The organism is Pseudomonas aegrilactucae (assembly GCF_019168305.1).
GTDB classification, from domain to species: domain Bacteria; phylum Pseudomonadota; class Gammaproteobacteria; order Pseudomonadales; family Pseudomonadaceae; genus Aquipseudomonas; species Aquipseudomonas aegrilactucae.
In genome coordinates this window covers 56417-98941 of the sequence record NZ_JAHTBI010000079.1, presented here as the reverse complement: position 1 = coordinate 98941, position 42525 = coordinate 56417, and the positions used below count along the sequence as shown (strand labels likewise).

Below are 42525 nucleotides of genomic sequence, written 5' to 3'. Positions count from 1 at the left end.
GCGCGGGTGCTGGTGAAGAATCAGGCAGCTGGCAAGGATAACGGCCTGTACCTGGTTGCAAGCGGCGCCTGGACGCGCTGCCCGGATGCGGACAGCAGTGCCAAGGTCACGCCCGGTCTGCTGGTCCTGGTGGAGCGGGGCACGGCCAACGGTGACAGCGGCTGGCAGCTGATCACTGATGCACCCATCACCCTGGGCGTCACGGCGCTGGCCTTCGAAATGGCCTTCGGGCGCAGCGGGGTCGCCGCCGGCACCTACCGCTGCGTCAAGGTGGATGCCTACGGCCGCGTGGTCGCGGCGACGAATCCGGCCACGCTGGATGGCTATGGCATCACAGACGCCTATACCAAGGCCCAGGTCGAGGCGATGATTGCCGAGGCCTCGGCAATGCCGGTGGGATTCATTGCGGCGCTGCCAGTGAACAAGGTTCCTCCGGGGTGGTTGGAGGTCGATTATAGCGTTCACAGTATCGCGGCCTATCCTGACCTGGCCGCATTCCTTGGTAGCGCCTACAACAACGGTACAGAGCCGGCGGGTTACTTCCGCTTGCCTGAGTCGCGCGGCGAGTTCCTTCGCGGCTGGGATCATGGTCGCGGGATCAACGCGGGGCGAGGTCTCGGAACTTACGAACTTGATCAGTTCAAGTCGCACAGCCATATGGTCCCGAACAACCCCAACAACTCACAAGTCGGCTCGTCGCAAGATGGGGGCGAGGGCAACTCTGGATACAACGAGGGAAGTCGAACTGCGGCCGAGGGTGGCTCAGAAACTCGCCCTCGCAACTTGGCTGTGATGTGGTGTATCAAGGCGTGGAACGCACCGATAAATCGAGGGCAGATCGATATCGCCGCCCTTGCTGTACAGGTTGCTCAGTTCCAGAATCAAGTTGACTTCGCGGTTGTGTACCCCGCCGGAGGCAGCAAAGCCAATCCTGCCAATGTGGCTATCAATAGCCGTTACGTCGAAGCGAACCCGTTCCCAAGCGCGACAGTCATTTGCCGTGCAGAGGTTATGCGTAATGGATCATGGGGGGAGACTGGCATCGGTGATCATACGAGCCTTGGCGGTACTCGGGTTGCTGCGGGCGTTCATGCTGCGCAGCTGGGTGACTCAATCATTGTACAGACGGCTCTGAACTACCTTACGTACCCAAGCACTTACAGCGGTGATCCGTCCGGGTCCGGCGATTCCGTGGCCACGCCGCTGCCATGCCGTGTACTTGTCTGGAAAGTCAGAGGGGTGATCGTATGAATGTGTACGCGCAAGCGGGCAGCAGTTTCCAGCAGGTCGGCGGTGATTGCCCTGACAATTGGACTCTGATGGAGGGCGAGCGCCCATCGGCTGCACATGTCGCCCAGGCCGATGGTGTATGGGGAACTCAGGCTTGGTCGCAAGAGAATCTGAGCACCGCCGAAAGGATGTGGCGCGATACAAATTTGGCGGGGCTGATCTGGTTGCGTGATCGCCACCGAGACCAGCTTGAAATCGACGCGCCTTCCACACTAACGCCCGAGCAGTTCGTTGACCTGTTGATGTTCATGCAGGCGCTTCGGGACTGGCCCCAGTCTGAGCTTTTCCCGTCCATCGAGCACCGGCCATTGTCCCCGGCCTGGCTGGCTGACCTGGCCCCATAAAGCCCCGTACTGACGGGGCTTTTTCTTTTCCGCTGCACCCACGGCCTCGCATTGCGGGGCCTTTTCGTTCCTGGAGATTTTATGAGCGGCTTCTTTCACGGCGTTACCGTAACGAACGTCGACACCGGTGCGCGCACCATCGCACTGCCGTCGTCCTCGATCATCGGCCTGGTCGACACGTTCACTGAGGGTCCGACCGCTACGGCGAAGGCGAACGACCTGGTGCTGATCACCAACGAGCGCGAGGCGGTCGCCGCGTTTGGCCCCGACTCGGCAATCACCCGCGCATGCAAGGCGATCTACATGCGTGCCAAGGCGGTGATCGTTGCGTGCGGGGTGGGTAAGGTTGCCGATCCGGCGCAGCAGACCTCAGCCGTCATCGGCGGCGTCCTGGTCGACGGCAAGCGGACGGGCATGCAAGCGCTGCTCGATGGCAAAAGCCGCTTCAACGCGCAGCCGCGGCTACTGGTGACGCCCGGGCACAGCGCGACGATGCCGGTCGGTACCGCGCTGGTCGCCCTGGCCGACAAGCTGCGCGGCATCGCCATCATCGATGGCCCGAACACCACCGATGAAGCGGTGCTGGCCTACGCCGAAAATTTCGGTGCCAAGCGCGCATTCCTGGTAGACCCCGGCGTACAGCAGTGGGACACGGTCACCAGCGCGACGATCGACAGTCCGGCCTCGGCCTGGGTCGCCGGCCTGTTCGCCTGGACCGACAACGAGTACGGCTTTTGGGCCTCGCCGTCGAACAAGGAGTTTGTCGGCATCACCGGCACCACCCGCCCCATCGAGTTTCTCGATGGCGACGAGACCTGCCGGGCCAACCTGCTCAACAACGCCAACATCACCACCATCATCCGTGATGACGGCTACCGCCTGTGGGGCAACCGCACCCTGAGCAGCGACCCGAAATGGGCGTTCGTAACCCGCGTGCGCACCATGGATATCGTGATGGACGCGATCCTGTACGGGCACAAATGGGCAGTCGACCGCTCGATCACCGCGACCTACGTGAAGGACGTGACCGAGGGCCTGCAGGCGTTCATGCGCGACCTCAAGAACCAGGGCGCGATCATCAATTTTGAGGTGTTCGCCGACACCGAGTTGAACACTGCCAGCCAGCTGGAGCAGGGCAAGGTGTACTGGAACATTCGCTTTACCGACGTACCCCCGGCCGAAAACCCCAACTTCCGCGTCGAGGTCACCAACCAGTGGCTGACCGAAGTCCTCGACGGCGCTGCTTAAGGAGCTGCAAGCATGGCAATGATTCCCGAAACCCTGGCCAACCTGAACCTGTTCGTCGATGGCGTCAGCTTCCAGGGCGATGTGCCCAGCCTGACCCTGCCCAAGCTCACGCTCAAAATGGAGGAGCATCGTGCCGGCGGCATGGATGCGCCGATCGAGCTGGACATGGGCATGGAGAAACAAGAGGCCGGGTTCACCACTACCGGCGTGCGCCGTGAGTCGCTGAGGTTCTTCGGCTTGGCCGACGGCACGGCGTTTAACGGGACCTTTCGGGGTGCATTCAAGGGCCTGAAAGGCAAGATCACTCCTGTGGTCGTGACCCTGCGCGGTGCACTCAAGGAGGTCGACATGGGCGACTGGAAGCCCGGCGACAAGGCTGAGATCAAGCATAACGTCGCGGTCACCTACTACAAGCTCGAGGTCGAGGGACGCCTGATCTACGAGATCGATCCGCTCGGCATGAAGCGCGTGATCAACGGCGTCGACCAGCTCGCCGCCCAACGTTCGGCCCTGGGCCTTTAAGGAGTACACCGCATGACCAAGAAAACCCCCAGCTGGATGGTCCTTCAGGCCGACCGCGTTACCGTAACGCTGACGGCCCCGGCTCAGGCAAACAGCGTGCAAGTGGACCGCCTGAGCCTGCGTGCACCGACCGTGCGTGACATTCGCAACGCCCAGGCCGGAGCCGGCGACGAAGAGCAGCGCGAGCTGAACCTGTTCGCCAGCCTCGCCGAGGTCGGCGTTCAGGACCTCGAGGGCTTGGTCCTGAAGGACTACACGCGCTTGCAGGCCGGCTATTTTCGCCTGGTGCGCGACGACGAACTTTGACCCGGCGCTGCAGAAACTGGCGGCCAAGCGGCTCGCGAGTGAGCTGAACTTTTCCGCCGCCGAGATCATGACCATGTCGTTTGCCGACATGGTCTGGTGGCTCACGGACTGAGCCCGTTGCGGACGTACAGGGGCAACAGCAGATGGCAGGCAAGTTTGCGTTAGGGCTGGTGATCGGCGGTGCTGTCAGTGCGACGGTCGGCTCGTCGTTCAAGACGGTTGAGAACCGGATCAAGCAGTTGGAGGAAAAGGGTAACCGCGCCAAGGTGCTCAAAAGCACCATCGGCGAAACGATTCGCCTGCGCGATGAGTGGAGCAAGGCTCATCACAGCGGCGCCGCCAATGCCGATGCGCTGCTGGGCAAGCTCGAAAAGAACCTCAAAAGCCTCAAGGAACAGGGCGTTGAGGTCGGCAGGCTGCGCAAGGAGTACCAGTCGCTGGAGCGTGTCGCGAAGGGGATTGATCTGCAGGTCAAGGGCCGACAGCAGATCAAGGATGGCTCCGAGGGCTTGAAGAGCAGCGTGGGCTCGGCGCTCAAGTTTTCTGCCTCCCTCGCGATCCCCACGAAGATCTCCGGGGACTATCAAGCCCAGATCCGGCAGATGGCCCTGTGGGCCCATGTCGCGGGCGAAAATGGCGAGCAGCAGATGGCGGACAAGATTGCCGAGGTTGCAGCCAAGGTCGGCATGAGCCAGCAGGCGCTGGCCGGTGCGGTTGGCGGGCTGATCGAAAAGGGTATCGACTGGGAAGAGTCGGTGGACTATGCGCCACTGATCGCCGACCTGGTGGATGGTCAGGGCATGGAAGCCGACACCATTGCCACCCTGTTCAGTGCGTTCAAGGAAGCCGGGGTCAAGAAAGAAGACATGGGCGCGATGCTGGGGCAGGTCGCGGCCGCAGGTGACATTGGTGCGTTCGGCCCAAAGGACATGGCGCGCTACATGCCCAGCCTGCTGGGCACCATCAAGAAACTGGGCATGGAAGGCCCCGAGGCTGTGCGCTTCCTCGGTGCCAGCCTGCAGTCGCAGTACAAGCAGACTCAGGACTCTGCAGCTGCAGCGACCAACATGAACAACCTGCTCAACGCGGTGATCAGTGGCACAAGTCAAGAGCGCTTTGCGAAGGAAGGCATCGATCTGGCGGGCTCCATCGCCAGTGCTGTCAAAAGCGGAAAGGCAGACAACCCGGTCGATGCGTTCATCAAGCTGAGTGACGTGCTGCTCAAGCGGCAGAACCCCTCGAAAGCCAAGGAAGTCGAAGCGCTCAAGAAGCGCATTCAGGAGAGCGCGGATGGCAGCGCCGAGGAGGCCCAGGCAATGGCCTCGCTGCTTGAGTCGGCGGGCCTCGCCGGCATCGTCAGCGATCAGAGCGCGAGCGCCGGCTTGCTTGCACAGATCAAGTACGGCAGCTCGATCAAGGACGATATGGCCTCGATCAAGGAGACCGACGGCCGAGTCAAGATCGAGGAAGACGCGGCCAAGGCGCGGGAGACCTCGAACGCGAAATGGTCGACCGCCACGGCCTCAATGGAAACGGCGATGGTCCGACTTGGCGATGCTATCCGTCCGCTTACGGACATGGCCGCCGATGGGCTCGCAACGGTGAGCTACGCGTTGGCTGACCTTACTCAGAAGATACCCGGTGTCATCGCCGCGATCACGGGGATCGGTGCCGCACTGATTGCCGCCAAGGCTGCGTTCAGTGCGTTCAAAGTCGCGCAGGGTGTCACCAACATGGCGCGTGGCTCGATGATGGGCGACCCGAAGGTTGTTCAGCGGGTGTTCGTCACGAATGCCCCGGCGGCCGGCGGTAGTGATTCGGGTGGCGTCGACAGTGAAGGCCGGAACAAGAAACGGCGCAAGGGCAAGAAGGGCGCCCGGGCCCCGGCGCGCAGCGGATCGAAGGCAGTCAGCCAGAGCCCTGCGCCCAGTGAGGTCAAGCGTGCCGGCGTGCTCGACAAGCCAGCCAGTGCCAAGGGTGGTGTCGGACTCAACAAGCCAATGCCCGCTCGACCTGGCGCCCTGTTGAAAGGCGCCGCCGTCTTTGCTGTTGTGGACGCGGGCCTGAAGGTTGCTGACACCTACCAGAACGCGGAAACGCGGGATGAAAAAGCTGAGGGTTATGGCGAGGCAGCCGGTGGCCTTGCGGGCGCCCTGGCCGGTGCAGCAGCAGGGGCCGCGCTGGGCTCGATCGTGCCTGGAATCGGCACGGCGGTTGGCGGCCTGATAGGCGGCATCCTTGGATCGATGGGGGGCAGCGCTGGCGGCGGTGCGTTGGGCCTCGCGTTGTTCGGTGAGGATCATGAGGAGAAAAAGCCCGCAACGTCTGTCGGTCAGCCGTCGCCGCTGGTCCCGGCAGCACCCGTGGTCCGGCCTGGCCCTGCAGTACCTGGGCTTGCCGCCCAGGGGCAGGCACTCAAGGCCGCGCATCCGCTGATGATGCAACTCGCTGAAGAGAAAACTGCAGCAGTACCGGCGGGCGTTACGCGTAACGGGCCGGACGGCGCGCCGCTGGGGCAGGTTGTGCGCTCGATGGCCGTCAGGCCACCGGCTGCCGGCCCGCAGATCAAGCCGGCTGAGCCAGCCAAGTCGATGCCGCCGAAGGTTGAGCAATCGTTCACGTTCGCCCCGCATATGCCGGTCACCGTGCAGGGCGATGTGAAAGACCCCGCACAACTCGCTCGCGAGCTTGAGCCGCATATGCGTCGCCAGTTCGAAGAGATGAGTCGGCAGGCCGCTTCCCGTCAACTCTACGACGCACCACATACATAGGAGGGGTCATGGCCTACATGGATCAACTGCAGTCGGGTTTGCGCTCGCTTGTGGCTGCTGGCGAAGCCGGGCGGCGCAGTGCTGACGATATGCTGGGGCCCTTGAATGGTGCGGTCAGCGATATTACCGGTGCTGCGTCGGAGCTGGAGGGCATTCCCTTTGTCGGGCCCGCCTTGGGCGCGAAGCTGCAGCGCACGATGCGTGGCATCAACGCGGCCCAGGCGAAGGTCGGGCAGGTAGCTGCGATGTACAACCAGGCAGTCAGTGCCGCCGGGCAGATTCAGGAACGTCTCGGTACGTTGCGCGAGCAGGCCAGCAAAGCCGGCGCGGCGATCAATCGCATCGCCGGCAAGATCAGCCCGTCGCTGGGCAACATCCTGCCCACGGGTGCCCTGGCACCTGATGCGACGCCGGAGCCGGAGGCGGTAAAGCCGTTCCCACACCTGCTGATCATTCAGTCACTGCGGCCCGAAGCTCAGCCGTACTACTTCAATCTCGACACCGCCGCATTCGACGAACTGCGCAGGCAGACCGGCTTTCGTTGGGCGGGCCAGGAGCGCCTCACGCGCAGCATTGCGCAACAGGCGGTTGGTCTGGGTGACGACAAGATCACGCTCAAGGGCGCAGTTTTTCCGACGTTCCGGGGCGGGCTCGGCCAGTTGCAGGCACTGCGTAGTATCGGCCGGCAGTTGCAGCCATTGAACCTCACCACGGGCTATGGCGAAGTGCTGGGCACCTGGTGCTTGACCAGCATCGAGGAAGACCAGAGCAACCTGCTGGCCGGCGGCATCCCGCGCAAGCAAGGCTTTTCACTGGAGTTTGTGAGCTATGGCAACGATCTGCAGAACGTCTGACGGGGACCTGCTCGACACGCTGTGCCAGCACTACTACGGGCATCTGAACGGCAGCGTCGAGGCCGTGCTGGATGCCAATCAGGGCTTGGCCGACGAGCCCCAGCCCTTTCGCGCCGGGGTGCTGATCCTGCTGCCCGACCTGCCGCCGGCAGATGATGCGTCGGTGGGCTTGTGGGAGTGATCTCCGGTACCCGCATCACCACAGAACCCCGCCTGGTGCGGGGTTTGTCTTTTCTGGAGCATGAGCATGCAACCTGTTTTTCGCATCGTGGCGGACGGCAAGGATATCACCGCCCTGATAAACGACCGCCTGCTGACCCTGCGCACCTCGGACAAACCCGGCATGGAGTCGGACGAATTCGAGTTGCGCATCGATGACCGGGATCGCGCAGTCACGCTGCCGAGCCGGGGTGCCCGCATCGAGGTCTACCTGGGCTACGCCGGCCGCGCCTTGGCGAGACTGGGGCGGTACACGGTGGATGAAGTGTCGTTCACCGGCCCGCCGGATTCGATCGAGATTCGCGGCAAGGCCAGCGACATGCGCGGCACTGGCAAGACCACACGCAGCGGCAGTTGGGAGAACGTGCCGCTGCAGCAGATCGTGCGCGACATCGCGGCGCGCAACGGCTGGCAGCCGGTGTGCCCGGTGAACACGAAAGTCCCGCGTGCCGACCAGCTCAACGAATCGGACTTCAACTTCATCACGCGGCTGGCAAAGCAATACGACTGCACCGCCAAGGTAGGTGACGGCAAGCTGCTGGTGCTGTCGCGCCAGGCAGGCCAGAGCGCAAGCGGCAAGGCCCTGTCGGTCGTGACCATCCACCGTGCTGACGTGAGCCGCTTCCAGTTCCGTCTCGGCGACAAGAGCACGCAGAAGGCGGTGCAGACCAAGCATCAGGACAGGAAGACCGGAAAGCTGCAGGTGGTCGAGCTGGGCAACGACGAAGCCCCGGCCGGCCTGCCACCCGTGCACACCGACCGGCATATCTACCCCAACAAATCTGCCGCCCAGCAAGCCGCCAAGGCGCGGCTCGCAGCGTTCAATCGCAGCACTGCGGGCGTGCGTCTGGAAATGTTCGGCCGTACCGACCTGTTCGCTGAGGTCACGATCAACGCCCAGGGCTTCAAGGCGGGCCTCGATGGCGAGTACCTGGTCGAGTCGGTCGAGCAGACATTCACCCAGTCTGGCTGGAGCACCAGTGTTGAGTGCAACGGCGGCAAGAAGGGCAAGGCCAAGGCCAAAGGCAAGACGACGAAGAAAGTGGCGAAGCCCGTGAAAGTGGTGGAGCTGTAACCCCATCGGCCGCTGAGCGGCCATTGCTGGAGAAAACCTGCATGTCCATTACCGTGCAGCAACTGCTGCAGATCCTCCCCAACGCCGGCCAGAAAGCCGGCGTTTTTGTTCCTCCCCTCAATGCCGCCATGGGCAAGTACGCCGTGATCACGCGCCTGCGCATCGCGGCGTTCATCGGGCAGATCGGTCATGAGTCTGGCCAACTACGTTACGTGCGCGAGCTGGGCAGTGATGCGTACATGTCGAAGTACGATACCGGCAGGCTAGCCAAGGCGTTGGGCAACACGCCCGAGGCCGACGGTGACGGCCAGAAGTACCGGGGCAGGGGGCTGATTCAAATCACCGGCCGGGCAAACTACCGCGACTGCAGCGAAGCCTTGTTCGGCGATAGCCGATTGCTTGTGACGCCCGAGTTGCTCGAGCACCCGGTGTATGCCGCGATGTCTGCTGCATGGTTCTGGCATCGAGCTGGGCTGAACACGCTCGCCGACCAGGGCGACTTCGAAAAGATCACTCGTCGCATCAATGGGGGCCTGAATGGTTTTGCTGACCGGCTGGCACTGTATGAGCGTGCTTTAAAGGTGCTGCCGTGAAAGCCATGGACTGGCGTCTGCTGGTCCTTGTAGCGCTGCTCGGGTTTGGCCTGGGCAGTTGGCTTGCCTGGGTATGGCAGGCCAATAGCTACGACAAACAGCTCGCGGATCAAGTCGCCGCGCATGCTACCGATCGCGAGGCTGCTGCGACTGCGGCAATCGATCGATTGGAGTTCGAACAGACCGAGCGCCGGGCACTGGAGGATCGCCTGCAGGCGGTGCATCAAACCCATTACAAGGAACTACATGATGCACAACAGGCCCAGGCTCGCCTGCGCGACCGTCTTGCTACTGCTGATGTGCGGCTGTCAGTACTACTCGCCAGCCCCGCCCAGGGTCGTGACTGTGGGGTGTCAGCCGCCACCAGCGCCGCAGGCATGGATCATGGAAGCCAGAGAGCCGAACTTGACCCAGCGCATGCTCGAAGAATTGTCAGCATCACCCAGGACGGCGATCAAGGATTGATTGCGCTGAAGGCCTGTCAGGCTTACGTGCGTGAAGTAGCACGATGAAGTGAAAGGAGCGGGCCGGGCGGATGCGTCAACATCCGCCTGACCCACTCAACCCGCAGACCAATCCTGCAAGTCAAGCCAAGGCTCCTGCTCTGTGCACAAAGCGCGGCGAGCCTACCACTGAAACTCCATTCACAAAAGACTTGCTAATAATGACCTCTCCCATCATCCCCTGGATGGGCGGCAAACGCCGCCTGGCCGACCGCTTGATCCCCCTCTTTCCCCCACACGAATGCTACGTCGAGGTCTTCGCGGGTGGCGCCGCGCTGTTCTTCATGCGTCCCCAGCCCGCACCGGTCGAGGTACTCAACGACCTGAACGGTGACCTGGTCACGCTCTACCGGGTGGTGCAGAACCATCTGGAGGAGTTCGTCCGCCAGTTCAAGTGGGCGCTCAGCTCTAGGCAGATCTTCGAATGGCAGAAGATGACCCGGCCTGAAACGCTGACGGACATCCAGCGCGCCGCCCGGTTCTTCTACCTGCAGCAGCACGCCTTCGGTGGCAAGGTCTCAGGGCAGACCTTCGGCACCGCGACGACCGGCCCAGCAATCAATCTGCTACGCATCGAGGAGAACCTTTCTGCAGCATGGCAGCGACTCGCCGGCACGTATGTCGAGAACCTGTCCTGGCAAGACTGCGCAGAGCGCTACGATCGAGCGCACACGTTCCACTACATGGACCCGCCTTACTGGCAGACCGCCGGCTACGGTCTCGACTTCCCCTTTGAGAACTACGAGCAAATGGCCGCGTTCATGCGGCGCTGCAAGGGCAGGGTGATGGTCAGCATCAACGACCACCCGGACATCCGACGTGTGTTCGAGGGCTTCCACTTCGAAACGCTGGATATCCGCTACACCACGGCCAACCAGCGGCACGGCAAGACGGAGGTCACCGGCGAGCTGGTGATCATGAACTGGCAGCCAGATGGGCTCGGTCAGCTATTCTGAGTTTGTACCGCCGTTCACTTCAGATGGCGCTCGCAGGTTGCAGAAGGCTTTTATGCCTTGGCTCGGTCAGGGGGGGGGGATTTGTGAAACGAACAGTTCAGGGCATGGTTGAGGCGGATGAGCCTTTGATGCGTGAAGCAATCTCTGCGCTTCACAGGTATCACCAGGCTCAAGAAGCAGGTGTGGTGCCAGAAGAAGTCGAGCACCTACGCTTGATGGCTGAGTCGGCTTTTCAGGCCGTGAGCGACTATCAGTTGTATGCGCTGGGCCATCAGCCGCTCACGCGTCACTGAGCGGGCTGCATAAGCTCAGGCCCCTGGTTCCGCACGTTCCCCACGGCAGTGCCAACGCGGTACCACTCGAAAGCCTCGGCAGGCTCTCCCCAATTGAGCGCCATCTGCTCTGCATGCTCTTTGGTAGTGCCTGGTGCAATCCATTCCATCGCCAACTCTGGTGCTAAGACAATGGGTCGCCGGTCGTGCACGTCCACCATCCCGCCGGCGCTGTCGGCAGTGATGATGACAAACCCGTCATTCTCGTTGGGTTCGGTGCTGAACTGACCGATACCAGCGCACAGGGAAGGTTGCCCGTCGCTGCGCCTGATCAGGTACGGCTGTTTCTTCGGTCCACCTTCATCCACCCATTCAAACCAGTTGTCGATCGGCACAATGGCTCGATAAGGCCAGATCGCCCGAAAGAAGGGGCCGTGCGCAACCTTCTCTACCCTGGCATTGATCGGTGCCGCTCGATCCTTGGCCCAGTGCGGCCGCCATCCCCAGCGCACGAGATCCGCGTGCAGCTTCTCCTCTTCCAGCCGTAGCACTGCAACGCGCGTTGTCGGCGCGACGTTGTAGCGTTCAAGCGGCTGGTCGCCAACGCTATTCAGCAGCGGGTAGGGCATGCTCAGGGCGTCCACGAAGTCGTGGATGCCGTGGTACTGGCTCAATCTTCCGCACATTTCGACTCCCGCTTATCAGAAATCCCCTACAGAGAAATTGACCGCAAGGCTCGCAGAACGTTAACTGTACATTCGTACAGTATTTTCGGAAGTCGTGCGTCATGAGCTATTCAATCATAGGCCCAATCGCCGAGGGCGGCCTGAAGCTGCCCCTCTGCCTGTTCCACGTGCCGGCTGGGTTCCCGTCGCCGGCGGCCGATCACATCGAGGCGCACATCTCCCTGGACGAGGTGCTCAACATCCGGGCGCCCCACGTCTACCTGGTCTCCATCACTGGCGAGAGCATGCAGGGCGCCGGCATCTTCGACGGTGACCTTGCTGTGGTCGATCGCTCGCTCGAGCCGGTGCATGGCCACATCGTCGTGGCCCTGCTGAACAATGACCCTGTGTGCAAGCGCCTGTGCATTCGTGGCAAGGACGTGATCCTGCTGTCCGAGAACCCCAAGTACCCACCGCGTTACGTGCTGGAAGGGGACGAGCTGTCGATCTGGGGCGTGATCATCGGTAGCGTGCGCAGCCATGTCTAACGCGCCGGTGTTCGCCCTGGTCGATTGCAACTCGTTCTACGCATCGTGTGAGCGCGTCTTCCGACCGGACCTGGCCAAGGTCCCCATCGTCGTGCTGAGCAACAACGATGGCTGCGTCATTGCGCGCAGCTACGACGCCAAGGCCTTCGTGAAGATGGGCGAGCCGTACTTCCAGATCAAGCACAAGCTCAAGCAGCACGGCATCGTGGCGTTCTCGTCCAACTACGCGCTGTATGGCGATATGAGCGAGCGAGTCATGACATTGATCGAGTCGATGGTTCCGGCGGTCGAGGTGTACAGCGTCGACGAAGCCTTCGCCGATCTGACGGGGATGGCTGACCTGGACCAGCTCGGCCGCCGCATCCGCGCCCAGGTGTTGCGCTGCACCGGCATCCCGGCCGGCGTTGGCATCGCCGGCACCAAAACCTTGGCCAAGCTGGCCAACCACACGGCCAAGCGTCTGCAGGTGCAGACCGGTGGCGTGGTCAACATCTGCGACCCGTTCAAGCGCGACTGGGTGCTCAGGAACACGGCGGTGAGCGAGGTGTGGGGCGTCGGCCGGCGGATGAATGCTCATTTCGAAGGGATGGGTATCAAGACCGCGATGGACCTGGCAAAGGCTAACCCGTTGATGTTGCGCAAGAAGTTCAGTGTGGTGGTCGAGAAGACTGCCCGTGAGTTGGCCGGTACTCCTTGCCTGGAACTGGATGAGCCAGATCCCCCGAAGCAGGAGATCTGCTGCAGCCGGATGTTCGGCAAGCGCCTGCAGGAGCTGGCGCCGATCAAGGAAGCGGTGGCCACCTACATGATGCGTGCCTCGGAGAAGCTACGCGCCCAGGGCTCGGTGTGCAAGAAGGTGCGCGTCAGCATTCGCACTGGCATGTTCAATCCCGATGAAGCCAAGTACGCCAACGGTGTGATCATTGATCTGCCTTACCCGACGGATGATGTGCGCGTGCTGACGAAGGCGGCAGTTGCTGCGCTCGATCGCGCGTTTCGACCAGGGTTCAAGTACAGCAAGGCCGAGGTGCTGCTGATGGGGCTTTGTCAGCGGGGCGAGTTCACGGATGATCTCTTCGCCGCTGCCCAGCCAGCTGAGGCTACCCGGGTAATGACGGTGTTAGATGAGATCAATAGTCGATGGGGGAAGGGCACGCTGCGAGCTGCAAGCGTGCCCTCAAGCCCAGGCTGGGGGATGCGGCGCGAGATGATGAGCCAGAGCTTCACGACTAGGCTTGATCAGCTGTGGCAGGTTAATTGCCAATAGCTGAGCTTTTACCCTTCAAAAATCGAGATAGAAGGCTTGCAAGTATAGAAAATTTGTAAGCTACATTGGATCTAGGAGGGCCGTCCAATGAAGCGAACTGTTTTAGGAATGATTGAGGCGGGAGAGCCGCTCATTCAGCAGGCTATTGATGCTATGCGTTGTTACCATGAGGCGAAGGCAGCAGGTAGTTCTGCCCAGGAGGTGGAGCGATTGCGGGTGCTGGCGGAGTTCATGTTCCAGGCAGTTCAGGACTATCAGTTACGAGCCCTAGGAAGGCCTGCGAAGACAGTTCATTAGCCCGAGGCTTGAGGGAAAAAATGGGGCAAATCATTCGCCAATTTATGCCAAACAGTGCCAAAACCATTCCTAACAATCTTTTGCCAAAAGGCGGTCAAGCCCCGCACACAAGGGCCTGAGCGCATTTTTCTTCAATACACCAGCACAACCGGAGTGTACTAACGATAGTGACTGAACATGTTTAATTCGATTTGGCAGCGCTATCAGTCCTCCACTTCCTCGTCCTGAGGAGAGCCGTAATCATGGCCGGATATCTTACGTTGATACTGTATGATTAATCCGGTGATATCTGGATCTCCGATCCTTTCTTCCGCAAGACGAAGTTTGTTCATTGCGTCATCAAATACGGTGATGTCTTTGCTTCTCTTGAATATCTCAATGCCAACCTCGCAGTACGTCCTCATGATGTCTTTGTTATCTTTGTATTTATCGGTTGCGTAGCTGGCTAGAGTTCTAGCTTTTTCTAATATTGCTAAACGATCCTCCTCAAGTATGCCAGATGTTCGTTCGGCTCGCGCCAGTAGTAGCATTATCTTAAATCTATGTACTGGGCCGTCTGCTTTAAAGTCATTTTCAAAAAGACGGATCTCAGTGTCTGCTTTTTCTAGTTCATTGACGTCAATTAGATTGCGGATTAAACGGTGTCGAGGAACACGTTCTCCGGGAGCGATTGAAATCATCTTTCGTAAAAGCTTGTTTCGTTGATGTTTATCTGACAGCCTGTTAATGCCTTTTTCAAAGCCACAGAGCTGTCGGATTGTGCGAATCTCAACGTCATATGTTGGGACGATGTTGTCAATAACAGTTTCAAAAAGTGAGAAATACTCTTTTGGATCGGTCATCTTGTATTGTGCGATGATGTCTGTAATTACAGGGTGCCTACCTTTCCATCCGTAAATACCATCTTTTTGGCTGATTACATATTCGTGAATAATGTCAACAAGATTGACCAGTGAAGCTTCAACGTTCTGAGCTGGAATGCCTAAAAGTCTAATAACTAGCTGTCTGTGTACATTTATTCCGGAGCTTTCCATTGCCGCAACAAGTCTATAGACCTCGCGATAGTCTTGGGGTAGTGAGGCAAATTCTCGCAAGACAATGTCGTCAAATTTCTCAGATGCGAATATATTTTTTAAGCATACAAAAGTGTCCGACTCGCAGCGTACTGTGAGCCTTCTTTTTCGTTCTGCCCTGGAAAATCCGGAGAAGCTGTTTTCAACTAGTGGTTTTAAATCAGCATTAGTATCTACTAGTGTGAGGAGGTCTTCGATTTCACTGGTGTCGAGCCCCCTTAATATGTATTGAATTCCATTTTTAAAAAGATTCGGTGTCTTAACTCTAGGGTTCCATTGGTTCCTGGCTGATACCAATATAACCTTTAATTTGGTGTTCTTTTCGCTCACCAGCAGGTCAATCAGTGCATTAACCTCGAACATGTGATTGTGTGCGTCATCAATCAGCAGAATTCCGGGTTGATTTGCTTTATTCAAGTGGGTCGCTACGTCAAGCCATTGCTTAGGTAATAACGTGTGGTCCGACTTGTGCTCCCAGGCATGCCAGTTTTTTTGGCACTGCTGATAAATTATCTGTTTGGCAAGAGTTGTTTTCCCTGTGCCGCTAGCGCCGAGGATTACCACGAACGGTCTATCTTCTTTGTCTAAATCTTCAATGATCAAAGGGCATAGAGAACGGCGGAATGTAAGATTTGCAGCGATGTCAGCATATGAAGCCGGCCATCCATTGAACATTGAGCTCGCGTCTTTTACGCTTGTTCTAATGTTATGGTTGATGTCTATTGTTATCGGTCGGAGGATGTGAGAGAAATCGAGAGGGTCCCCGGTCGATGAGTACGTGTCAGTTATTTCGGTATTCCTGAGCAGTTCCAGAAAGAAATCGTCTAGCCCACCGAACGCAACCTTGATCCCACGTCGCTCATGAAGTGCTGCGCGATCCTCATCTTTAGTATAAAGGAGCAGGTATATGGTGGCGGGGCTATGGCTTTTGCTGTTTATGTCAAGAGCCTTGGTAATGAGTGCTTTAATGTGAGGGTCTGCTAAGGAGTATCCAATAATGACTAAGTCTGATCCGGCTAAGTCGAGTTTCAGTGAGTCATACAAGTGATCACGGTATTCGCCGGTTAGATCGTAATCATTTTCAGATATGATTATCCTGCTATGAATTCCGTCGCACTCATCTTTTTCAATGGTGCCATGTAGTTTGAAAAGCTTAGTGGCTTCTGGGATTTTCTGAAGCGTGAAATCAAAGTTGGAAGATGTTACTGAGAGTGGGCGTTCTTTCTTTGTGTAAGCTTGCTCAATTAAGTTGTCATAGTTTGTGGTGTATATGTTCTTCCAGTCATAAAGCGGCAAGTTTAAAATGCTGCCTGTCGCTGTGAGATTTTTAAAAGGTATTCTCAGGCACTCAATCAAGTCTTTGCGCGAGGTCTTCTGTTCTATTAGGCTGGCTATTTCGCTGAGTGAGTATTCGTCGCTAGTTAGTTTAAAGTTGGTGGAGAATATTTCAATCAGTTTTTTGACTGAAGGCGCGCCGGAAGGGAGAGAGGAACCTGCGCCGAAAAATAAAACCGTATTGCGAGGGGTTATTCGTTTTGTTAAGTCAGTTAGAGAGATGCTCATTTAAATTCCTTTTTGCTAGTCTGACTGGTTACAAAAATAGATTGAAAATCTATGTGAAATTTTGCTCCCTGTCGAGGCAGAATGGTACAAAAATGGCACGCATCCAAAGCCATTAGGCTGTAGTCCTTGTAATTCGGGCCTCATGCAGAAAGCCCCCCCAATCCATAAATGCCCGGATCATTCACGCTGTGGCTCGTCGCCCGGTAAGGCGAGGTCGCTGCCGCAGTATGAGCAGCTCAGTCAGGTTAAGATCGCAAGGTTTTCAGGCCAGCAGCGGCCTGCGGGTCGTGTCGGGCTGGTTCAAACCCCTATTCCGCGACCGAACGACGCGGGCATCAATAACTGAGATGTCCGGGTAAGGCGTCGGAACAAGATTTCCTTATGTGATCCCGTTAGTATGTGTGCTATGTGCCACAGCTGCTCAGAGGGCGAGCGATGATAGAAGGGAATCAATGGGCGCCGGTATCAGGTATTTTCTGGCAAACAGTGCCATCCATCTTGGACGGATCAAGATGGCTGCTGGATCTGGATGGCTCGTCTTTTTTTATCACTATTTTTGGAGCATTAGTTGGTGCATTTGCAGGTGCTTGGGCAGCGCAGCGGTCAGCCAGAAATGGTAAGCGGCGTGATGAATTGGTAGCGGAGATTCGAGTAATAAATGCTGGGGTTATTCTCAGTCATTCCATATTTGAATCTACATTATCCGCAAAGCTGGAGTATATAGCGCCCGCTAAAGAGCGGTATGAGGCTGAAAAGGCTAGGTACTTGAAGGCGATCGAGTCGCCGCCCGCAAGCGGTGAAATTTTTATAAACTTTGAGTTGCAGTATTTTCCGGAGTCTCCGACGCAGGTCGGCCAGCTCCAGCCCTTGGTGCTCCAACAAGGTTCCACGCCTGCTCTCCGGGCGATTACAGCGCTGGTGGAATCGAATGGGCTACTGAATGAGGCTGTAAGGCTCAGGAATGAATATTTAGGAGTCTTTGAAAGGAAAGAAATTCCGTCAAGGTTCACATATCAGGATTTGTATTTTGGCCTGGTGGCGCAAGATGGCCGTAATCAACAGTTCAGTAGTGCTGTGGCAGCCGTATCATCATATACCGATAATGTTCTCTATTTTTCTAAAAGGTTATGTGATTTTCTGAGCCTTCATGGCGAAAGATTGAAGAAAGAGTTAAGTAAGGTTTCAGGAGAGCGAGTTGGGATTGTTCAGTTTAATTTCAAGGAGGTAGAAGAAAAGGGGCTTTGTCCTCCACCAGAGAAATATCAGGCTTGGGAGGATGGTTATGCGGAAGTGCACAGGCATCCCTGGTGGAGACGCTGGTGCAGATAAGCGACCCGATGTAGAGGGCGTGTCATTCTGGTTCGAGTGGTACAAAATTGGTACGTAAGGTAGCTCGATCGCTTGCAGGCCCCGTGGGTAAAGCGTTGTCGAGAGAATAGTCCCAGCCCATCATTGGCTAAGGTGATGACGAGCGATGCTCGGTATTGTGAATGAGCGATGCCGTCACTGCAGGACGTTGCTGGTATACCGATCTGGCGTTAGGGACGTGCAAGCCTCACGGACCAGTTTTCGGCCCAACAGGTACGTTTCTGAGAGAGACAATGGGGGACTCGGCCCAGCAAATACTACGCCCCACCCCCCGCCAACCCCCATGCTTTAGCGCATGGTAATGTGGGGTGAAGCAACGAGCGAGTGAAAGAGTGTGCGGAAAGATGCCGTAATAAGTTACCAGCTCAGGGAATCTAGTACATCAGTTAGTACATCGTGGTGGCTTAATGAGAAAAGCCTCCTAATATAGGTTTTTTTTTTGATTAGTTTGGATCTCTTCGTCCGCACCATCCAAGCTTTCACCGCGCATCATTGAGGCGAGAGAAAGCCAAGAAAAAAGCCACCTTCGGGTGGCTTTTTTCGTTCTGGCGGTTTGGGTTGGCCTGCTCGACGCCTATTGTTCAGGCGATGTTTCACCGTCGGCAGTAGCTTTTCTGGCTGTCCGCTCCTCGGCCTGCTCACGCCTGTGCTGTTCTTCGCTCTCGCGAAAGAACTTTTCCCGCTCTTGCGTCTGCTGGCGGTTCATCTCTTCCAGCCGCTGCATCTGCTCGCGGTTGTTCTCCTGCATCTTGCGCATGCCTTCCATGTCCTGGCGCGCCCGTTCGGCAGACCTGGCCTGATCGTCGCGCTGTTGCTGCTCACGGCGTTGCTGCATGTCGCGTTGCATGTCCTGCATTGTGGCGCCCAGGGAAGGCGGGGTGATCACACAAAGCGTCGATGCAATCAGCATCCTGATGGTTGTACTGCGAGTCCCTTGCCGGGGCATGACACTGTTCCTGTTCGAGGTGTGAGTTCTTTTGACGCCTTGCCGGGTGGAAGTTCCTCGTGCTGCGATCTGTCGTAGAGTCTTGTGGGCCTGGCTTCAGCGCTCTATCTGGGGTGATACAGCTACAACGCAAATATCCATGGCACCATCACCACGCTCACGATCATCACCAGTACCGTAAACGGCACACCCACCTTCACGAAGTCACCAAACCGATACTGACCCGGCCCCAGCACCAGTGTGTTCACCGGCGAAGACACTGGCGTCATGAACGCCGCCGACGCTGCCAGCGCCACGATCATCGCAAACGGGTAAGGCGAGGCGCCCAGCTGCTGGGCGGTGGTGATCGCCACCGGTGCCATCAGTACCGCAGTCGCGGTATTGGAGATGAACAGGCCAATCAGGGCAGTGATGGCGAACAGCGTGGCCAGGATCACATACGGCCCCGCATCGCCCAGTACGCCCACCAGCCCATGCACGGCCAGTGCGATGCCGCCGGTTTTCTGCAGCGCCAGGGCAAACGGCAGCATGCCGACGATCAGGATCAGGCTTTGCCAGTGAATCGCGCGGTAGGCGCTGTCCATGTCGATGCAGCGGCTGGCACCCATCAGCAGGCAGCCGATCAATGCTGCGACAACATTCGGCACCAGGCCGCTGATCATCAGGCCAACCATCACCGCCAGGCTGATCAATGCATAAGGCGCCTGGTTCAGCGCCGGCGCCACATTGTCGACCTCCGCCGGCAGGCTCAACACCAGAAAGTCGCGCGGCTGTGCCTGCAGCTGACGGATGGCCTTCCAGGTGCCGATCACCAGCAGGGTGTCGCCCAGCTTCAGTTTTTCTTCCACCAGTTGCTCATCGATGGCGGCCTGGTCGCGGCGCAAGCCGACCACGTTGAGGCCCCAGCGGCTGCGAAACGTCAGCTCCAGCAGGCTCTTGCCGATCAGTTGCGAGCCTGGCGGCAAGGCTACCTCGGCCATGCCCACTTCGCGCGACTGGTCGATGAAGTACGCGGCCTTGAAGTGCAGTGGCTCAAGTTGCATGGTCTGGCACAGGCTGCGCAGGTCGTCCCTGGGCGCGAACAGGTCCAGCAGCAGTACGTCGCCTTCATGCACCAGGGTGCTGGAGTCAGGGCTGATCACCCGTGTGTTGAATTTGTGCTGGCGCTCGATACCGACCACGTTGGCGCCGTGCTCGGTGCGCAGCTTGAGTTCGCTCAGGCTGTGGCCCACCAGCGGCGAACCGGGCCTTACCCGCAACCGGCGTTCGCGGCCGGCCAGCTTGTAGTCCACGATCAGGTCCAGCAGGGTGCGTCGGGTCTGTGCGCTGCCGTCCTTGCGCACCTCGCCCCCCAGCCAGTTGCGCGTCAACAGCATGTAGCCCACCCCCAGCACCAGTATCACCAGGCCAAACGGGGTAAAGCTGAAAAAGTTGAAGCCGGCCTCGCCATGGCGCACCAGCTCGCTGTGCACCACCACGTTGGGTGGCGTCGCCACCAGGCTGAGCATGCCGCTGATCAGCCCGGCAAAGGCCAACGGCATCATCAGGCGGCTGGGGGATACCTTCATGCGGGCGGCAATGCTCAATACCACCGGGATGAAGATCGCCACCACGCCGGTTGAGCTCATCACCGAGCCCAGCCCGGCCACCGAGACCATCAGCAGCACGATCAGGCGCGTTTCGCTGTTGCCGGCCCGCTCGGCCATCCATTCGCCGATGCGGTAGGCAATGCCGGTGCGCACCAGGCCTTCACCAATCACGAACAGCGCCGCGATCAGCACCACGTTGGGGTCGCTGAAACCGGCCAGGGCCTCCTGTACGCTGAGGATGCCAAGCACGGGCAGGGCGACGATCACCAGCAGCGCGACCACGTCCATGCGCGGGCGGTTGATGATGAACAGCGTGACGGCGGTGAGCAGCAGGCCAAGGACCATGAGGAGTTCGTGGTTCATGCGGGTATCCGAAAAGAAGGCGCGGCAGAGTCTGGCAGAAACGTGCTGGAGATTTGTTGACTTGCTGCAGCGCTTGGGTGGCACGGGGCCAGATGTTAAGGTTAGCGGCTTTGTAGTGCTCAAGGACGAATAGGCTGTGCAACAGGTTAATAGCAGTTTGAAGAATGCGGCGGTCGTGTTTGGGCTGCTCGGGTGTATCACGCTGATCGGCTTTATCGTGCGCTACACCTCCAAGGTCAATGTGTTCCTGATCTGGGACGCCATCGCGTATCGCTATATCGTGATCAATGTGCTGCTGGTGGCGACGGCCATCGCGTGCTCGGTGTTGCTCAATCACCGCAACAACGATTACGCCGTGGGTGCAGCGGTGGTGCTATGCCTGCTGGGCCTGCTGGTGCAGTGGTTGTTCGGTTTCGAGATGTCGGTATTTCTCGGTGTGGCCAGCCTGTACCTGGCCGGCGTGCTCGGCATGTTAGCTGCGCTGGGCAACCTGCCGGCAGACGCGCCTGTCGCCAGCGATGTCGAGGCTAGTGACAAATAAGCCAAAGCTGATAGATTTCAGGCGGTTGAAGCAGTGGTCGGGCTGCCGGTCGCAGGAAGGAATGCCCCATGATTGCAAAAGAGTCACGCCAGGCGGTCGCGCTTGAGCGCTTCGCCCAGGCAAATCCGCAGTTACTGGAAGAAATCGCGGGCCTCAGTGCCCACGAGCAACAGCAGCAGATCCAGTGGGCGTTTGAAGACCAGGCTGACGAACAGGGCGTGCAGCCTTGGGAGCTTGCGCTCCAGTTGATCGTCGAATCGCCCGAAGAACTGCGTGAGATGCGCCTTGAGGTGCACCGTGAGGTGGCCGAGGCGCTGGGCCTGAGCTGGCAGGAATACTGCGAGTTCAACGAAATTGAAGATGCCGCGCCCTGAGGTGCGGTAGTCAAATATGCCGGTACCTGTTCTCCTTGATTTGAACGGGGTGACTTCTGGTGTTCGAGTCACTAGAATGCTTGCCCTTGATTCTGGAGTCGGGTATCGCCGGCTAACGTCTGTGCAACGAGGAATATCCATGCAAGTTTCTGTTGAAAATACTACCGCTCTCGAGCGCCGCATGAGCGTCACCGTGCCGGCTGAGCGTATCGAGAGCCAGGTCAACAAGCGTCTGCAGCAGACTGCCCAAAAGGCCAAGATTGCTGGTTTCCGTCCAGGCAAAGTGCCAATGAGCGAAATCAAGCGCCGTTTCGGTGCTGACGCTCGCCAGGAAGCCGTAGGCGACGTTATCCAGTCCTCCTTCTACGAAGCTGTGGTTGAGCAGAAGCTGAACCCTGCCGGTTCGCCTTCGATCGAGCCAAAGTCGCTCGAAGCTGGCAAAGATCTGGAATATGTAGCTGTTTTCGAAGTATTCCCGGAGTTCACCGTTGCCGGTTTCGACTCGATCGCCGTCGAGCGCCTGAGCGCCGATGTGGCTGACGCCGACCTGGACAACATGCTGGAAGTGCTGCGCAAGCAGAACGTGCGTTTTGAAGTGGCCGAGCGTGCCGCCCAGAACGAAGATCAGCTGAACATCGATTTCGTCGGCAAGGTCGACGGTGAAGTATTCGCCGGTGGTTCGGCCCAGGGCACCCAGCTGGTGCTGGGTTCCGGCCGCATGATCCCGGGCTTCGAAGAAGGCCTGGTCGGCGCCAAGGCCGGTGAAGAGCGCGTTCTGAACCTGACCTTCCCAGAGGACTATCAGAACCTGGACCTGGCCGGCAAGGCCGCCGAGTTCACCGTTACCGTCAACAGCGTTTCCGAGCCAAAGCTGCCAGAGCTGACCGAAGAGTTCTTCGCCCAGTTCGGCATCAAGGAAACCGGCATCGAGGGCTTTCGCACCGAAGTTCGCAAGAACATGGAGCGTGAGCTGCGCCAGGCCATCAAGACCAAGGTCAAGAACCAGGTAATGGACGGCCTGCTGGCTGCCAACCCGATCGAAGTGCCAAAGGCCCTGCTGGAAAACGAAGTGAACCGTCTGCGCGTGCAGGCCGTTCAGCAGTTCGGCGGCAACATCAAGCCTGAGCAACTGCCGGCCGAGCTGTTCGAAGAGCAAGCCAAGCGCCGCGTCGTGCTGGGCCTGATCGTGGCCGAAGTGGTCAAGCAGAACGACCTCAAGCCAGACGAAGACCGCGTTCGTGAAATGATCCAGGAAATGGCCTCGGCCTACCAGGAGCCTGAGCAGGTCGTGGCCTGGTACTACAAGAACGACCAGCAGTTGAACGAAGTCCGTTCGGTTGTGCTGGAAGAACAAGTTGTGGATACTGTTCTGCAGAAAGCGACTGTGACCGACAAATCGGTCTCTTACGAAGAAGCTGTCAAGCCGGTGCAGGCACCTGCCGCTGACTGATTTCCTTCTCTCGTAGGAAAACACCACAAGCCAGCCTTCGCGCTGGCTTGTGCGTATTCAAGACATGACTATTTGGGAGTGAGTGCAGGACATGTCCCGCAATTCTTATTATCAGCAGAGCTCTGACATCCAGGCCGCAGGCGGCCTGGTCCCGATGGTTATCGAGCAATCCGCTCGTGGCGAACGCGCCTATGACATCTACTCGCGCCTGTTGAAGGAACGAGTGATCTTTCTGGTCGGCCCGGTAGAGGACTACATGGCCAACCTGATCGCAGCGCAGCTGCTGTTCCTTGAAGCGGAAAACCCGGACAAGGATATCCATCTCTACATCAACTCGCCGGGCGGTTCGGTGACTGCGGGCATGTCGATCTACGACACCATGCAGTTCATCAAGCCCGACGTTTCTACCACCTGCATCGGCCAGGCGTGCTCCATGGGCGCCTTCCTGCTCGCCGCAGGTGCCAAGGGCAAGCGTCACTGCCTGCCGAACTCGCGGGTGATGATTCACCAGCCGCTGGGTGGCTTCCAGGGCCAGGCCTCGGATATCGAGATCCACGCCAAGGAAATCCTGCAGATCAAGTCGCGTCTGAACGAGCTGCTGGCCTACCACACCGGGCAGGATCTGGAGACCATCGAGCGTGACACCAACCGCGACAACTTCATGAGCGCCGAGCGCGCTGCCGAGTACGGCCTGATCGACTCGGTGCACAACAAGCGGCATATGGCTGTTTGATAGGCACCCCAGCAGGTGGTCGGGCCCTCCCGCCACCTGTGGACTTGAAAAAGCCCGCAATTGCCTTCATCTTGTGTTGCAAGCCTACCGGATTGGATCGATCGAATGACTGACACCCGTAACGGCGAGGACAACGGCAAATTGCTCTATTGCTCCTTCTGCGGCAAAAGCCAGCATGAAGTACGCAAGTTGATTGCCGGCCCCTCGGTCTTTATCTGCGACGAGTGCGTCGACCTGTGCAATGACATCATCCGTGAGGAGGTGCAGGAAGCCCAGGCCGAGAGCAGCGCGCATAAATTGCCTTCGCCGAAAGAAATCAGCGGCATCCTGGACCAGTATGTAATTGGTCAGGAACGCGCGAAAAAAGTTCTGGCCGTAGCGGTGTACAACCACTACAAGCGCCTGAATCAACGTGACAAGAAGAACGACGACGTCGAGCTCGGCAAGAGTAACATCCTGCTGATCGGTCCGACGGGCTCGGGTAAGACCCTGCTCGCCGAAACCCTCGCGCGCCTGTTGAATGTGCCGTTCACCATTGCCGACGCCACCACGCTGACTGAAGCGGGTTACGTGGGTGAAGATGTCGAGAACATCATTCAGAAACTGCTGCAGAAGTGCGACTACGACGTGGAAAAGGCCCAGATGGGCATTGTCTACATCGACGAAATCGACAAGATCTCGCGCAAGTCGGACAACCCGTCGATCACCCGTGACGTCTCGGGTGAGGGCGTGCAGCAGGCACTGCTCAAGCTGATCGAAGGCACGGTTGCCTCGGTACCGCCGCAAGGTGGCCGCAAGCACCCGCAGCAGGAGTTCCTGCAGGTCGATACGCGCAACATTCTGTTCATCTGCGGCGGTGCGTTCTCGGGCCTCGAAAAGGTCATCCAGAACCGTTCTACCCGCGGTGGCATCGGCTTTGGTGCGGAAGTTCGCAGCAAGGAAGAAGGCAAGAAGGTTGGCGAGTCGCTGCGTGAAGTCGAGCCGGACGATCTGGTCAAGTTTGGCCTGATCCCCGAGTTCGTCGGCCGCTTGCCGGTACTGGCGACCCTGGACGAGCTCGACGAGGCTGCGCTGATGCAGATCCTCACCGAGCCGAAGAACGCCTTGACCAAGCAGTACGGCAAGCTCTTCGAGATGGAAGGCGTCGACCTGGAGTTTCGCAGCGATGCGCTCAAGTCGGTGGCACGCAAGGCACTGGAGCGCAAGACCGGTGCCCGTGGCCTGCGTTCTATCCTCGAAGGCATCCTGCTCGACACCATGTACGAGATTCCTTCGCAGAAGGAAGTCAGCAAGGTGGTGATCGACGAGAGCGTCATCGAGGGCTCGTCCAAGCCGCTGTTGATCTACGAGAACAGCGAGCCGCAAGCCAAGGCTGCACCCGACGCCTGAGTCGGGTGACGGCAGCAAAAAAGCAAGGGGCCTACGGGCCCCTTTGCTTTTCCTGTCGCAGAGCTTGTTTTTTCACGGGCCTGCCCCCACATTAAACCCAAGCTCAAATTTCCATCGGATTACGGCCATAAGGCCGCTGTAGAGGCGAAATCATGAAGACAACCCTCGACTTGCCTCTTTTGCCATTGCGCGATGTCGTCGTTTACCCGCACATGGTCATCCCGCTGTTCGTGGGGCGTGAAAAGTCCATCGAGGCCCTTGAGGCTGCGATGACGGGCGAGAAGCAGATCCTCCTGCTGGCCCAGAAGAATCCCGCTGACGACGATCCAGGTGAAGATGCCCTGTACCGTGTCGGCACCATCGCGACCGTTCTGCAGCTGCTCAAGCTGCCCGATGGCACCGTCAAGGTGCTGGTCGAGGGCGAGCAGCGCGGTGCGGTCGAGCGCTTTGTCGAAGTCGACGGGCACATCCGCGCCGACGTAGCGCTGATCGACGAAGTCGAGACTGCCGATCGCGAGTCCGAAGTGTTCGTGCGCAGCCTGCTGTCGCAGTTCGAGCAATACGTGCAGTTGGGCAAGAAGGTCCCGGCTGAAGTCCTCTCCTCGCTCAACAGCATCGATGAGCCAGGGCGCCTGGTCGACACCATGGCCGCGCACATGGCCCTGAAGATCGAGCAGAAGCAGGAAATCCTCGAAATCATCGACCTGGGCGCCCGTGTCGAGCATGTGCTGGCGTTGCTGGATGCCGAAATCGACCTGCTGCAGGTCGAGAAGCGCATCCGTGGCCGGGTCAAGAAGCAGATGGAGCGCAGCCAGCGCGAGTACTACCTGAATGAGCAGATGAAGGCCATTCAGAAAGAGCTCGGCGACAGCGACGAAGGCCACAACGAAATCGAAGAGCTGAAAAAGCGCCTCGATGCCGCCGGCTTGCCCAAAGACGCCTACACCAAGGCCCAGGCCGAGCTGAACAAGCTCAAGCAGATGTCGCCGATGTCCGCTGAAGCCACCGTGGTGCGCTCCTACCTCGATTGGCTGGTGCAGGTGCCGTGGAAGGCCCAGAGCAAGGTGCGCCTGGACCTGGCCAAGGCCGAAGAAATCCTCGATGCCGACCACTATGGTCTGGACGAGGTGAAGGAGCGCATCCTCGAATACCTCGCCGTGCAAAAACGGGTCAAGAAAATCCGTGGCCCGGTGCTGTGCCTGGTCGGCCCGCCTGGCGTGGGCAAGACCTCGCTGGCCGAGTCCATCGCCAGTGCCACCAACCGCAAGTTCGTGCGTATGGCCCTGGGTGGCGTGCGTGATGAAGCTGAGATCCGCGGCCATCGCCGGACCTATATCGGGTCGATGCCAGGTCGTCTGATTCAGAAGATGACCAAGGTTGGGGTACGCAACCCGCTGTTCCTGCTCGACGAAATCGACAAGATGGGCAGCGACATGCGTGGCGACCCGGCGTCGGCACTGCTCGAAGTGCTCGACCCCGAGCAGAACCACAATTTCAACGATCACTACCTGGAGGTCGATTACGACCTGTCGGACGTGATGTTCCTGTGCACCTCCAACTCGATGAACATTCCGCCGGCGCTGCTCGACCGCATGGAAGTCATTCGCCTGCCGGGGTACACCGAGGACGAGAAGATCAACATCGCGGTCAAGTACCTGTCGCCCAAGCAGATCAAGGCCAACGGCCTGAAAAAGGGCGAACTGGAGATCGATACCGCAGCCATCCGCGACATCATCCGCTACTACACCCGGGAAGCCGGTGTGCGTGGTCTGGAGCGCCAGGTTGCGAAGATCTGCCGCAAGGTGGTCAAGGAGCATGCCGGGCACAAGCAGGTGGCCGTCAAGGTCGACAGCGACAACCTCGAGCATTACCTGGGCGTGCGCAAGTTCCGCTACGGCCTGGCCGAGCAGCAGGATCAGGTGGGCCAGGTGACGGGGCTGGCGTGGACCCAGGTGGGTGGCGAACTGCTGACCATCGAGGCTGCGGTAATTCCCGGCAAGGGTCAGTTGATCAAGACCGGTTCCCTGGGCGACGTGATGGTCGAGTCCATCACGGCCGCGCAAACCGTGGTGCGCAGCCGTGCGCGCAGCCTGGGTATCCCGGCTGACTTCCACGAGAAGCGTGATACCCACATCCACATGCCCGAGGGCGCTACGCCCAAGGATGGCCCGAGTGCCGGCGTGGGCATGTGCACCGCCCTGGTCTCGGCGTTGACCGGTATACCGGTGCGTGCCGATGTGGCCATGACCGGTGAAATTACCTTGCGTGGCCAGGTGCTGGCAATTGGGGGGTTGAAGGAGAAATTACTGGCGGCCCATCGCGGTGGAATCAAGACGGTGATCATTCCGGAAGAGAATGTGCGCGACCTGAAAGAAATTCCTGACAATATTAAGCAGGATCTTCAGATTAAACCTGTCAAATGGATTGACGAAGTCCTCCAAATTGCGCTGCAATACGCCCCGGAGCCCTTGCCAGATGTGGCTCCCGAGATTGTCGCCAAGGATGAAAAGCGCGACAGTGATTCCAAGGAACGAATCAGTACCCATTAGTACGTATTTGGCTGGGGGGCTTGCTTGAGCGTATTTCGAGCCCTTGTTACAAAGCGGCGCCTAAGTGTCAGTAGGCCACCCAGCACTCGTTTTGCTTTTCATTACATACTTAGAAACAAACTCAAATAGAGATAAGGGGACTTAGAGTGAACAAGTCGGAACTGATTGACGCTATTGCCGCATCTGCTGATATCCCGAAAGCTGTCGCCGGCCGTGCGCTGGACGCAGTCATCGAATCCGTCACCGGCGCCCTGAAGGACGGTGACTCTGTGGTACTGGTTGGTTTCGGTACCTTCTCCGTAACCGATCGTCCTGCCCGTACCGGCCGCAACCCGCAAACCGGCAAGACTCTGGAAATCCCTGCTGCCAAGAAGCCAGGCTTCAAGGCCGGCAAAGCACTGAAAGAAGCCGTCAACTAAGTCGTCTCTTTCAGGCTTCGCCTAGCCGGGTCAGGTCTCGCCTGGCCTGGTAGCGAAGCACGGGGAATCGCAAAAACAGATTCCCGTGTGCTTCGCCAGTTACGAGAAGGCGCATCCTCGGATGCGCCTTTCTTCTATCAGGACTCTACCCACGCTCCGCGGTTTGTTTGTTTAGTACAGCCGTTTCTGGGGGACGCATGCTGCAGAATATCAGGGACAATTCACAAGGTTGGATTGCCAAGACCATCATCGGTGTCATCGTTGCCTTGATGGCGCTGACCGGCTTCGATGCCATCTTCCAGGCCACCACCCACAGCCAGGACGCTGCCAAGGTCAATGGTGACACCATCAGCCAGAACGAGCTGAGCCAGGCCGTCGACATGCAACGTCGGCAGTTGATGCAACAGCTGGGCAAGGACTTCGACGCCTCCCTGCTGGATGAAAAAATGCTGCGTGAAGCAGCACTCAAGGGCCTCATCGAGCGCAAGCTGCTGCTCCAGGGTGCCAAGGATGCCAAGTTCAGCTTCTCCGAAGCCGCGCTTGACCAGGTCATCCTGCAAACACCGGAATTCCAGGTTGACGGCAAGTTCAGTGCTGAGCGTTTCGATCAGGTGATTCGTCAGCTGGGCTACGGCCGTCTGCAGTTCCGCGACATGCTGGCGCAGGAAATGCTGATCGGCCAACTGCGTGCAGGCCTTGCCGGCAGCGGTTTTGTGACCGATGCCCAGGTTGACGCGTTTGCCCGCATCGAAAAGCAGACCCGTGATTTCGCTTCGCTGACCTTCAAGGCCGACCCGGCTGCGGTCAAGGTCGCCGACGAAGAGATCAAGGCGCATTACGACGAGCACGCCAAGGAGTTCATGAGCCCGGATCAGGTCGTCATCGACTACATCGAACTGAAGAAGGCCGCGTTCTTCGACCAGGTGAAGGTCGATGACGAGGCGCTTCAGGCGCTGTACGAGAAGGAGATTGCCAACCTGGCTCCGCAGCTGCATGCCGCGCACATCCTTATCGAAGTCAACGACACGCTTGACGATGCCAAGGCCAAGGCCCGCATCGAAGAGATCAAGCAGCGTCTGGACAAAGGTGAAGACTTCGCCAAGCTGGCCAAGGAGTTCTCGCAGGATCCGGGGTCGTCCGGCACCGGTGGTGACCTGGGCTATGCCGGCAAGGGTGTTTACGATCCAACCTTCGAAGACGCGCTGTACGCGTTGAACAAAGGCCAGGTATCGGCGCCGGTGCGTACCGATTTCGGTTGGCACCTGATCAAGCTGCTGGACGTGCAGGCGCCTGATGTGCCGACGTTCGCCAGCCTGAAAGACAAGCTTACCCGTGAACTGAAGACCCAGCAGGTCGAGCAGCGCTTCGTCGAAGTGACCAAGCAACTGGAAGACTCTGCGTTCGAAGCCTCCGACCTGGCCCAGCCAGCCCAGGAACTGGGCCTGAAGGTGCAGACCTCGGCACCGTTCGGTCGTGAAGGCGGTGAAGGCATTGCGGCCAACCGTGCCGTGATCCAGGCCGCGTTCAGCCCGGAAGTGCTCGAAGAAGGTGCCAACAGCACTGCGCTGGAACTGGACCCGGAGACCGTCGTGGTCATCCGTGCCAAGGAACACCGCAAGCCTGAGCAACTGCCACTGGACGTAGTGTCCGACAGCATTCGCAAGCACCTGGCCAAAGAGCACGCAAGTGCGGCAGCCAAGGCCAAGGGCGAGGCGCTGATCGCCGGCCTGCGCGACGGCAAGGTCGCACCTGCGGCCCAGCACGAAGGTCAGGGCTGGAAGGTCCAGGAAGCGGTCACACGCAGCCAGGAGGCCATCGAGCCGGCCGAGCTGCAGGCGGTATTCCGCATGACCAAGCCTGAAGCCAAGGACAAGCCTACCTTTGGTAGCGTCACCCTGGCCGATGGCAGCTTTGTAGTGCTGCGCTTGAACGGCGTCAACGAAGGGGCTGCGGCCAGCGATCAGGAGAAGGCGGCCTATCGTCGCTTCCTGGCTTCGCGCGCCGGCCAGCAGGACTTCGCGGCGTACCGCAAGCAGTTGGAAGAGAAGGCGGACATCACCCGTTATTGAGTGATGTTGCTGTAAGCAGAAAGGGCCGCTGATGCGGCCCTTTCTGTTTTTGTGCTGCCTGTGCGGGCCCCTTCGCTGGCAAGCCAGCTCCCACAGGCTTATCGGAGATCCTGAGATCTACGCTGTACCTGTGGGAGCTGGCTTGCCAGCGAAAGGGTCGGAACAGTCAGTAGAGCTGTAAATTCCACACAAAGAAAAGGCCGCATCAGCGGCCTTTTCCCATCTTGCCAACCTTACTCGGTAAGGTCGCCCATGGCGGTAGTGTTGAAGCCACCGTCCACGTACATGATTTCACCGCTCACGCCCGACGCCAGGTCCGAGCAGAGGAAGGCGCCGGCATTGCCGACTTCGTCGATGGTGACGTTGCGACGCAGTGGGGTCTGCGCTTCGTTGGCGTCCAGCATCTTGCGGAAGTTCTTGATGCCCGAGGCCGCCAGGGTGCGGATAGGACCGGCCGATACCGCGTTCACACGGGTGCCATCCGGGCCCAGGCTGCGTGCCAGGTAACGTACACCGGCTTCCAGGCTGGCCTTGGCCATGCCCATCACGTTGTAGTTCGGCATGGTGCGCTCGGCACCCAGGTACGACAGGGTCAGCAGGCTGCCATTGCGGCCTTTCATCAGTTCGCGACCGGCCTTGGCCAGGGCCACGAAGCTGTAGGCGCTGATGTCGTGGGCGATACGGAAGCCATCACGGGTGGTGGCCTGGGTGAAGTCGCCATCGAGCTGGTCGCCCGGCGCGAAGCCTACGGAGTGCACGATGCAGTCCAGGCCGTCCCACTTCTTGCTCAGCTCTTCGAAGACCTTGGCGATTTCTTCATCGCTGGCAACGTCACAGGGGAAGCACAGCTCAGGGCTGGAGCCCCAGCCAGCGGCGAACTCTTCGACGCGGCCCTTGAGCTTTTCGTTCTGGTAGGTGAAGGCAAGTTCTGCACCCTCGCGATGCATGGCGGCAGCGATACCGGATGCGATGGACAGTTTGCTTGCGACACCGACGATCAGTACGCGCTTACCGGCGAGAAAACCCATGTGTTGTTCCTCTTCAGGTTAATCGACAGCTGTGGGGGCCAAAAAGGCGGCTTCCAGCAGCTGCTGTGTATAGGGATGTTGCGGGGCGCTGAAAATGCTCGACGCCGGACCTTGTTCCACCACCTTGCCCTGCTTGACCACCATCAACTGGTGGCTGAGCGCCTTGACCACCGCCAGATCATGGCTGATGAACAAGTAGGTCAGGTTGTACTTGGTCTGCAGCGTACGCAGCAGTTCCACCACCTGGCGCTGTACGGTCCGGTCGAGCGCCGAGGTGGGCTCGTCCAGCAGTATCAGTGCCGGTTTCAATACCAGTGCCCGGGCAATGGCAATACGTTGTCGCTGGCCACCGGAGAACTCGTGAGGGTAGCGGTGCCGCGTTTGCGGATCCAGCCCTACTTCCTCGAGCGCCTCCATGATCGCCTGTTCCTGCTCTGCCTCCGTGCCAATCCGATGAATGCGCAGGCCCTCTGCGACGATATCGCTCACGCACATGCGTGGGCTCAGGCTGCCGAAGGGGTCCTGGAAAACCACCTGCATCTGCCGGCGCAATGGCCGTACCTGCTGTTGCGTAAGGCCCTCCAGCGCCTGGCCTTCAAAGCGTATGCGGCCCTGGCTGGCGATCAATCGCAAGATCGCCAGGCCCAGGGTGGACTTGCCCGAGCCACTCTCGCCCACGATGCCCAGGGTCTGGCCCTGGGGCAGGCTGAAGTTGATGCCGTCCACCGCCTTGACGTGATCGACGGTCTTGCGCAGCAGGCCCTTCTTGATCGGGAACCACACGCGCAGGTCCTCGACCTCGAGCATCGGCGCACCTACCGGGTTGCCGGCAGGCGTGCCGCTGGGCTCGGCGCCAAGCAGCACTTGCGTGTACGGATGCTGCGGGGCACGGAACAATTCGTCACACGACGCCTGTTCGACGATGCAACCGCGCTGCATGACACATACGCGATGGGCAATTCTTTTCACCAGGTTCAAATCGTGACTGATCAGTAACAGCGCCATGCCCAGGCGCGCCTGCAGATCCTTGAGCAATTCGAGGATTTTCAGCTGCACGGTGACGTCCAGCGCCGTGGTCGGCTCGTCGGCAATCAGCAGTTCCGGCTCGTTGGCCAGGGCCATGGCAATCATCACCCGTTGCCGCTGGCCGCCCGACAGCTCATGGGGCAGGGCCTTGAGGCGCTTGGCCGGGTCGGGAATGCCCACCAGCTCCAGCAGCTCCAGGGTGCGCGCGGTGGCAGCCTTGCCGCGCAGGCCCTTGTGCAGCATGAGGATTTCGTTGATCTGCTTTTCGATGGTGTGCAGCGGGTTCAGCGAGGTCATCGGTTCCTGGAAGATCATCGCGATGCGGTTGCCGCGGATGCGGCGCATCTGCTTCTCGTCCAGGGTCAGCAGGTCGCGGCCTTCGTAGGTGATGGTGCCGCTGGGGTGGCGCGCCAGGGGGTAGGGCAGCAGGCGCAGGATGGAGTGCGCGGTTACCGACTTGCCCGAGCCGCTTTCGCCCACCAGGGCCAGGGTCTCGCCGCGGCGGATATCGAAGCTGATGCCTTCGACCACGCGTTGCTGCTGCTCGCCGGTGACAAACTCGACGGACAGGTCGCGCACTTCGATCAAGGTGTCGTTGCTCATCTCATTTCCTCGGGTCGAAGGCATCGCGGGCGGACTCGCCGATAAACACCAGCAGGCTCAGCATCAAGGCCAGCACGGCGAACGCGCTCATGCCCAGCCATGGCGCCTGCAGGTTGGACTTGCCCTGGGCCACCAGCTCGCCCAGCGACGGCGCGCCAGGCGGCAGGCCGAAGCCCAGGAAGTCCAGCGCAGTCAGGGTGCCGATGGCGCCGGTGAGAATGAACGGAAGGAAGGTCATGGTCGACACCATCGCGTTGGGCAGAATGTGGCGGTACATGATCGCGCCATTCTGCATGCCCAGCGCCCGCGCCGCCCGCACGTACTCCAGGTTGCGCCCGCGCAGGAATTCGGCGCGCACCACGTCCACCAGGCTCATCCACGAAAACAGCAGCATGATGCCCAGCAGCCACCAGAAGTTGGGCTGTACGAAACTGGCCAGGATGATCAGCAGGTACAGCACCGGCAGCCCTGACCAGATCTCCAGAAAGCGCTGTCCGGCCAGGTCCACCCAGCCTCCGTAGAACCCCTGCAGGGCACCTGCGATCACGCCGATGATCGAGCTGAGTACGGTCAGTGTCAGGGCGAACAGCACCGAGATGCGAAAGCCATAGATAACCCGCGCCAGCACATCGCGGCCCTGGTCATCGGTGCCCAGCAGGTTCTGCGCCGAGGGCGGCGCCGGGGCGGGCACCTTCAGGTCGTAGTTGATGCTCTGGTAGCTGAACGGAATCGGTGCCCACAGCACCCAGCTGTCCTTGGCGGCCAGTAGCTCGCGGATGTACGGGCTCTTGTAGTTGGCCTCCAGCGGGAACTCGCCGCCGAAGGTGGTCTCCGGGTAGCGCTTGAGCGCCGGGAAGTACCATTCGCCGTCATAGCGCACCGCCAGCGGCTTGTCGTTGGCGATCAGCTCGGCGCCCAGGCTCAGGCCGAACAGGATCAGGAACAGCCACAGTGACCACCAGCCGCGGCGGTTGGCCTTGAAGCGCTGGAAGCGGCGGCGGTTGAGAGGGGAAAGCGTCATCTCAGTGCTCCCGGCTGTCGAAGTCGATGCGTGGGTCGACCAGGGTATAGGTCAGGTCACCGATCAGCTTCACCACCAGGCCCAGCAGGGTGAAGATGAACAGTGTGCCGAACACCACCGGGTAGTCGCGGTTGATGGCTGCCTCGAAGCTCATCAGGCCCAGGCCATCGAGGGAGAAGATCACCTCCACCAGCAAGGAGCCGGTGAAGAAGATGCCGATGAAGGCCGACGGAAAGCCCGCGATCACCAGCAGCATGGCGTTGCGGAACACATGCCCGTACAGCACGCGGTTCGGGCTCAGGCCCTTGGCCTTGGCGGTGACCACGTACTGCTTGTTGATCTCGTCCAGGAAGCTGTTCTTGGTCAGCAGGGTCATGGTGGCGAAGTTGCCGATCACCAGGGCCGTCACCGGCAGCGTGAGGTGCCAGAAATAGTCGAGGATCTTGCCGCCGGTGCTCAGCTCGTCGAAGTTGTTCGACGTCAGCCCGCGCAGCGGGAACCAGTCCAGATAGCTGCCGCCGGCAAACAGCACGATCAGCAGGATGGCGAACAGGAACGCCGGGATCGCGTAGCCGATGATGATCGCCGAGCTGGTCCACACGTCGAAGTGGCTGCCGTGGCGCGTGGCCTTGGCGATGCCCAGCGGTATTGACACCAGGTACATGATCAGCGTGCTCCACAGCCCCAGCGAGATCGACACCGGCATCTTTTCTGCGATCAGGTCGATGACCTTGGCGTCACGGAAGAAGCTGTTGCCGAAATCCAGCTGGGCGTAGTTCTTGATCATGATCCACAGGCGTTCCGGCGCCGACTTGTCGAAGCCGTACATGCGCTCGATTTCCTCGATCAGGGCCGGGTCCAGGCCCTGTGCGCCGCGGTAGTTGGAGCCCGCCACCGAGACCTCCGAGCCACCGCCGGCGATGCGGCTGGTGGCGCCGTCGAAGCCTTCGAGCTTGGCGATCATCTGCTCGACCGGGCCGCCGGGGGCGGCCTGGATGATCGCGAAGTTGATGATCAGGATGCCCAGCAAGGTGGGGATGATCAGCAGCAGGCGGCGAAAGATATAGGCCAGCATGCTATTGCTCCCCGGCCGTTGGCGTGGCGTCGGTAGCTACCGGTACGCTCGGCGCGACATCGGGCTTGATCCACCAGGTGTTGATGCCGATGTCGTACCGGGGCGGCGTGGCCGGGTGGCCGATGTGGTTCCAGTACGCCACGCGCCAGGTCTTGATGTGCCAGTTGGGGACCACGTAGTAGCCCCACTGCAGCACGCGGTCCAGGGCGCGGGTGTGGTCGATCAGGCTCTGGCGCGAATCGGCATTGATCAGCCCCTCCACCAGGCTGTCGACGGCCGGATCCTTCAAGCCCATGAAATTGCGGCTGCCGGGCTTGTCGGCGCTGGCGCTCTGCCAGAACTCGCGCTGCTCGTTGCCGGGGGAGTTGGATTGCGGGAAGCCGCCGACGATCATGTCGAAGTCCCGCGAGCGCAGCCGGTTGATGTACTCGGAGACGTCGACACGGCGAATGCTCAGCTCGATGCCCAGGTCGGCCAGGTTGCGCTTGTAGGGCAGCAGGATGCGTTCGAACTCGGTCTGTGCCAGCAGGAACTCAATGACCACCGGCTTGCCTTGGGCATCCACCATCTTGTCATCCTGGATGCGCCAGCCGGCGTCCTGCAGCAGCTTGTAGGCCTTGCGCTGCTGTTCGCGGATCATGCCGCTGCCGTCGGTGACCGGGTTCTTGAACGGCTGGGTAAAGACTTGCGCCGGGACCTTGTCACGCAGGGGTTCGAGCAGTTTCAGCTCGGCGGCGCTGGGCAGCCCGCTGGCCGCCATGTCGGAGTTTTCGAAGTAGCTGGTGGTACGGGTGTAGGCGCCGTTGAACAGTTGCTTGTTGGTCCATTCGAAATCCAGCAGCAGGCTCAGCGCTTCACGCACGCGCACGTCCTGGAACACCGGGCGACGCAGGTTGAACACGAAGCCCTGCATGCCGGTGGGGTTGCCGTTGACGATCTCCTCGCGGATCAGGCGCTTGTCGCGCACGGCCGAGATGTTGTACGCGGTGGCCCAGTTTTTTGCGCTGACTTCCAGCCAGTAGTCGAACTGCCCGGCCTTGAGCGCCTCGAGCGCCACGGTGTTGTCGCGGTAGTAGTCCACGCGCAGGGTGTCGAAGTTGAAGAAGCCGCGGTTGATCGGCAGGTCCTTGCCCCAGTAGTTCGGGTCGCGCTGATAGCGTACCGAGCGCCCGGCCTTGACCTCGGCGACCTTGTACGGGCCGCTGCCCAGCGGGATCTCCAGGTTGCCCTTGGTAAAGTCGCGGGTGGCCCACCAGTGCTTGGGCAGCACTGGCAACTGGCCGAGAATCAACGGCAGCTCGCGGTTGCCCTTGTGCTTGAACTTGAACAGCACGCGTAACGGGTCTTCGGCAATCACTTCGTCGACATCGGCGTAATACGCACGGTACAGCGGCGCGCCGCTCTTGATCAGGGTCTGGAAGGTGAACACCACGTCATCGGCGCGTACCGCATGGCCATCCTGGAAGCGCGCTTCGGGCCGCAGGTAGAAGCGTACCCAGCTGTTGTCGGGAGCCTTCTCGATCTGCTTGGCCAGCAGCCCGTATTCGGTGAACGGTTCGTCGAGGCTGGCGCGCGCCAGCGTGTCGTACACCAGGTCGATATTGTCGGCCGGCACGCCCTTGTTGATGAAGGGGTTGAGGCTGTCGAAGCCGCCGGAGCCATTGAGGCGGAAGGTACCGCCTTTGGGCGCGTCGGGGTTCACGTAGTCGAAATGCTTGAAGCTGGCTGGGTACCTGGGCGCTTCGTCGTACAGGGTCAGTGCATGTTGCGGTGCGGCCAGGGCCGGCAGGCTCAGGCTGGCCAGCAACAGGCCGGCGGCCAGCAGGCGCAGGCGAGGCAATGGCATCATTGGGCGTTCTCCGTGGGCTTGAGCCACCAGCTGTTCAGCCCCAGTGTGTAGGGCGGCGTGGCAACAAAGGCGAACCGGTTGCGGTAGGCCAGGCGGTGATTGTCGAGATACCAGTTGGGGATCATGTAGTGCTGCCACAGCAGCACCCGGTCCAGCGCACGTGCTGCAGCCACCTGATCATCGCGGCTTTGCGCATTGAGCAGAGACTCTAGCAGGTGGTCGACCACCGGGCTTTTCACGCCCGCGTAGTTCTTGCTGCCCTTGGTGGCGGCCTGGCTGGAGTGAAAGTACAGCCATTGTTCCAGCCCGGGGCTGAGTGTCTGGCTCAAGGTCATCAGAATCATGTCGAAGTCGAACTGGTCCAGACGCTGTTTGTACTGGGCGCGGTCTACCGTGCGCAAGCGCGCATCGATGCCGATGCTGGCAAGATTTTCGACATAAGGTTGCAGGATGCGCTCCAGGTTCGGGTTCACCAGCAGGATTTCCACCTTCATGGGCTGCCCGGTACTGTTGAGCAGGCGTTGCCCGGACAGCTTCCAGCCGGCCTGGCCCAGCAGGCCCAGGGCCTGGCGCAGGGTGTCGCGGTCGATGCCACGGCCTTCGGTCTGGCCCACGCTGTAGGGCTGGGTGAACAGGGCTGCTGGCAGTTGCTCGCGGTAGGGCGCCAGCAGCAGCCACTCCTTGCCCTGCGGCAGCCCACGGGCACTGAACTCGCTGTTGGGGTAGAAGCTGGCAGCGCGCTTGTAGGCGCTGCTGAACAAGGTGCGGTTGGTCCACTCGAAGTCCAGCATCAGGCCCAGCGCCTGGCGCACGCGGTCGTCGCCGAAGGCGGCGCGACGGCTGTTCATGAACAGGCCCTGGGTCTGGGTGGGTATCTGGTGCTGGACCTGAGCCTTGATCACCTGGCCATGGCGTACCGCCGGGAAGTTGTAGCCGTTGGCCCAGTTCTTGGCCTGGTGCTCGATGTAGATATCGAACTCGCCCGCCTTGAACGCTTCGAACGCCACGTCGCTGTCGCGGTAGAACTCGTATTCGACACGGTCGAAGTTGTACTTGCCGCGGTTGACCGCCAGGTCTTTGCCCCAGTAATCCTTGACGCGCTCGAACACCAGACGCCGTCCGGGTTGTACCTGGGTGATGCGGTAGGGGCCGCTGCCCAGGGGCGGCTCGAACGTGGTGGCCTTGAAGTCGCGACCTTTCCAGTAATGCTGGGGCAGCACCGGCATCTCGCCCAGGCGCAGGATCAGCAGAGGGTTGCCGGCACGCTTGAACACGAAGCGGATGCGCTGGGGGGTGAGCACGTCGACCCGCTGCACTTCCTGCAGGCTGGTGCGGTAGGTCGGGTGGCCGTCCTTGAGCAGCGTGCGGTACGAGAACGCCACATCGGCGGCAGTGATGGGCTTGCCATCGTGAAAGTGCGCCTCGGGCCGCAGGTTGAACACCACCCAGCTGCGGTCCTCGCTGTATTCCACGGAGCGTGCGATCAGCCCGTAGCTGGAGGTCGCTTCATCGCCGGAGGGATCGCGCTGGCCGGTGCCGACCATCAGCGTTTCGTTCAGCTCGTTCACGCCGTACTGCAGGAAATTGGGCGTGGTAACCGGGCTCGAGCCCTTGAAAGTATAGGGGTTGAGGGTGTCGAACGTGCCAAATGCCATCGCGCGCAAGGTGCCGCCTTTCGGCGCTTGCGGGTTGACCCAATCGAAGTGGGTGAATTTGGCTGGGTACTTGAGCGTGCCGAACTGGGCGTAACCGTGGCTTTCGCTGATTGTCGCGCCTGCGGGAAAGCTCAAGGCCAGGCTGAATGACAGCAACAGGAGGGGGCGTATCAAGTCGGCGATCCGATCCAGGCTTGGGCTTTATTCCGGCTACAGTAACAGCTTGTATCGGCAGGAAAAAGAGTAACCCCAGACAAGGTGCGGGCTCCGGCCGGGCAGCCGGAGCCTGCGACTCAATGCGGCAGGTAGACGGTGAGGGTCTGGCCTGGTTTGAGGGCGTGGCCGCTGCGCGGATTCCAGCGCTTGAGGTGCTGCATTTCGACGTTGAAGCGTTTGGCTACCATGTACAGCGAGTCGCCTTTGCGCACCTTGTACTGGGTGGGCTTTTTCTGGTTGCTGCCGGCGGCCGGCTGGGCGCTTTGCATGACCAGGGTCTGGCCGACCTTGAGGTTGTTGCCGCGCAGTTTGTTCCAGCGTTGCAGGTCCTTGACGCTGACCTTGTTGGCCTTGGCGATGCTGCCCAGGTTGTCGCCACGCTTGACCCGATAGCGGCTGTTGCGCACCGGTGCCGAGGCTTCGGCCATGGCGGCTTCGAACACGGCCTTTTTCGGCTGCAGGCTGAGCAGCTCTTCGGGCTTCATGTTCGACAGGCTGGCGGTCAGCAGTTGCGCCTTGGCGGTCGGTACCAGCAGTTGCTGCGGGCCGTCCACGGTCATGCGCTGCTTGAACGCCGGGTTGAGCTGGAACAGCTCGTCTTCGTCGATTTCGGCCAGCGCGGCAACGCGCGACAGGTCGAGGCGGTCCTTGATCGCGACGGCCTCGAAGTACGGCTCGTTGGCGATCGGGTTGAGGTTCACGCCATACGCCTGCGGGGTCAGGACTACCTGCGACAGTGCCAGCAGCTTGGGCACGTAGTCGCGGGTTTCCTTGGGCAGCGGCAGGTTCCAGTAGTCGGTCGGCAGGCCGAGCTTCTCGTTGCGTTCGATGGCCCGGCTTACGGTGCCTTCGCCAGCGTTGTAGGCGGCCAGGGCCAGCAGCCAGTCACCGTTGAACATGTCGTGCAGGCGGGTCAGGTAGTCGAGCGCTGCGTTGGTCGAGGCGGTGATGTCGCGACGGCCATCGTAGAAGCGTGTCTGGCGCAGGTTGAAGTAGCGCCCGGTCGACGGGATGAACTGCCACAGGCCCACGGCATGGGCGCGCGAGTAGGCCATCGGGTTGTAGGCACTTTCGATGGCCGGCAGCAGGGCCAGTTCCAGCGGCATGTCGCGCTCTTCCAGCCGCTCGACGATGTAGTGGATGTACAGGCTGCCACGGTCGCCGGCGCTTTCGAGGAACGACGGGTTGCTGGCGAACCACAGGCGCTGCTGCTCGATGCGTGGGTTGACCGCGATGCCGTCCTGTAACTGGAAGCCCTGGCGCATGCGCTCCCATACGTCCTGGGCCACGGCAGGCTCGACCGGCTTCTTGTCGTGGACAAAAATCGGTTTCTGCTTGATCCGGGCCTGGAAATTGTGCGCGCGAACGCTCTCGGATTCATCGACCTGACGGGTGCTCTGGCAGCCCACGAGGGTGGCGGCCAGGGCCAGCGCACTGGCTTGGGCCAGGCGCGTCAGGGCGACGGAATTGAAGGTTCTGCGGCTAGGAGACGACATTGGCTAGGACAAAGTTCCGGGCAAAAATGTCGGGGGATTCTAGAAAGGCACCCCCTATCGGTCAACCTTTGAGAACTTTTTGCACCTTGCCGGGGCTGTTTAGAACGTGTCCTTCCATGCGCGCAACCCCGCAAAAACAGCACTCGGCGTAGGGTTTATGCGGCCATCCCGTTCGTCTATTTTTTCTTTAACGGATGTTTCGGCGGTACGCAGAAACGGGTTGGTGAGCTTCTCGAGGGCCAGGTTGGACGGCAATGTGATGTGATCTTGCGCGCGCAGTGCACTAACGTCGTCGAAGCGTTGCGCAATGTGCACGTTGTCGGGCTCTACGGCGCGGGCGAAACGCAGGTTGCTCAGGGTGTATTCGTGGGTGCAGTACACCAGCGTGGCGGCAGGCAGGGCTGCCAGGCGCTCGAGCGAGGTGTGCATCTGCTGCGGCGTGCCCTCGAACAGGCGCCCGCAACCGGCGGCGAACAGGGTGTCGCCGCTGAACAGGATCGGCAACTGCGGCCGTGCGCAGTAATAGGCAATGTGGCCCAGGGTATGCCCGGGTACCTCGAGCACCTCGAATGTGAGGCCCAGCACGTCGATCCGGTCGTTGTCCTGCAGGCCCAGGTCGCGTGCCGGGATACGTTCGTTGGCGGGCCCGCTGACCCGTGCGCCGGTCGCGTTCTTGAGCTGCTCCACGCCGCCCACATGGTCGTGGTGATGGTGCGTGACCAGGATGTCGCTCAGTTGCCAGCCGGGGTGGCGCTGCAGCCAGTCCAGCACCGGCGCCGCATCGCCCGGGTCGACCACTGCACAGCGCTGGTTGACGGCGTCTTGCAACAACCAGATGTAGTTATCGGTGAAAGCGGGCAGGGCATCGATCTGTATCATTGTGCGATTCGCCAAACGGTGGACATGGGTGCATCTTAGTAGCTATGTGCGTCGTCGAGAACCTTCCAAGGGAGACTGCAATGACCGATCAAGCCTTTGCCCAGGCCGATCCGCAGTGGCTGGAGCTGATCAGCCAGGCACGCGAATGGTTTGCCGGCCCGCTGGGCCGGTTGCTGCTGGCCGAAGAGCAGCGCCTGCTCGAAGAAGAGCTGGGGCGCTACTTTGGTGGCTACCTGGTGCATTACGGCCCCTGTGCCGAGGCCCCGCCGAGTGCGCCGCAGGTGCAGCGCAACGTGCGCCTGGGGGCGCCGTTGCCGGGGGTGGAGATCGTCTGTGAAGAGCAGGCCTGGCCGCTCAGCGAGCATGCCGCCGATGTGGTGGTGCTGCAGCATGGCCTGGATTTCAGCCTGTCGCCCCACGGCCTGCTGCGTGAGGCGGCCAGCAGCGTGCGCCCGGGCGGTCATCTGCTGATCGTTGGCATCAACCCGTGGAGCGCCTGGGGCATGCGCCGGGTGTTCGCCCATGATGCTCTGCGCAAGGCCCGCTGCATCTCGCCTTCGCGGGTGGGCGACTGGCTCAACCTGCTGGGCTTCGCGCTGGAGAAACGCCGCTTCGGGTGCTATCGTCCGCCGCTTGCCTCGCCGGCCTGGCAGGCACGCCTGTCGGGTTGGGAGCGTGTCGCCGGGCGCTGGCAGTGCGGGGGCGGTGGTGTCTACCTGCTGGTGGCACGCAAGATGGTGGTGGGCCTGCGGCCCTTGCGCCAGGCGCGGCGTGAACCGATGGGCAAGCTGCTGCCGCTGCCGATGGCCAAGGTCAACCGGCGCGAGCCTCACCCCGAGGGTCGCACCTTCAACGATGAATAAAGGCTGTACATGAGCGAAAGCGTCGAAAGCGTCGAGATCTACACCGATGGTGCCTGCAAGGGCAACCCTGGCCTGGGTGGCTGGGGTGCGTTGCTGGTGTGCAAGGGTGTCGAGAAGGAACTGTGGGGCGGCGAGCGCGACACCACCAACAACCGCATGGAACTGATGGCGGCGATCAAGGGCCTGGAAGCGCTCAAGCGCGAATGCGAGGTGTTGCTGGTCACTGACTCGCAGTACGTGATGAAAGGCATCACCGAGTGGATGGTCAACTGGAAGAAGCGCGGCTGGAAAACCGCCGCCAAGGAGCCGGTGAAAAACGCCGACCTGTGGCAGCAGCTGGACGAGCAGGTCAACCGCCACAAGGTCAAGTGGCAGTGGGTGCGCGGGCACATCGGGCATGCGGGCAACGAGCGTGCCGACCAGTTGGCCAACCGTGGCGTCGACGACCTGCGCAAGTCCCGTTGAGCCCCCTTCAAGCGAATTCGCCACATCCGCCAGCGGGTGAGGTAAAATTCGCCGCTTTTCTTATTCAGGCAGTACGCGGCAGGAGATGACCGGCGTGGAGATGCAGAACAACAGGTCGGTAGTGCTCGACACCGAAACCACCGGCATGCCGGTGGGCGATGGCCACCGCATCATCGAGATCGGTTGTATCGAG

Annotated in this window: 40 protein-coding genes (1 of these 40 running past the window's edge); 28 read left to right on the top strand and 12 right to left on the bottom strand. The window is 60.2% G+C overall.

Translation table 11 applies throughout. The features are described from left to right. The 13 genes from KUO17_RS20515 to KUO17_RS20455 all read left to right on the top strand — a co-directional run. The coding region (locus KUO17_RS20515) for a phage tail protein (RefSeq protein WP_217977331.1) at positions 1-1251 on the top strand (1251 nt) is incomplete at its 5' end. Further along, positions 1248-1634 (top strand): tail fiber assembly protein, encoded by a 387-nt coding sequence (locus KUO17_RS26780; RefSeq protein ID WP_255263696.1) that lies wholly within the window; start codon positions 1248-1250, stop codon positions 1632-1634. The genes KUO17_RS20515 and KUO17_RS26780, both read left to right, overlap by 4 nt. Before the next feature lie 81 nt (positions 1635-1715). Then, positions 1716-2882: a phage tail sheath subtilisin-like domain-containing protein gene (locus tag KUO17_RS20505; RefSeq protein ID WP_217977330.1), complete on the top strand. Its 1167-nt coding sequence runs from the start codon at positions 1716-1718 to the stop codon at positions 2880-2882. Between the two features lie 12 nt (positions 2883-2894). After that, positions 2895-3404 (top strand): phage major tail tube protein, encoded by a 510-nt coding sequence (locus tag KUO17_RS20500; RefSeq protein ID WP_217977329.1) that lies wholly within the window; start codon positions 2895-2897, stop codon positions 3402-3404. Between the two features lie 12 nt (positions 3405-3416). Then, the gene (locus tag KUO17_RS20495) at positions 3417-3710 is read left to right on the top strand and encodes a phage tail assembly protein (protein WP_255263695.1); all 294 of its coding nucleotides are present in this window, start codon (positions 3417-3419) and stop codon (positions 3708-3710) included. A 143-nt stretch (positions 3711-3853) separates the two neighbouring features. Beyond that, entirely contained in the window at positions 3854-6481 is a 2628-nt protein-coding gene (locus KUO17_RS20490) for a phage tail tape measure protein (protein WP_217977328.1), read from the top strand. An 8-nt stretch (positions 6482-6489) separates the two neighbouring features. Further along, on the top strand, positions 6490-7335 hold the full coding sequence (locus KUO17_RS20485) for a phage tail protein (protein WP_217977327.1): 846 nt from the start codon (positions 6490-6492) through the stop codon (positions 7333-7335). After that, a complete protein-coding gene (locus KUO17_RS20480; RefSeq protein WP_217977326.1) occupies positions 7310-7516 on the top strand; it encodes a tail protein X in 207 nt (68 codons plus the stop codon). Before KUO17_RS20485 ends, KUO17_RS20480 begins: the two co-directional genes overlap by 26 nt. Positions 7517-7582: 66 nt before the next feature. Continuing rightward, on the top strand, positions 7583-8629 hold the full coding sequence (locus tag KUO17_RS20475) for a phage late control D family protein (protein WP_217977325.1): 1047 nt from the start codon (positions 7583-7585) through the stop codon (positions 8627-8629). Positions 8630-8670: 41 nt separating this feature from the next. Further along, positions 8671-9222 carry a glycoside hydrolase family 19 protein gene (locus KUO17_RS20470; RefSeq protein WP_217977324.1) on the top strand — a complete coding sequence of 184 codons (552 nt, stop codon included), beginning with the start codon at positions 8671-8673 and terminating at the stop codon, positions 9220-9222. Then, positions 9219-9734, top strand: a complete 516-nt coding sequence (locus KUO17_RS20465; RefSeq protein ID WP_217977323.1) for a lysis system i-spanin subunit Rz — start codon at positions 9219-9221, stop codon at positions 9732-9734. The genes KUO17_RS20470 and KUO17_RS20465 overlap by 4 nt, the downstream gene beginning before the upstream one ends. Before the next feature lie 152 nt (positions 9735-9886). Beyond that, positions 9887-10681, top strand: coding sequence for a DNA adenine methylase (locus tag KUO17_RS20460; protein ID WP_217977322.1), 795 nt, complete (start codon positions 9887-9889; stop codon positions 10679-10681). Between the two features lie 128 nt (positions 10682-10809). Beyond that, the gene (locus tag KUO17_RS20455) at positions 10810-10974 is read left to right on the top strand and encodes a hypothetical protein (protein WP_425274884.1); all 165 of its coding nucleotides are present in this window, start codon (positions 10810-10812) and stop codon (positions 10972-10974) included. On the opposite strand, the gene KUO17_RS20450 is transcribed toward KUO17_RS20455, so the two are convergent. After that, positions 10968-11639 (bottom strand): SOS response-associated peptidase, encoded by a 672-nt coding sequence (locus KUO17_RS20450; protein WP_217977321.1) that lies wholly within the window; start codon positions 11637-11639, stop codon positions 10968-10970. The genes KUO17_RS20455 and KUO17_RS20450 overlap by 7 nt on opposite strands. Before the next feature lie 101 nt (positions 11640-11740). Between KUO17_RS20450 and KUO17_RS20445 the strand changes: the two genes are divergently transcribed. The 3 genes from KUO17_RS20445 to KUO17_RS20435 all read left to right on the top strand — a co-directional run bounded on the left by KUO17_RS20445 (position 11741) and on the right by KUO17_RS20435 (position 13730). Continuing rightward, entirely contained in the window at positions 11741-12166 is a 426-nt protein-coding gene (locus KUO17_RS20445) for a LexA family protein (RefSeq protein WP_116054079.1), read from the top strand. Then, positions 12159-13433, top strand: coding sequence for a Y-family DNA polymerase (locus tag KUO17_RS20440; protein ID WP_217977320.1), 1275 nt, complete (start codon positions 12159-12161; stop codon positions 13431-13433). The genes KUO17_RS20445 and KUO17_RS20440 overlap by 8 nt, the downstream gene beginning before the upstream one ends. 87 nt (positions 13434-13520) lie before the next feature. Then, complete coding sequence (locus tag KUO17_RS20435; RefSeq protein ID WP_217977319.1) at positions 13521-13730, top strand: hypothetical protein; 210 nt, start codon at positions 13521-13523, stop codon at positions 13728-13730. A 203-nt stretch (positions 13731-13933) separates the two neighbouring features. Here KUO17_RS20435 and KUO17_RS20430 read toward each other — a convergent pair whose 3' ends face one another. Further along, positions 13934-16366 carry an SIR2 family protein gene (locus KUO17_RS20430; protein WP_217977318.1) on the bottom strand — a complete coding sequence of 811 codons (2433 nt, stop codon included), beginning with the start codon at positions 16364-16366 and terminating at the stop codon, positions 13934-13936. 435 nt (positions 16367-16801) lie between these two features. On the opposite strand from KUO17_RS20430, the gene KUO17_RS20425 reads away from it, so the two are divergent. Next, positions 16802-17695: a hypothetical protein gene (locus KUO17_RS20425; protein ID WP_217977317.1), complete on the top strand. Its 894-nt coding sequence runs from the start codon at positions 16802-16804 to the stop codon at positions 17693-17695. Between the two features lie 613 nt (positions 17696-18308). Here the strand turns inward: KUO17_RS20425 and KUO17_RS20420 are convergent. Together KUO17_RS20420 and KUO17_RS20415 are read right to left on the bottom strand one after the other, a co-directional pair. After that, on the bottom strand, positions 18309-18680 hold the full coding sequence (locus tag KUO17_RS20420) for a DUF4175 domain-containing protein (protein WP_217977316.1): 372 nt from the start codon (positions 18678-18680) through the stop codon (positions 18309-18311). 122 nt (positions 18681-18802) lie between these two features. Beyond that, on the bottom strand, positions 18803-20632 hold the full coding sequence (locus tag KUO17_RS20415; protein ID WP_217977315.1) for an SLC13 family permease: 1830 nt from the start codon (positions 20630-20632) through the stop codon (positions 18803-18805). 136 nt (positions 20633-20768) lie between these two features. On the opposite strand from KUO17_RS20415, the gene KUO17_RS20410 reads away from it, so the two are divergent. The 8 genes from KUO17_RS20410 (at position 20769) to KUO17_RS20375 (ending at position 30156) form a co-directional block, all read left to right on the top strand. After that, positions 20769-21173 (top strand): hypothetical protein, encoded by a 405-nt coding sequence (locus KUO17_RS20410; protein ID WP_217977314.1) that lies wholly within the window; start codon positions 20769-20771, stop codon positions 21171-21173. A 68-nt stretch (positions 21174-21241) separates the two neighbouring features. Then, entirely contained in the window at positions 21242-21547 is a 306-nt protein-coding gene (locus tag KUO17_RS20405) for a DUF6388 family protein (RefSeq protein WP_217977313.1), read from the top strand. Positions 21548-21686: 139 nt separating this feature from the next. Next, positions 21687-22997 (top strand): trigger factor, encoded by a 1311-nt coding sequence (tig, locus tag KUO17_RS20400; protein WP_217977312.1) that lies wholly within the window; start codon positions 21687-21689, stop codon positions 22995-22997. 91 nt (positions 22998-23088) lie between these two features. Beyond that, on the top strand, positions 23089-23730 hold the full coding sequence (gene clpP, locus KUO17_RS20395; RefSeq protein WP_163944309.1) for an ATP-dependent Clp endopeptidase proteolytic subunit ClpP: 642 nt from the start codon (positions 23089-23091) through the stop codon (positions 23728-23730). A 105-nt stretch (positions 23731-23835) separates the two neighbouring features. After that, positions 23836-25119: an ATP-dependent Clp protease ATP-binding subunit ClpX gene (gene clpX / locus KUO17_RS20390; protein WP_217977311.1), complete on the top strand. Its 1284-nt coding sequence runs from the start codon at positions 23836-23838 to the stop codon at positions 25117-25119. A gap of 152 nt (positions 25120-25271) precedes the next feature. After that, positions 25272-27668 carry an endopeptidase La gene (gene lon / locus KUO17_RS20385; RefSeq protein ID WP_163944315.1) on the top strand — a complete coding sequence of 799 codons (2397 nt, stop codon included), beginning with the start codon at positions 25272-25274 and terminating at the stop codon, positions 27666-27668. Positions 27669-27814: 146 nt separating this feature from the next. Continuing rightward, complete coding sequence (locus tag KUO17_RS20380; protein ID WP_095159208.1) at positions 27815-28087, top strand: HU family DNA-binding protein; 273 nt, start codon at positions 27815-27817, stop codon at positions 28085-28087. Positions 28088-28284: 197 nt separating this feature from the next. Further along, the gene (locus KUO17_RS20375) at positions 28285-30156 is read left to right on the top strand and encodes a SurA N-terminal domain-containing protein (protein WP_217977310.1); all 1872 of its coding nucleotides are present in this window, start codon (positions 28285-28287) and stop codon (positions 30154-30156) included. Positions 30157-30389: 233 nt separating this feature from the next. On the opposite strand, the gene fabI is transcribed toward KUO17_RS20375, so the two are convergent. The 8 genes from fabI to gloB form a co-directional block, all read right to left on the bottom strand. Then, positions 30390-31184, bottom strand: coding sequence for an enoyl-ACP reductase FabI (gene fabI, locus KUO17_RS20370; protein ID WP_163944321.1), 795 nt, complete (start codon positions 31182-31184; stop codon positions 30390-30392). 18 nt (positions 31185-31202) lie between these two features. Beyond that, the gene (locus tag KUO17_RS20365; RefSeq protein ID WP_217977309.1) at positions 31203-32813 is read right to left on the bottom strand and encodes an ABC transporter ATP-binding protein; all 1611 of its coding nucleotides are present in this window, start codon (positions 32811-32813) and stop codon (positions 31203-31205) included. A gap of 1 nt (position 32814) precedes the next feature. Beyond that, a complete protein-coding gene (locus KUO17_RS20360) occupies positions 32815-33834 on the bottom strand; it encodes an ABC transporter permease (protein ID WP_217977308.1) in 1020 nt (339 codons plus the stop codon). A gap of 1 nt (position 33835) precedes the next feature. Beyond that, positions 33836-34909: a microcin C ABC transporter permease YejB gene (locus tag KUO17_RS20355; protein ID WP_217977307.1), complete on the bottom strand. Its 1074-nt coding sequence runs from the start codon at positions 34907-34909 to the stop codon at positions 33836-33838. A 1-nt stretch (position 34910) separates the two neighbouring features. After that, positions 34911-36758, bottom strand: a complete 1848-nt coding sequence (locus tag KUO17_RS20350; RefSeq protein ID WP_217977306.1) for an extracellular solute-binding protein — start codon at positions 36756-36758, stop codon at positions 34911-34913. Beyond that, positions 36755-38587, bottom strand: coding sequence for an extracellular solute-binding protein (locus KUO17_RS20345; protein ID WP_217977305.1), 1833 nt, complete (start codon positions 38585-38587; stop codon positions 36755-36757). Before KUO17_RS20345 ends, KUO17_RS20350 begins: the two co-directional genes overlap by 4 nt. A 119-nt stretch (positions 38588-38706) precedes the next feature. Further along, positions 38707-40125 carry a LysM peptidoglycan-binding domain-containing protein gene (locus KUO17_RS20340; protein WP_217977304.1) on the bottom strand — a complete coding sequence of 473 codons (1419 nt, stop codon included), beginning with the start codon at positions 40123-40125 and terminating at the stop codon, positions 38707-38709. Positions 40126-40224: 99 nt separating this feature from the next. Then, on the bottom strand, positions 40225-41004 hold the full coding sequence (gloB, locus tag KUO17_RS20335; RefSeq protein ID WP_217977303.1) for a hydroxyacylglutathione hydrolase: 780 nt from the start codon (positions 41002-41004) through the stop codon (positions 40225-40227). A gap of 80 nt (positions 41005-41084) precedes the next feature. Between gloB and KUO17_RS20330 the strand changes: the two genes are divergently transcribed. The 3 genes from KUO17_RS20330 to dnaQ form a co-directional block, all read left to right on the top strand. Continuing rightward, complete coding sequence (locus KUO17_RS20330) at positions 41085-41867, top strand: methyltransferase domain-containing protein (RefSeq protein ID WP_163949168.1); 783 nt, start codon at positions 41085-41087, stop codon at positions 41865-41867. A gap of 9 nt (positions 41868-41876) precedes the next feature. After that, on the top strand, positions 41877-42332 hold the full coding sequence (rnhA, locus tag KUO17_RS20325) for a ribonuclease HI (RefSeq protein ID WP_217977302.1): 456 nt from the start codon (positions 41877-41879) through the stop codon (positions 42330-42332). Positions 42333-42417: 85 nt separating this feature from the next. Next, positions 42418-42525, top strand: the beginning of a protein-coding gene (gene dnaQ / locus KUO17_RS20320) for a DNA polymerase III subunit epsilon (RefSeq protein ID WP_255263694.1). 645 nt of this gene lie beyond the right edge of the window; the window shows 108 of its 753 coding nt (coding positions 1-108); it begins with the start codon at positions 42418-42420; its stop codon lies off the right edge, out of view.

Bases quoted from the DNA above. Each gene is read 5' to 3' on its own strand.
- KUO17_RS26780 (WP_255263696.1), top strand. From the start codon at position 1,248: ATGAATGTGTACGCGCAAGCGGGCAGCAGTTTCCAGCAGGTCGGCGGT.
- KUO17_RS20505 (WP_217977330.1), top strand. From the start codon at position 1,716: ATGAGCGGCTTCTTTCACGGCGTTACCGTAACGAACGTCGACACCGGT.
- KUO17_RS20500 (WP_217977329.1), top strand. From the start codon at position 2,895: ATGGCAATGATTCCCGAAACCCTGGCCAACCTGAACCTGTTCGTCGAT.
- KUO17_RS20495 (WP_255263695.1), top strand. From the start codon at position 3,417: ATGACCAAGAAAACCCCCAGCTGGATGGTCCTTCAGGCCGACCGCGTT.
- KUO17_RS20490 (WP_217977328.1), top strand. From the start codon at position 3,854: ATGGCAGGCAAGTTTGCGTTAGGGCTGGTGATCGGCGGTGCTGTCAGT.
- KUO17_RS20485 (WP_217977327.1), top strand. From the start codon at position 6,490: ATGGCCTACATGGATCAACTGCAGTCGGGTTTGCGCTCGCTTGTGGCT.
- KUO17_RS20480 (WP_217977326.1), top strand. From the start codon at position 7,310: ATGGCAACGATCTGCAGAACGTCTGACGGGGACCTGCTCGACACGCTG.
- KUO17_RS20475 (WP_217977325.1), top strand. From the start codon at position 7,583: ATGCAACCTGTTTTTCGCATCGTGGCGGACGGCAAGGATATCACCGCC.
- KUO17_RS20470 (WP_217977324.1), top strand. From the start codon at position 8,671: ATGTCCATTACCGTGCAGCAACTGCTGCAGATCCTCCCCAACGCCGGC.
- KUO17_RS20460 (WP_217977322.1), top strand. From the start codon at position 9,887: ATGACCTCTCCCATCATCCCCTGGATGGGCGGCAAACGCCGCCTGGCC.
- KUO17_RS20455 (WP_425274884.1), top strand. From the start codon at position 10,810: ATGCGTGAAGCAATCTCTGCGCTTCACAGGTATCACCAGGCTCAAGAA.
- KUO17_RS20450 (WP_217977321.1), bottom strand. From the start codon at position 11,639: ATGTGCGGAAGATTGAGCCAGTACCACGGCATCCACGACTTCGTGGAC.
- KUO17_RS20445 (WP_116054079.1), top strand. From the start codon at position 11,741: ATGAGCTATTCAATCATAGGCCCAATCGCCGAGGGCGGCCTGAAGCTG.
- KUO17_RS20440 (WP_217977320.1), top strand. From the start codon at position 12,159: ATGTCTAACGCGCCGGTGTTCGCCCTGGTCGATTGCAACTCGTTCTAC.
- KUO17_RS20435 (WP_217977319.1), top strand. From the start codon at position 13,521: ATGAAGCGAACTGTTTTAGGAATGATTGAGGCGGGAGAGCCGCTCATT.
- KUO17_RS20430 (WP_217977318.1), bottom strand. From the start codon at position 16,366: ATGAGCATCTCTCTAACTGACTTAACAAAACGAATAACCCCTCGCAAT.
- KUO17_RS20425 (WP_217977317.1), top strand. From the start codon at position 16,802: ATGATAGAAGGGAATCAATGGGCGCCGGTATCAGGTATTTTCTGGCAA.
- KUO17_RS20420 (WP_217977316.1), bottom strand. From the start codon at position 18,680: ATGCCCCGGCAAGGGACTCGCAGTACAACCATCAGGATGCTGATTGCA.
- KUO17_RS20415 (WP_217977315.1), bottom strand. From the start codon at position 20,632: ATGAACCACGAACTCCTCATGGTCCTTGGCCTGCTGCTCACCGCCGTC.
- KUO17_RS20405 (WP_217977313.1), top strand. From the start codon at position 21,242: ATGATTGCAAAAGAGTCACGCCAGGCGGTCGCGCTTGAGCGCTTCGCC.
- tig (WP_217977312.1), top strand. From the start codon at position 21,687: ATGCAAGTTTCTGTTGAAAATACTACCGCTCTCGAGCGCCGCATGAGC.
- clpP (WP_163944309.1), top strand. From the start codon at position 23,089: ATGTCCCGCAATTCTTATTATCAGCAGAGCTCTGACATCCAGGCCGCA.
- clpX (WP_217977311.1), top strand. From the start codon at position 23,836: ATGACTGACACCCGTAACGGCGAGGACAACGGCAAATTGCTCTATTGC.
- lon (WP_163944315.1), top strand. From the start codon at position 25,272: ATGAAGACAACCCTCGACTTGCCTCTTTTGCCATTGCGCGATGTCGTC.
- KUO17_RS20375 (WP_217977310.1), top strand. From the start codon at position 28,285: ATGCTGCAGAATATCAGGGACAATTCACAAGGTTGGATTGCCAAGACC.
- fabI (WP_163944321.1), bottom strand. From the start codon at position 31,184: ATGGGTTTTCTCGCCGGTAAGCGCGTACTGATCGTCGGTGTCGCAAGC.
- KUO17_RS20365 (WP_217977309.1), bottom strand. From the start codon at position 32,813: ATGAGCAACGACACCTTGATCGAAGTGCGCGACCTGTCCGTCGAGTTT.
- KUO17_RS20360 (WP_217977308.1), bottom strand. From the start codon at position 33,834: ATGACGCTTTCCCCTCTCAACCGCCGCCGCTTCCAGCGCTTCAAGGCC.
- KUO17_RS20355 (WP_217977307.1), bottom strand. From the start codon at position 34,909: ATGCTGGCCTATATCTTTCGCCGCCTGCTGCTGATCATCCCCACCTTG.
- KUO17_RS20350 (WP_217977306.1), bottom strand. From the start codon at position 36,758: ATGATGCCATTGCCTCGCCTGCGCCTGCTGGCCGCCGGCCTGTTGCTG.
- KUO17_RS20340 (WP_217977304.1), bottom strand. From the start codon at position 40,125: ATGTCGTCTCCTAGCCGCAGAACCTTCAATTCCGTCGCCCTGACGCGC.
- gloB (WP_217977303.1), bottom strand. From the start codon at position 41,004: ATGATACAGATCGATGCCCTGCCCGCTTTCACCGATAACTACATCTGG.
- KUO17_RS20330 (WP_163949168.1), top strand. From the start codon at position 41,085: ATGACCGATCAAGCCTTTGCCCAGGCCGATCCGCAGTGGCTGGAGCTG.
- rnhA (WP_217977302.1), top strand. From the start codon at position 41,877: ATGAGCGAAAGCGTCGAAAGCGTCGAGATCTACACCGATGGTGCCTGC.